The organism is Constrictibacter sp. MBR-5 (assembly GCF_040549485.1).
GTDB lineage: Bacteria > Pseudomonadota > Alphaproteobacteria > JAJUGE01 > JAJUGE01 > Constrictibacter.
Map to the genome: position 1 here is coordinate 729721 of NZ_JBEPTK010000001.1, position 55397 is coordinate 785117.

56 protein-coding genes (2 of these 56 only partly in view) are annotated in these 55397 nt (G+C 70.2%); 40 read left to right on the forward strand and 16 right to left on the reverse strand.

What is annotated here, in order from left to right; genetic code table 11:
• From ABIE65_RS03510 to ABIE65_RS03560, 11 genes are all read left to right on the forward strand, one after another.
• On the forward strand, positions 1-350 hold the 3' portion of the coding sequence (locus ABIE65_RS03510) for a hypothetical protein (protein ID WP_354075530.1). The gene continues 61 nt to the left of window position 1, outside the view; the window shows 350 of its 411 coding nt (coding positions 62-411); its start codon lies off the left edge, out of view; it ends in the stop codon at positions 348-350.
• A 52-nt stretch (positions 351-402) separates the two neighbouring features.
• Positions 403-2820 (forward strand): SGNH/GDSL hydrolase family protein, encoded by a 2418-nt coding sequence (locus ABIE65_RS03515; RefSeq protein WP_354075531.1) that lies wholly within the window; start codon positions 403-405, stop codon positions 2818-2820.
• 119 nt (positions 2821-2939) lie between these two features.
• Positions 2940-3215, forward strand: coding sequence for a hypothetical protein (locus ABIE65_RS03520; protein WP_354075532.1), 276 nt, complete (start codon positions 2940-2942; stop codon positions 3213-3215).
• Positions 3212-3496, forward strand: a complete 285-nt coding sequence (locus ABIE65_RS03525) for a hypothetical protein (RefSeq protein ID WP_354075533.1) — start codon at positions 3212-3214, stop codon at positions 3494-3496. The genes ABIE65_RS03520 and ABIE65_RS03525 overlap by 4 nt, the downstream gene beginning before the upstream one ends.
• Complete coding sequence (gene terL, locus ABIE65_RS03530; RefSeq protein WP_354075535.1) at positions 3489-4979, forward strand: phage terminase large subunit; 1491 nt, start codon at positions 3489-3491, stop codon at positions 4977-4979. The genes ABIE65_RS03525 and terL overlap by 8 nt, the downstream gene beginning before the upstream one ends.
• 149 nt (positions 4980-5128) lie before the next feature.
• Complete coding sequence (locus ABIE65_RS03535) at positions 5129-5563, forward strand: cell wall hydrolase (protein WP_354075536.1); 435 nt, start codon at positions 5129-5131, stop codon at positions 5561-5563.
• Between the two features lie 72 nt (positions 5564-5635).
• The gene (locus tag ABIE65_RS03540; protein ID WP_354075537.1) at positions 5636-7102 is read left to right on the forward strand and encodes a peptidoglycan-binding domain-containing protein; all 1467 of its coding nucleotides are present in this window, start codon (positions 5636-5638) and stop codon (positions 7100-7102) included.
• Positions 7103-7108: 6 nt separating this feature from the next.
• Positions 7109-7777, forward strand: coding sequence for a hypothetical protein (locus ABIE65_RS03545; RefSeq protein ID WP_354075539.1), 669 nt, complete (start codon positions 7109-7111; stop codon positions 7775-7777).
• Between the two features lie 192 nt (positions 7778-7969).
• Entirely contained in the window at positions 7970-8233 is a 264-nt protein-coding gene (locus ABIE65_RS03550) for a hypothetical protein (RefSeq protein WP_354075540.1), read from the forward strand.
• Between the two features lie 165 nt (positions 8234-8398).
• On the forward strand, positions 8399-8635 hold the full coding sequence (locus ABIE65_RS03555) for a hypothetical protein (RefSeq protein WP_354075541.1): 237 nt from the start codon (positions 8399-8401) through the stop codon (positions 8633-8635).
• 3 nt (positions 8636-8638) lie between these two features.
• Entirely contained in the window at positions 8639-9316 is a 678-nt protein-coding gene (locus ABIE65_RS03560) for a DUF8467 domain-containing protein (RefSeq protein ID WP_354075542.1), read from the forward strand.
• Positions 9317-9359: 43 nt separating this feature from the next.
• On the opposite strand, the gene ABIE65_RS03565 is transcribed toward ABIE65_RS03560, so the two are convergent.
• The 4 genes from ABIE65_RS03565 to ABIE65_RS03580 form a co-directional block, all read right to left on the reverse strand.
• Complete coding sequence (locus ABIE65_RS03565; protein WP_354075543.1) at positions 9360-10961, reverse strand: ABC transporter substrate-binding protein; 1602 nt, start codon at positions 10959-10961, stop codon at positions 9360-9362.
• Between the two features lie 111 nt (positions 10962-11072).
• Positions 11073-11429 (reverse strand): VOC family protein, encoded by a 357-nt coding sequence (locus ABIE65_RS03570; protein WP_354075545.1) that lies wholly within the window; start codon positions 11427-11429, stop codon positions 11073-11075.
• A 7-nt stretch (positions 11430-11436) separates the two neighbouring features.
• Entirely contained in the window at positions 11437-11868 is a 432-nt protein-coding gene (locus tag ABIE65_RS03575) for a GNAT family acetyltransferase (protein WP_354075546.1), read from the reverse strand.
• A gap of 7 nt (positions 11869-11875) precedes the next feature.
• Positions 11876-12598, reverse strand: a complete 723-nt coding sequence (locus ABIE65_RS03580) for a haloacid dehalogenase type II (protein ID WP_354075547.1) — start codon at positions 12596-12598, stop codon at positions 11876-11878.
• A 162-nt stretch (positions 12599-12760) separates the two neighbouring features.
• On the opposite strand from ABIE65_RS03580, the gene pcaB reads away from it, so the two are divergent.
• From pcaB to ABIE65_RS03635, 11 genes are all read left to right on the forward strand, one after another.
• A complete protein-coding gene (gene pcaB, locus ABIE65_RS03585; RefSeq protein ID WP_354075548.1) occupies positions 12761-14110 on the forward strand; it encodes a 3-carboxy-cis,cis-muconate cycloisomerase in 1350 nt (449 codons plus the stop codon).
• A 265-nt stretch (positions 14111-14375) separates the two neighbouring features.
• Entirely contained in the window at positions 14376-14930 is a 555-nt protein-coding gene (gene dcd, locus ABIE65_RS03590) for a dCTP deaminase (protein WP_354075550.1), read from the forward strand.
• A gap of 8 nt (positions 14931-14938) precedes the next feature.
• Positions 14939-16225 (forward strand): UDP-N-acetylglucosamine 1-carboxyvinyltransferase, encoded by a 1287-nt coding sequence (murA, locus tag ABIE65_RS03595; protein WP_354075552.1) that lies wholly within the window; start codon positions 14939-14941, stop codon positions 16223-16225.
• Positions 16215-16670 carry a DUF2948 family protein gene (locus ABIE65_RS03600; RefSeq protein WP_354075553.1) on the forward strand — a complete coding sequence of 152 codons (456 nt, stop codon included), beginning with the start codon at positions 16215-16217 and terminating at the stop codon, positions 16668-16670. Before murA ends, ABIE65_RS03600 begins: the two co-directional genes overlap by 11 nt.
• A gap of 96 nt (positions 16671-16766) precedes the next feature.
• Positions 16767-17438 carry an ATP phosphoribosyltransferase gene (gene hisG, locus ABIE65_RS03605; protein ID WP_354075554.1) on the forward strand — a complete coding sequence of 224 codons (672 nt, stop codon included), beginning with the start codon at positions 16767-16769 and terminating at the stop codon, positions 17436-17438.
• Complete coding sequence (hisD, locus tag ABIE65_RS03610) at positions 17422-18732, forward strand: histidinol dehydrogenase (RefSeq protein ID WP_354075555.1); 1311 nt, start codon at positions 17422-17424, stop codon at positions 18730-18732. Before hisG ends, hisD begins: the two co-directional genes overlap by 17 nt.
• On the forward strand, positions 18729-19235 hold the full coding sequence (locus tag ABIE65_RS03615) for a UPF0262 family protein (RefSeq protein WP_354075556.1): 507 nt from the start codon (positions 18729-18731) through the stop codon (positions 19233-19235). Before hisD ends, ABIE65_RS03615 begins: the two co-directional genes overlap by 4 nt.
• Entirely contained in the window at positions 19232-19693 is a 462-nt protein-coding gene (locus tag ABIE65_RS03620; protein WP_354075557.1) for an arsenate-mycothiol transferase ArsC, read from the forward strand. Before ABIE65_RS03615 ends, ABIE65_RS03620 begins: the two co-directional genes overlap by 4 nt.
• Before the next feature lie 116 nt (positions 19694-19809).
• Positions 19810-20028, forward strand: a complete 219-nt coding sequence (infA, locus tag ABIE65_RS03625; RefSeq protein WP_354075558.1) for a translation initiation factor IF-1 — start codon at positions 19810-19812, stop codon at positions 20026-20028.
• A gap of 10 nt (positions 20029-20038) precedes the next feature.
• Positions 20039-20647 (forward strand): Maf family nucleotide pyrophosphatase, encoded by a 609-nt coding sequence (locus ABIE65_RS03630; protein ID WP_354075559.1) that lies wholly within the window; start codon positions 20039-20041, stop codon positions 20645-20647.
• Positions 20644-22017: a ribonuclease E/G gene (locus ABIE65_RS03635; RefSeq protein WP_354075561.1), complete on the forward strand. Its 1374-nt coding sequence runs from the start codon at positions 20644-20646 to the stop codon at positions 22015-22017. The genes ABIE65_RS03630 and ABIE65_RS03635 overlap by 4 nt, the downstream gene beginning before the upstream one ends.
• 267 nt (positions 22018-22284) lie before the next feature.
• On the opposite strand, the gene ABIE65_RS03640 is transcribed toward ABIE65_RS03635, so the two are convergent.
• Both ABIE65_RS03640 and ABIE65_RS03645 read right to left on the reverse strand, forming a co-directional pair.
• Positions 22285-23853, reverse strand: coding sequence for a DHA2 family efflux MFS transporter permease subunit (locus ABIE65_RS03640; RefSeq protein ID WP_354075563.1), 1569 nt, complete (start codon positions 23851-23853; stop codon positions 22285-22287).
• Entirely contained in the window at positions 23853-24953 is a 1101-nt protein-coding gene (locus ABIE65_RS03645) for an HlyD family secretion protein (RefSeq protein ID WP_354075564.1), read from the reverse strand. Before ABIE65_RS03645 ends, ABIE65_RS03640 begins: the two co-directional genes overlap by 1 nt.
• Before the next feature lie 118 nt (positions 24954-25071).
• Here ABIE65_RS03645 and ABIE65_RS03650 point away from each other — a divergent pair, with 118 nt between their 5' ends.
• Entirely contained in the window at positions 25072-25704 is a 633-nt protein-coding gene (locus tag ABIE65_RS03650) for a TetR/AcrR family transcriptional regulator (protein WP_354075566.1), read from the forward strand.
• Between the two features lie 13 nt (positions 25705-25717).
• On the opposite strand, the gene ABIE65_RS03655 is transcribed toward ABIE65_RS03650, so the two are convergent.
• Positions 25718-26752 (reverse strand): fasciclin domain-containing protein, encoded by a 1035-nt coding sequence (locus ABIE65_RS03655; protein ID WP_354075567.1) that lies wholly within the window; start codon positions 26750-26752, stop codon positions 25718-25720.
• 174 nt (positions 26753-26926) lie between these two features.
• Between ABIE65_RS03655 and ABIE65_RS03660 the strand changes: the two genes are divergently transcribed.
• From ABIE65_RS03660 to ABIE65_RS03670, 3 genes are read left to right on the forward strand one after another with little or no spacing between them, the layout of a single operon-like run.
• Positions 26927-27952: a hypothetical protein gene (locus ABIE65_RS03660; RefSeq protein ID WP_354075569.1), complete on the forward strand. Its 1026-nt coding sequence runs from the start codon at positions 26927-26929 to the stop codon at positions 27950-27952.
• Positions 27953-27982: 30 nt separating this feature from the next.
• Positions 27983-28363: a hypothetical protein gene (locus ABIE65_RS03665; protein ID WP_354075570.1), complete on the forward strand. Its 381-nt coding sequence runs from the start codon at positions 27983-27985 to the stop codon at positions 28361-28363.
• A gap of 53 nt (positions 28364-28416) precedes the next feature.
• Entirely contained in the window at positions 28417-28983 is a 567-nt protein-coding gene (locus tag ABIE65_RS03670; protein WP_354075706.1) for a LysE family translocator, read from the forward strand.
• 16 nt (positions 28984-28999) lie between these two features.
• On the opposite strand, the gene ABIE65_RS03675 is transcribed toward ABIE65_RS03670, so the two are convergent.
• Positions 29000-29497, reverse strand: a complete 498-nt coding sequence (locus ABIE65_RS03675) for a MarR family winged helix-turn-helix transcriptional regulator (RefSeq protein WP_354075572.1) — start codon at positions 29495-29497, stop codon at positions 29000-29002.
• 142 nt (positions 29498-29639) lie between these two features.
• Between ABIE65_RS03675 and ABIE65_RS03680 the strand changes: the two genes are divergently transcribed.
• From ABIE65_RS03680 to ABIE65_RS03695, 4 genes are read left to right on the forward strand one after another with little or no spacing between them, the layout of a single operon-like run.
• Positions 29640-31106 (forward strand): efflux transporter outer membrane subunit, encoded by a 1467-nt coding sequence (locus ABIE65_RS03680; protein ID WP_354075573.1) that lies wholly within the window; start codon positions 29640-29642, stop codon positions 31104-31106.
• The gene (locus tag ABIE65_RS03685; RefSeq protein WP_354075575.1) at positions 31103-32395 is read left to right on the forward strand and encodes an efflux RND transporter periplasmic adaptor subunit; all 1293 of its coding nucleotides are present in this window, start codon (positions 31103-31105) and stop codon (positions 32393-32395) included. The genes ABIE65_RS03680 and ABIE65_RS03685 overlap by 4 nt, the downstream gene beginning before the upstream one ends.
• Positions 32392-33102, forward strand: coding sequence for an ABC transporter ATP-binding protein (locus ABIE65_RS03690; protein ID WP_354075577.1), 711 nt, complete (start codon positions 32392-32394; stop codon positions 33100-33102). The genes ABIE65_RS03685 and ABIE65_RS03690 overlap by 4 nt, the downstream gene beginning before the upstream one ends.
• Positions 33099-34301 (forward strand): ABC transporter permease, encoded by a 1203-nt coding sequence (locus tag ABIE65_RS03695; protein ID WP_354075578.1) that lies wholly within the window; start codon positions 33099-33101, stop codon positions 34299-34301. The genes ABIE65_RS03690 and ABIE65_RS03695 overlap by 4 nt, the downstream gene beginning before the upstream one ends.
• 42 nt (positions 34302-34343) lie before the next feature.
• Here the strand turns inward: ABIE65_RS03695 and ABIE65_RS03700 are convergent, their stop codons facing one another.
• A complete protein-coding gene (locus ABIE65_RS03700; protein ID WP_354075580.1) occupies positions 34344-34991 on the reverse strand; it encodes a GntR family transcriptional regulator in 648 nt (215 codons plus the stop codon).
• A gap of 189 nt (positions 34992-35180) precedes the next feature.
• Between ABIE65_RS03700 and ABIE65_RS03705 the strand changes: the two genes are divergently transcribed.
• A complete protein-coding gene (locus ABIE65_RS03705) occupies positions 35181-35585 on the forward strand; it encodes a nuclear transport factor 2 family protein (protein ID WP_354075582.1) in 405 nt (134 codons plus the stop codon).
• A gap of 207 nt (positions 35586-35792) precedes the next feature.
• Here the strand turns inward: ABIE65_RS03705 and ABIE65_RS03710 are convergent, their stop codons facing one another.
• The 4 genes from ABIE65_RS03710 to ABIE65_RS03725 form a co-directional block, all read right to left on the reverse strand.
• Positions 35793-36308 (reverse strand): EF-hand domain-containing protein, encoded by a 516-nt coding sequence (locus ABIE65_RS03710; RefSeq protein WP_354075583.1) that lies wholly within the window; start codon positions 36306-36308, stop codon positions 35793-35795.
• A gap of 304 nt (positions 36309-36612) precedes the next feature.
• Positions 36613-37113 (reverse strand): metallophosphoesterase, encoded by a 501-nt coding sequence (locus ABIE65_RS03715; protein WP_354075585.1) that lies wholly within the window; start codon positions 37111-37113, stop codon positions 36613-36615.
• A 4-nt stretch (positions 37114-37117) separates the two neighbouring features.
• A complete protein-coding gene (tenA, locus tag ABIE65_RS03720) occupies positions 37118-37792 on the reverse strand; it encodes a thiaminase II (RefSeq protein ID WP_354075586.1) in 675 nt (224 codons plus the stop codon).
• 4 nt (positions 37793-37796) lie between these two features.
• Positions 37797-38126 carry a ferredoxin family 2Fe-2S iron-sulfur cluster binding protein gene (locus ABIE65_RS03725; protein WP_354075588.1) on the reverse strand — a complete coding sequence of 110 codons (330 nt, stop codon included), beginning with the start codon at positions 38124-38126 and terminating at the stop codon, positions 37797-37799.
• A gap of 184 nt (positions 38127-38310) precedes the next feature.
• Here ABIE65_RS03725 and ABIE65_RS03730 point away from each other — a divergent pair, with 184 nt between their 5' ends.
• From ABIE65_RS03730 to ABIE65_RS03740, 3 genes are all read left to right on the forward strand, one after another.
• Positions 38311-39027, forward strand: a complete 717-nt coding sequence (locus ABIE65_RS03730) for an extensin-like domain-containing protein (protein ID WP_354075589.1) — start codon at positions 38311-38313, stop codon at positions 39025-39027.
• Between the two features lie 96 nt (positions 39028-39123).
• The gene (locus tag ABIE65_RS03735; protein WP_354075590.1) at positions 39124-41268 is read left to right on the forward strand and encodes a VTT domain-containing protein; all 2145 of its coding nucleotides are present in this window, start codon (positions 39124-39126) and stop codon (positions 41266-41268) included.
• A complete protein-coding gene (locus ABIE65_RS03740; protein ID WP_354075592.1) occupies positions 41265-42059 on the forward strand; it encodes an endonuclease/exonuclease/phosphatase family protein in 795 nt (264 codons plus the stop codon). Before ABIE65_RS03735 ends, ABIE65_RS03740 begins: the two co-directional genes overlap by 4 nt.
• Here ABIE65_RS03740 and ABIE65_RS03745 read toward each other — a convergent pair.
• Entirely contained in the window at positions 41995-42840 is an 846-nt protein-coding gene (locus ABIE65_RS03745; RefSeq protein ID WP_354075593.1) for a universal stress protein, read from the reverse strand. The genes ABIE65_RS03740 and ABIE65_RS03745 overlap by 65 nt on opposite strands.
• A 71-nt stretch (positions 42841-42911) precedes the next feature.
• Positions 42912-44045: a magnesium/cobalt transporter CorA gene (gene corA / locus ABIE65_RS03750; protein WP_354075594.1), complete on the reverse strand. Its 1134-nt coding sequence runs from the start codon at positions 44043-44045 to the stop codon at positions 42912-42914.
• A gap of 140 nt (positions 44046-44185) precedes the next feature.
• Here corA and ABIE65_RS03755 point away from each other — a divergent pair, with 140 nt between their 5' ends.
• The 6 genes from ABIE65_RS03755 to ABIE65_RS03780 all read left to right on the forward strand — a co-directional run bounded on the left by ABIE65_RS03755 (position 44186) and on the right by ABIE65_RS03780 (position 55045).
• Positions 44186-46060: an autotransporter assembly complex protein TamA gene (locus ABIE65_RS03755; protein WP_354075596.1), complete on the forward strand. Its 1875-nt coding sequence runs from the start codon at positions 44186-44188 to the stop codon at positions 46058-46060.
• A gap of 5 nt (positions 46061-46065) precedes the next feature.
• Complete coding sequence (locus ABIE65_RS03760) at positions 46066-50424, forward strand: translocation/assembly module TamB domain-containing protein (RefSeq protein WP_354075598.1); 4359 nt, start codon at positions 46066-46068, stop codon at positions 50422-50424.
• Between the two features lie 177 nt (positions 50425-50601).
• Positions 50602-51642 (forward strand): TRAP transporter substrate-binding protein, encoded by a 1041-nt coding sequence (locus tag ABIE65_RS03765; protein ID WP_354075599.1) that lies wholly within the window; start codon positions 50602-50604, stop codon positions 51640-51642.
• Between the two features lie 113 nt (positions 51643-51755).
• Positions 51756-52310 carry a TRAP transporter small permease subunit gene (locus tag ABIE65_RS03770; protein ID WP_354075601.1) on the forward strand — a complete coding sequence of 185 codons (555 nt, stop codon included), beginning with the start codon at positions 51756-51758 and terminating at the stop codon, positions 52308-52310.
• Between the two features lie 12 nt (positions 52311-52322).
• Positions 52323-53615 carry a TRAP transporter large permease gene (locus ABIE65_RS03775; protein WP_354075602.1) on the forward strand — a complete coding sequence of 431 codons (1293 nt, stop codon included), beginning with the start codon at positions 52323-52325 and terminating at the stop codon, positions 53613-53615.
• Positions 53594-55045 (forward strand): amidase, encoded by a 1452-nt coding sequence (locus tag ABIE65_RS03780; RefSeq protein WP_354075604.1) that lies wholly within the window; start codon positions 53594-53596, stop codon positions 55043-55045. Before ABIE65_RS03775 ends, ABIE65_RS03780 begins: the two co-directional genes overlap by 22 nt.
• Before the next feature lie 7 nt (positions 55046-55052).
• Here the strand turns inward: ABIE65_RS03780 and ABIE65_RS03785 are convergent, their stop codons facing one another.
• Positions 55053-55397: the 3' portion of a histidine phosphatase family protein gene (locus tag ABIE65_RS03785; RefSeq protein WP_354075606.1), read on the reverse strand. The gene runs 252 nt beyond the window's last position; 345 of the gene's 597 nt are visible here — the last part of the coding sequence; the start codon falls outside the window, past its right edge; its stop codon occupies positions 55053-55055.

Sequence of the window (55397 nt, forward strand, 5' to 3'; positions counted from 1 at the left end):
TGATGCGCAGTCAGCAGCTGTCCCTTGCCAACCAACAGCGCAAGGCCGAGGCCAAGGCGCAGATCGCCCAGATCGAGGCAGACCGCGAGACCGAGGAGCGCCGCCGCGCCCGGGCCCTCGCCGCCGCCAGCGCCACCGCCCGCGCCCGGCTGGGCGCCGGTGCCGGCGGAACGAACGGCGGCTCCGGCGAGGCGCTGCTCGCCGGCCTTATCGACGAGAGCGAAACCGAGACGCTGGACGCCTTCGCCCGGCGCCAGCGCCAGATCGACGCGATCCGCACGGGCATCGCTTTCGACAAGCGCCGCAACCTGCTCGACCAGGCACAGCTGGTGAGCAGCTACATCCGCTGACACGGCCTTGCGGCGGGCTCGCCCGCGGACCATCCACCCGAAAGGCACCGATATGACCACCGATCACATCCGGATCGGCGACGTCTCGCCGCGCGTGCAGTATGCCGCGGACGGCGTCCAGACCGGCTTCGTCTATCCCTTCCCGATCTTCGCCGCCGACGACCTCGGCGTCTGGCTCGACGACGAGCGGCAGGTCGCGGGCTTCACGGTCGCCGGCGCCGGCGACGATGCCGGCGGCACGGTCACCTTCGACACGGCCCCGCAGGCCGGCGTCCGGGTGACCCTGCTGCGCGACCTCGTCATCGCCCGCACCACAGATTTCCAGGAGGGCGGCGCCTTCCGCGCCCGCACCCTCAACGACGAACTCGACTACCAGACGGCGGCCCTGCAGCAGCTGGACGTCGACCGCGCCCGCACCCTGCGCCTCGCCCCGGCGGACGAGGACATCGACGCCACCCTGCCGCCGCGCGCCCAGCGGGCCGGCCGGCTGCTCGGCTTCGACGGCTTCGGCGCACCCACCGCCGTCGACCTTGCCGCGGCACCGGCAGACGCCGCCGGCAGCATCGTCGTCGCGACCGGGTCCGCGGCACCGCGCACCCTGGCCGTACGCTTCGCCGACCGCGCCAACATCCTGGACTTCGGCGCGAAGCGCGACGGCACGACGAACGACCTGCCGGCTTTCCAGGCCGCCCGCGCCGCAGCCGGAGCGCAGGGCGCGGTGTGGCTGCCCGGGCCCGGCACCTACCGCTTCGCCGGCAGCCGGCCCGACCTGTCGGGCTGCGTCGTCGAGGCGGATCCGGGCGTCGTGGTGACGGTCGACGAGAACCCGAACACGCGCGACATGGCGCTCGCCACGCCGCTGACGGTGCAGAACCCGGTGCACCAGACGCAGCACCTGAAGCCGGCCAACCACGCCGTCCCGCTCGCCCTGCACGGCATCGGCACGGCGGCGGCCGCGGCGCTCGCCTGCGACCAGAGGATCGAGGCGCTGAACTTCGACGACGGCTGGACGCCCGCATCGATCAGCGGGACGGCGACCAAAGGCGCCTTCACCGGCACGCTCGCCGCCGACAGCGTGTCCTGGGAGGAGGCCTTCGCCAGCGGCCAGGAGGGCGTGTTCCTGAACCGCCCGCCGGTCGTCGGCGAGCAGTACGAGGTCACCTTCCGCGACACGGGTGCGGCGGCTGTCGCCGGCGGCTTCGTCACCGCCGTGCTGATCACCGACCTGAAGCGCTACGACTTTGCCCTGTTCTCCGGCCTGCCGCAGATGCAGGTGATCGAGACGCCGGGCGGCGTCGTGAAGGTGCTGGTCACGCCGAACGGCGGCGCCTATGCGCTGGCGCCCGCCGGCGCCTCGGTGACGCTCGGCCTGCGGCTGGTCGATGCGGGCACGGTGGAGGTCTACGTCAACGACTGGCTGATCCACCGGCACCCGATCGCCAACTTCATTGCCGATATCGGCTTCACCGCGAGCTGGCACGTCTCCGGCACGGTGACACTGCTCGATCCGGTGCGGACCACGCGGCATCTGCCGCAGAGCCCGCGCCCGCTCTCCATCGCCGTCATCGGCGACAGCATCAGCTACGGCGCCTGGGCCTCGCTGCCCTGGCCGGCGCTGCTGCAGGCCGCCGCGGTGAACCTGCCCGGGATTGGCCCGCTGAACGTCGCCTACCACGCTGTCAGCTCGACCGACAGCGCCTACTGGGCGGCGGCGGTCGACGACCTCGACCTCTCCGGCCACAGCCACGTCCTGGTCATGGTCGGCACCAACGACGTCCAGGCGCAGACGCCGCTCGCGACCTTCCGGGCGAACCTCGCCACCATCGCCGACGGGATCGTCGCGGCGGGCGCGGTGCCGATCTTCGGCGTCTTCCCGGTGTTCACCCGCAACGACATCTCCGGCGTCGTCGGCGTCGGTGCCGCCCATTACGAGAAGGGCGGCGCCTACCGCGCGGCGGTGAAGCGCTTCTGCGCGCAGAACGGCCACGGGATGGCAAACGTCGCCGACGCCTTCGGCACCTGCCTCGGCTGGTACAACGACAATATCCATCCCACCGTCGAGGGGCAGGTCGCCGTCGCCAAGGCGTTCGCCGCAGCACTCTGCCGCGCCGTCCGGCCACGTCCCGTAGCCGGCAACGGCAACTGGATCCGGCCGACGCTGCTGAACGGCTGGACCGGCTTCAGCCCGACGCACCAGGAGCCGCAGTTCCGCCGCCGCCCCGACGGCATGGTCGAACTGCGCGGCAGCGTGAAGGGCGGCACCGTCGCCACCACCGCGCCGATCTTCGAGCTGCCGCCGGGCTTCCGGCCGAACGTGATCCGACCCTTCGGCGTCACCACCGGCGACCCGACCGCCAGTGCCGGCGAGCTCTTCGTCTTCCCCGCCGGCTCGAACGGCGGCGTAGCGCTCGGCAAGGGCAGCAACACGAAGCTCAACCTGAACGGCATCGTCTTCGAAGCCGAGGCCTGACCGGCCCCTACACCCCACAGGAGCACCCGCATGACCACCAACCGCGGCCCGGGAGGGCACGATGGATGAGCCCGCGCGCCCGGAGGACGACTCTTCCGCCGGACCTGGAAGCCCATTCGATGGAAACCCGTGCGATCGAGATCGCGACGGCGACGGAACGGGCGCTGCGTGCGCACGAGGCGACCTGCCGCGAGCGCGAGGAGCGGCGGCACGACCGCGCGGCGGAGTTCCGCGACGAGATCCGCCAGGCGCTGGCCGAACTGCGGACCGGCCTGCGCGAGGTCGGCCTGACGATCGAGCGCCTGCAGTGGCGGATCATGACGACCCTGCTGTCCGCCGTGGTCAGCCTGCTCGGCCTGAGCGGCTGGCTGGCGACGAAGCTGCTGGGCTGGTGACGGCGGGAGCGCTCGCCGAGCAGGCGGCGAAGATCGAGGCGGCCTTGCCCGGCCTGGTCCGGACCGTCTTCGACCAGTACCGCGCCGCGGCCGACACCGATCCGGCGGCGGCACGCGGCGCCCTCGCCCACCTGCAGGGCCTGCTGCGCCTCGGCCGACTCGCCCGCGCCGCGGCGGCGGAAGCCGCGGCGACGGAAGCAGGGGGGCCGGATCCGATGGTCGACCTCGTGGCGCTGCTGCGCGACATGCCGCCCGAACTGGAGGTGCAACCGGATGACTGAGCCCGCGCCGACCGGCTTGCGCTTCCCGCAATTCGTGTGGCTGTGGAATCGGAACCAGGGCCGGGACACGCCGGCACTGCACGGGCGCATCGCGCGCTGGCTCGACGCGCGCTGGAGCCGGGGCGACCGCCGCCTGCTGCTGCTCGCCTTCCGCAACAGCGGCAAGTCCACCCTGCTCGGCCTGTTCGCGATCTGGCTGCTGCATCGCGAGCCGATGCTGCGGGTGCTGGTGCTGTCGGCCGACGCGCCGCTGGCGGCGAAGCTGGTGCGCGTCGCCCGGCGCACCGTCGAGCTGCATCCGGCGACGCGCGGCCTGCTGCCGGCGCGCCGGACCGAGTGGGCCGCCGACCGCTTCACCGTGGCGCGGCCGCACGCGGCGCGCGATCCGTCGCTGCTGGCGCGCGGCCTGTCCGGCAACATCACCGGCAGCCATGCCGACGTCGTGGTCTGCGACGATGTCGAGGTGCCGCGCACCTCCGACACGGCGGGCAAGCGCGCCACGCTGCGCGAGCGCCTGGGCGAGATCGACTACGTGCTCGAGCCGGGCGGCCTGCTGCTCTACGCCGGCACGCCGCACAGCTTCTACTCGATCTACGCCGCCGAGCCGCGGCGCGACGCCGGCGAGGAGCGCGCCTTCCTCGACGGCTTCGTCCGCCTGGAGGTGCCGCTGGTCGGGCCGGACGGCGTCAGCCCCTGGCCGGAACGCTTCCCGCCCGAGGCGGTGGAGCGCATCCGCGCCAGCACCGGCCCGGCACGCTTCGCCAGCCAGATGCTGCTCCAGCCGATGAGCGCCGAGGACGGACGGCTCGACCCCGACCGCATCACCCTCTACCGCGAGGAACTGGAATACCGCGAGGTCCAGGGCCGCGCCGAGCTGCGGCTCGACGGGCGCCGCATGGTCGCCGCCGGCTGCTGGTGGGATCCGGCCTACGGCGCGCCGGAGCGCGGCGACGGCAGCGTCGTCGCCGCCGTCTTCGTCGACGAAAACGACCGGCGCTACCTGCACCGCATCGCCTGGCTGACCCACGACCCGGCCTCGCCGGAGCCGGAGGCCGACCAGCTCTGCCGCCAGGTGGCGGACTTCGCCGCGGACCTGCACCTGCCGCGCGTCGTGGTCGAGCAGAACGGCCTCGGCCGCTTCCTGCCCGGCATGCTGCGCAAGGCGATGGGCGCCCGGAAGGTCGGCTGCACCGTCGTCGAGGTGGCCAGCCACCGCGCCAAGGACCGGCGCATCCTGGACGCGCTCGACCCGCTGCTGGCCGCGAACCGGCTCTGGGCGCACGAGAGCGTCTGGGACACACCGTTCCCGTCGGAGATGCGCGAATGGCGGCCCGGCCGCCGCGGCCGCGACGACGGCCTGGACGCGGTCGCCGGCGCCGTCCTCGCCGAACCGGTGCGCATCGGCCCCGTGCCCGTCCTGCCTCGCCGCGACTGGCGCCCCGGCGGCCCGGAGTGGCACGCGGACACCCGGTTCGCCGTATAGCCACCTCCCCGGCCGCAGGGGCGCAGCCCCGAAGAGCCGGGGCCCAGGGGGAGACGCGCCGGCTCCTGGGCCCCGGCTCTCCGCTTCGCTCCGGCCGGGGAGGCCGGAAATCTGTCGAACAGCACTGACGCTACAGAAGGAGATACTCAATGCGTCCACGCCTCATCCCCATCAGGGAACAAAACACGAACGATCCCGTCGACCTGCTCGCCCGCACGATCTGGGGCGAGGCGCGGGGCGAGCCGGTGCGCGGCATGGAGGCGGTGGCCGCCGTCGTCATGAACCGCGTCGCCCGCCCCGGCTGGTGGGGCCGCACCGTCGCCTCGGTCTGCACCAAGGCCTACCAGTTCTCCTGCTGGAACGAGGACGACCCGAACCGCGCGAAGCTACTCGCCGTCACCGACGCCGACCCGATCTTCGCCATCGCCAGACGCATCGCCCGCCGCGCCGTCGCCGGCACCCTCGACGACCCGACGGGCGGCGCCACGCACTATCACAGCGTCGACGTCCACCCCCGCTGGGCCACGGGCAAGACCCCCCACGCCCGCATCGGCCGGCACCTCTTCTACGCCGACATCGACTGAAGCGAGGACTGCCCCCGGGAGCGCGGCCGCCCCGGCCGCCCTTCCGCTCCGCCCATTCTCCGGGAGACGAACATGCTCCGCCTGCCCCTGCGCGGCGAGGTCGGCCGCGACCGCGACAACGACACTGCCGATGTCCTCGCCGCCAAGCACGCCCTGGCGCGCCTCGGCTACTACAGTGCGCCCGACTACGGCTTCGACGGCTACTCCGACAGGCCGTTCGAGGACGGCCTGCGCGCCTATCAGGCCGAACGCGGCCTGCGCCAGGACGGCTGGGCCGCCCCCGGCGGCGAGACCCACCGCAACATCGAACTCGACCTCTCGGGCGAGAAGCGCCCCTTCGGCCACGACCTGCCCCGCGACGCCCGCTTCACCGGCAGCGTCGGCGTGAACGGCGACAACGAACGCCCCGACGTCCAGCTCGCCCAGCGCCTCCTCGGCGCCCTCGGCCTCTACCGCTACGACCGCACCGCCGAACCGCACGGCTTCATGGACGACGCCGTCGAGGAGGCGATCTTCCGGGTACAGCGTCAGCAGGGAATGCCGGAGACGGGGCGGCTCGAACCGGAGGACGGTCACCGCATCCTGCTGCTCAGCGACCCGCCCAAGGTGGCGCGGATCGGCCCCGACGGCCGCTACATCATAGAGGGTGTGATCGACCACAGGCCGCTGCTGAGCGACACAGTCGGCCGCCGGTCGCTGCTCATCCCAACCGCGCACGCCGCGACCGTCGGAAGTTTCGCTGCGGATCGCCCGGAGCCAGAAGGCGCCAACCCCGGTCCCGGTGTCCTGCCAGCGCCAACACAGCCGATGCCCCGGACGACCGTGCGGGTGCCTTTGTCCGTGATCTTAGGGGGCGCGTTTCCGTTTCTGCAAAGGCAACTGCTCGGTGTGGACGATGCTCCCCCGCCTGGCGAGGGATGGACTCCTCCCGAGCAGCATCAGCTGCCCGGTGGCCGACAAGGTCCGATCGGCAACCCGGTCATCGTCGATCCCAAGCCGGAAATGCTGCGTCCAGCCCCAGGGGAAGCCGAGGTTCCCGATCGCAGACAACTGCCAGGCCCGGTAGCGGATATCCGCGACCAGCTTGCAGATCTCTTCCTGGAAAGCCGCCGTGGCGGTACCATAAACCGCGATCAAACGGACCTCCTGATAGAGGCTGCTCTTGAGGTCGCCGCCGAGGAGGGAATGGAAGGGCGCTTGAAGCATACCCATGGCGGCCGCAACGAGTCGGGCGTGGGGATGCCTGAATACCACGTACATAACCGCGACACGGGCGGCCTCAAGGGTGGATCGTTCGCCGACACCACCTTTGGGGATACGGCTGGTCCAAATAGATTCCATGGCGACATAGCGAGCACTAAAAAAGATGGTTCTTTAACGAAAGCCGAACAGAGACGTGACGAACGATTTCGCTACAATATGAACCAGTCCGACCATGTCGCAACGATTGCAAAATCCACCAAAGACAAGATCTACACTAAAGAAGAAATCAAAGAGGCGATCAGACCCGCTATCAGGAAATTTTTTGGCATCGAGTGAGATCGGATGAATTACTACACGAGAAGCCGTCATGTGCTTGCATTTTCAGCAGATGAAAGCGCCATTTCACTGGAAATCAGGAAGAACTTTGCCCAATCCCTTTTTGTAAGGGACGAAGACTCAGCCGAGTTACCACTCCAGACGCAAGGAAGCTTGGCCGACAGCGATGACTTGATAACGCACATCTGGCTGCCTTCCCATGATTGGCAACCAAAGTTGGGGGGCACCTCCGCGAAGCCCTTCATCCTGCCGCCTCCCATTCAGGCGTATTATGTGCGGGGCCGATGGCATCATTCTGCCGACCCAGCGGAGGCGCACTACGAACTTCCTTATCCGGAGGCGGGATCGTTCAACGCGTCGTACACCCAGGACCAACCCGAACAGCGCCGCTTCATCGGCCAACTCTGGCGCCTAATCGCCCGGTGCACCAGCAACCGCATGTACACGGTTGATCCACTCACCCTTCAGCCGACGGGCTACAGGCCCAATCTGGTTTGGGTCGGTCACCACGCGATCCGGTGGTGCATGGAGAACGATCGCAGGGTTCTCGGCCGCATTCTGCGCCCCTTGCCCGAGGCCGTCGCGCGCGCCGAGGCGGCCCTGGCCGGCCGCCCCGAGCCGGAAACGCCCGACAACGGTACCGCCTACCCGCGCCCACAAGGCCCGCTGCGGTGATTACTATGCCGGAGTAGGGTGCCAGCGGCCGGCTGTTGCGCTGCGAAAGAAAGCCGGGCGCGGGACCTCCGCCTACAGTGCCCGGTCCATCTCGCACGACGGCAGATCTGCGCCGGATCTGGACTTCGTCTCGAATGTTATTATAATTGCACTACAGTGATTCGAATAAAACTATTGACTGCGGGGCCCGCGATGCCCTACGAACGGAACAAGACCCGTTACGTCGTCCTCTTCCCGGAGGACGAAGCGGAGATCTCCCAGGCGATCAAGGCCGACTTTCCGGGCGCACTGTTCGTGCAATGGGATGATCGGGAAATGATCCCGGTCCAGAGCCGCAACGGCCTGTCGGACTGCCCCGATACCAACGTCAACATCTGGGTGCCGCCGACGGGCTGGGAGCCTCGCCTCAGTCCGAAGTCCGGCTTGATCTTGCGGCCTCCGCTCGAAGTCCTCTAACAGCGCGGCAGCTGGATCCGCAGACCGGATCCTCCCGGTTCCACCTACGACCTCCCGACGCCGGACGAGGGCCGCTTCACGGCGGCCTTCGATCCGGACGACGCCGAGCAGCGCCGCTTTCTCCGGCGCATCTGGAAGATCCTGGAGGCGCACACCACCAACAAGATGGACAGCTACGACGCGACGACCCTCCAACCGATCGGCTTCAGTCCAAACGCGATCTGGGTCGGCTTCCACGCCATCCGCTGGTGCGTGGCCCGGCCGAAGCGGATGCTGTGCCGTATCGTCCGGCCGAAACCGGAGGCGGTAGCGCGCGCCGAGGCGGCCCTCGCCGGCCGCCCCGTACCGGAGACGCCCGACAACGGCAGCGCCTATCCACGCCCGCACGATGCGCCACGGTAGGTCATGCTCTGGCGGAAGGTGACGGTCTTCACGGATCTCGACGATGCGATGCTGTCGCTCGCCCTGCGCGACGCCTGGCCGGGCGTGCGCTTCGTCGACGACACCGCCGGGAGCAGCGATGGTATGCTCGCTTTCAGACCTTCGATCGCCGCCTGCCGGCGCAGCCTCGTCAGCATCCGATTCGCCGAGGAAGGCTGGAGGCCGGTCTTCGGCACCGTCCGGCACGGAGCAGGTCGAAGGCTGCTCAACCCGCCGCGCCATACCCTCTTCTACCAGCGCTCCGCATGGTTCCACGGGCAGCCCGGCGGAAGGCAGGCCTGGGCGTTCGATCTGCCGTCACTGTCGGAAGGGTCGATGTCGATCCATATCGACGGCGAGAGCGACGAGGACCGCGCGTTCATCCGGTCCGTCTGGCGGATCGTCCGCGGCCTCTCGACCGACCGCCTGAAATCCGCCTACGACAGGGATGTCACGGTGAACCGGCGGGATGTCCGGCCGCTGCGGCTGCGCGCCGGCTTCGCCGCCCTGGAATGGTGCCGGGCGGGGCCGCGGCGGGCGATCGCCGGGGGCAGCCTGCCCTGCGACGACTGGCAGCCACCCCGCACGCCCGCCTACGCCGACCTGCGCCGCCGCGCCCTAGATCTGCTCGGCGGCAAGGCCGCGACGGGAACCGAGGGGTGAGGCCGACGCGGCCCCACCGCCCCCTCTACCGTTCCCGGCCCGACTACCGGTCCAGCCAGAGGTCCTCGAACCGCCAACCGTTGTAGATGCTGTTGGTCTGGATCGTGTAGTTCTTCACCTGCGGATGCCAGCAGCCGGCCGCCACGTTGTGGAAGAAGACGGGCCGCGCGACCTCCTCCTGCAGGGTGCGGTCGATCTGCCAGACGATCTCCTTGCGCTTCTGCGCGTCGGGCTCCAGCGACTGCTTCTCGAACAGCTTTTCCAGGTCGCGGTTACAGTAGTTGGTGTAGTTGCGGACCGAATCGCAGGCATAGTTCTCGAACAGATGCGTGTCCGGGTCGTCCACCGGCGTGCCCGTCTGGTTCAGGCCGACGGCGAATTTCTTCTGGGTTAGCGTGTTGTACCAGACGCCGGTCTCGATGATCTTCAGCTCGCCGTCCATGTAGATGTGGCTGATCTGATCGAGGAAGAGGACGGCCGAATCGCGATAGGTCTGGGCGTTGCGCGTGATGACCTGGACCTTCAGGCGGTTGTCCGGCCCGTAGCCCAGCTTCTCCATGATGGCGCGGGCCTCCTCGCGGTTCTTCTCGATGTCCTTGCCGAAGCCGGGCAGCCCCTCCTGCTGCTCGGGCGGCAGGCCCCACTGGCCATCGGGCGGCGGCAGCAGGGCGCCGCCGATGCCGCCCTTGCCCTCGTTGATGATCTCGTTGACGGCGTTGCGGTCGAGCGTCAGCGCCATGGCGCGGCGCAGCTCCGGATTGTCGAACGGCGGCGCGTCGCGATTGACCAGCAGGTTGTTGCTGACGTTCAGCCGCCGCACCGTGCACTGCGCGTTCGGCGCCTGGGTCCGGATGTCCTTCAGCAGCGGCATCGACACGTCGGTCGGGAAGGTCATGTCGTCCTCCCCGGCGATGAAAGAGAGCTGCCGCGTCGCGGTGCTGGAGATGATCCGGTAGGTGATGCCGTCGAGGTACGGCCGGTCCTTCTTCCAGTAGTTCTCGTTCTTCTTCAGGTAGATGCCTTCGTTCTGCCGGTAGTCGGCGAACGTGAAGGGGCCGGTGCCGACCGGCTTGGTGCGCATCTGCGCCGGGTCGACATGGCACGGATAGACCGGCGAGACGCCGGCCGCCAGCATCGCCAGGAAGGCCGGCTGCGGCCGCGACAGCCTGAAGGTCACCTCATGGTCGCCGTTGACGGTGACCTCCTCCAGGTTGCGGTACCAGATCTGACGGGGATTGCGCCGCAGCTTCGTGTCGGACTTGCCGGACAGCATGTCCCAGGTGCACTTGACGTCGGCCGCGGTGAACGGCTTGCCGTCGTGCCACTTGACGCCCTCGTGCAGCTTGAAGGTCAGCTGCGTCCGGTCGTCGCTCCAGCGCCATTCGGTGGCAAGTTCCGGGCGGATCGACTCCAGGCTGGTCGTCGGCACGTGCTGGTCGTAGATCACCAGGTTGTTGAACACCGGCATCATCGGCACGACCGTCCCGACCGTCGCCTCCTCGTGGATCGAGAGCGACGGCGGATTGCCGTAGTTCTGGGTCTTCAGGGTGCCGCCGAACTTCTGCGCCTGCGCCGCCCCCGGCATCGCCACCGCCAGCAGGGCACCGGCCCCGAGGCAGAGTCCGAGCCCGCGAATTCTGGGCATTCCATCCTCCAAGGTTTCTTGTCTGATTATGGAGGTGTCATCGTATGGACCGCGGCAGACGGTCGCAACGGGGCCACGGCGCACCTGTCCGGACAGATGCCCGGCCTGTGCCTAACGTCCCAGCGGTCGCGCGAAGCTCAGTTCGTGGCCGTCGGGGTCGGTGATGTGGAAATAGCGCTCGCCCCAGCTGGCGTCGCGCGGCTGGGTCGAGGCCTCGTAGCCGGCGTCGAGGGCGCGGCGGTGGGTGGCGTCGACGTCGTCGACGTGGAAGATGGCGCGACCCCACCAGACCCACCGCTTCTCCGCCGGCTGGGCGGTGATGTTGAGGAAGCTCGCCCCGGCGAAGAAGCTGGTGAAGGCGGCATCCTCGCCGCCGTATTTCAGTTCGAACCCCAGTGCGCGGTAGAAGCGCACCGAGGCCGCCATGTCGTGGGTGGCGAGGGTGATGGCGCTGACGGCTTCGATCATCGCTGCCTCATCCGTCCTGCGGGCGATTGACCCACTTGGTCAGCAGGACCCGCGGCTCCTGCACATAGCCCAGGCCCTCGTAGAAACCGACGACCCGGGTGTTCGTCTCGCGCACCAGCAGCATCACCTTGGGCACGCCGCGTGCCGCGTGCCACGCCTCGGCCGCAGCCATCATCGCCGCCCCCAGGCCGTGGCCCTGGCGCTCCGGGTCGACGGCGACGTAGTAGACCCAGCCGCGGTGGCCCTCGTCGCCGACCATGGCCGTGGCCACCACCGCGCCGTCAACCTCGCCGACCAGAATGTCGCTCGCCGGGCCGCCCGCGGCGCGGGCGATGTCGGCGTCCGGGTCGTTCCACGGCATGACGAGGCCGCAGGCCGTCCAGAGGGTCACGACGGCGTCGCGATCCTCCGGCCGGTAGCTGCGGGTGGCGAGCGCCACGGCGGCGTCAGAGCCGGCAGCCGAGCTGCTCGGCGAGGTCGATGAAGCTTTCGGCGACATAGTCGAAATCGTGTTCCGCCTTCTGGTCGCGCGTCTCGTTCAGCCCGTATTCGGTGGCGCGCCGGACGAAGGCGGTGCGCATGCCGGTCTTCTTCGCCGCGACCAGGTCGCCATTGTGCGCGGCGACCAGCATGACCTGCGCCGGCTTCAGGCCGAGCGCCTCGCAGGTGCGCTGATAGGCCTCCGGCTGCGGCTTGTAGGCGCGCGCCACCTCGGCACCCAGGATCGTGTCCCACGGCAGCTTCGAATGCTTCGCCATGTTCACCATCAGGGCGATGTTGCCGTTCGACAGCGTCGCCAGGATGTATTTCCGCTTCAGCCGCGCGAGGCCGCCCACGGTGTCGGGCCAGGGCTCCAACCGGTGCCAGGCCCGGTTCAGATTGTCCTTCTCGGCATCCGACAGGTTGGTGATGCCGAATTCGGTCAGCACCTCCTCCAGGTTCTCGCGGTGCAGGTCGTCGAGCTTGATCCACGGCCGCTCGCCGCTGCGCACCTTCTCCATCGCCGGCTGGTACTTCGACCGCCAGCTGAGCGCGAACGCGTTCCAGTCGTGGTCGCCGCCCTTGGCCCCGAGCAGCGCCTTGGCCTCGGCGGCGATGCTCTCGCGCCAGTTCACCACCGTGCCGAACACGTCGAAGGTCAGCGCCTTCACCTCGTCCGCGACCGCCATGCGATCCTCCCTTTCCAGTTGGCGGCAACCATACGCGGCGAACGCGCCGCGGTCACCGGGGCGGCGTTCGAAACCACCGTCTGGCGACGAGAAGAGCCGTGGCTGGCGAAAGCCGCCGCCTGCCTCTACGATCCGCCGCCCGGCCAAGAAGCGAGACCGTCCATGCCCTCCACCGTCATCGATTCCGCCCTCTTCCGCGACATGTTCGGCACCGCCGCGATGCGCGACGTGTTCGCCGACGAGGCGCTGGTGCAGCGCTATCTCGACGTCGAGGCGGCGCTGGCGCGGGTGCAGGCGCGGCTCGGGATCATCCCGCAGGCGGCCGCCGACGCGATCACCGCCAAGGCCGACGTCGCGACCATCGACATGGCGCAGATGCAGCGCGAGACGGAGATCGTGGGCTACCCGATCCTTCCCCTCGTCCACCAGATCGCCCACACCGTCGAGGGCGGTGCCGGCCAGTACGCCCACTGGGGCGCCACCACCCAGGACATCATGGACAGCGCCACGGCGCTGCAGATCCGCGCCGCCCTCGATCTCGTCGGCGCCGACCTCGACGCGGTGGCCGGTATCCTGGCCGACCTGGCGGCGAAGCACCGCGACGACGCCATGCCGGGCCGCACCCACCTGCAGCACGCCCTGCCGGTGACCTTCGGCTACAAGTGCGCCGTCTGGCTGTCCTCGATCGAGCGCCACCGCGAGCGCCTCGCCGAGTTGCGGCCGCGCGTCCTGGTCGGCAGCTTCGCCGGTGCGGCGGGCACACTCGCCTCGCTCGGCGACCAGGGCCTCGCCGTGTCCGACGCGCTCGCCGCGGAACTGGGCCTGGGCCGCGCCTCGATGCCCTGGCATGTGGCGCGCGACGGCATCGCCGAGGCGATCTGCTTCCTCGGCCTCGTCACCGGCACGCTCGGCAAGATCGCCACCGACGTCATGCTGATGATGGCGACCGAGACGCAGGAGGCGTACGAGCCCTTCGTGAAGGGCCGCGGCGGCAGCAGCACCATGCCGCAGAAGCGCAACCCGATCTCCTGCGAACTGATGCTGGCCGCCGCCAAGGTCGTGCGCCAGCACGCCGCCCTGGGCCTGGACGCGATGGTCACCGACTTCGAGCGCGCCACCGGCCCGTGGCACGTCGAGTGGCTGGTGGTGCCGGAGGCCTTCATCCTGACCGCCGGCGCCCTCAACCAGGCGCGCTTCATGCTGGCGGGGCTGGAGGTGAACACGGCGCGCATGCGCCAGAACCTCGACATGACCTCCGGCCTTATCGTCTCGGAGGCGGTGATGATGGGCCTCGCCCCGGCCCTCGGCCGCCAGAACGCCCACGACGTGGTCTATGACGCCTGCCGCATCGCGGCGAAGGACGGGCGCCCCCTCTACGACGTGCTGCGCGAAACGCCGGATCTCCAGGGCAAGCTCACCGACGAAGACCTGCGCCGCCTGACCGACCCCGCCAACTATCTCGGCGAGGCGCCGCGCATGATCGACCGCTTCCTGGCGTCGCGGCGGGGGTGAGCGCCTCTTCGCGATCGCCCAACGGCCACCTCCGGCGGCCGACCTCCACGAATTGTCATTGCCGGAGCGAGCGCTCGGGATGCGGCCCTGGGTGCCCGGATCAAGTCCGGGCATGACAGCGAAGAGAGACGGGAATGCTCCAGGACGCTGTCGTGGAAACCCGGCGGAGTGGAAGAGCCCCGGCGATCACTCCTATTGAGCCGCGCCCCCGCGTCCTCTAAGAAGCCGCGAACGCGTCCCAATTCCGTCACCGAACAGGGCTCCCATGTCGATCATGCCCGACCGATGGATCCGCGAGATGGCGGTCAACCACCAGATGATCGACCCGTTCGAGGACCGTCAGCGCCGTGAGGGGATGATCTCCTACGGCGTGTCGTCCTATGGCTACGACGCCCGCGTCTCGCGCGAGTTCAGGATCTTCACCAACATCGACACGGCGATCGTCGATCCGAAGAATTTCTCGGACAAGAGCTTCGTCGAGCGCGACACCGACGTCTGCATCATCCCGCCGAACAGCTTCGCGCTGGCCAGCACGGTGGAGTATTTCCGCATCCCGCGCGACGTGATGGTCATCTGCCTCGGCAAGTCGACCTATGCGCGCTGCGGCATCATCGTGAACGTGACCCCGTTGGAACCCGAGTGGGAGGGGCACGTTACCCTGGAATTCTCGAACACCACGCCGCTGCCGGCGAAGATCTATGCGAACGAGGGCGCGTGCCAGTTCCTGTTCCTGAAGGCGGACGAGCCCTGCGAGGTGTCGTATGCCGACCGCGCCGGCAAATATATGGGTCAGCGCGGCGTGACCCTGCCCCGACTCTGAGGACCTGAATGGACCGGATGCGCATCGTCGGCGGCACGCCCCTCCGCGGCCGGATCGCGATCGGCGGCGCCAAGAACGCCGCCCTGCCGCTGATGGCGGCCTGCCTGCTGAGCGAGGAGACGCTCGTCCTCGAGAACGTGCCGCGGCTGGCCGACATCTCGACGATGAAGCGGCTGCTGGCGCAGCACGGCGTCGAGGTCGACGCCCGGGACGAACAGGGCGCGAGCGGCGAGCAGACGCTGCACCTGAACGCCGCGAAGATCGGCAGCACCACCGCACCCTACGACCTGGTGCGCAAGATGCGCGCCTCCGTGCTGGTGCTCGGCCCACTCGTCGCGCGCTTCGGCGAGGCGCGCGTGTCCCTGCCCGGCGGCTGCGCCATCGGCGACCGTCCGGTCGACCTGCATCTCGCCGGCCTCGCCGCCCTGGGTGCCGAGATCGAGCTGACCGAGGGCTATATCGGCGCCAGGGCACCGAACGGCCTGAAGGGCGCACGCTTCGTCTTCCCCAAGGTGTCCGTCGGCGCCACCGAGAACCTGCTGATGGCGGCGGCGCTGGCCGAGGGCGAGACGGTCCTGGTCAACGTGGCGCGCGAGCCGGAGATCGGCGACCTCGCCCGCTGCCTGATCGCCATGGGCGCTGAGATCGAGGGCATCGGCACCGAGCGGCTCGTGATCCGGGGCAAGCCGGCGCTGCACGGCGGCCGCCACCGGGTCCTGCCCGACCGGATCGAGATGGGCACCTATGCCATGGCCGCGGCGATCACCGGCGGCGACGTCGAACTGGTGGGCGGCGACATCGACCTGCTGCCGGCCGTCTTCCCGGTCCTGGCCGAGGCGGGAATCGCCGCGGAGAATACGGCCGGCGGGGTGCGCGTATACCGGCCGAATGGGCACATCACCGGCGTCGACGTGATGACCGAGCCCTTCCCGGGCTTCCCGACCGACCTTCAGGCGCAGATGATGGTGCTGATGTCGGTCGCCGAGGGTGCCGCGATGATCACCGAGACGATCTTCGAAAACCGCTTCATGCACGTGCCGGAGCTGCGCCGCATGGGCGCCAACATCAACGTGCACGGCGCCTCGGCGATGGTGCGCGGCGTGCGCGCGCTGAAGGGTGCGCCCGTCATGGCGACCGACCTGCGCGCGTCGGTCTCCCTGGTGCTGGCCGGCCTCGCCGCCCAGGGCGAGACGATCGTCAACCGCATCTATCATCTCGACCGGGGCTACGAGCGACTGGAGGAGAAGCTTTCCGCCTGCGGTGCCGTCATCGAGCGGATGCCCGATGCCGCCTGATGCGGAGGACGGAACGCCCGGCCTGAAGCTGCGGGCGCGCGACGAGCAGGACCTCCAGGTCCTCGCCGCCTGCCTGCAGGACGCGCTCGTGCCGCTCGCCGACATGCTGTACGAGCCGTCGCTCGGCCGCTTCGCGATGGTGGTCAACCGCTTCATGTGGGAAGCGCCGCCTCGGCCCGGCGAGCGGGGAGCCCCCGTCCACGCCCGCGTGCACGGCGTCCTGGCGATCCACGAGGTGACCGGCGTCCAGGTCCGCGACATCGACCGGACGAACCCGGACGTGCCCCTGTCGCTGCTGACGCTGCGGCTGGAGGATGGCGGCCTGTACCTGGAATTCGCCGGGGGCGGCACGATCCGTATCGCCATCGCCGACATCCATCTCTATCTGGAGGATGTCGGCGAGCCGTGGCCGACGGCCTGGCGGCCCGAGCATCCCGCCGACTGATTTCCCTCCCTCGGACACGGTCCGCGGTCGCCGCCGAGCGCATATCGGCGTAGCGGCGGCTGGCAACGGGCACCGGTTCGGTATAGATAGCGCGCCATGTCGAAGCTGAACGAACCGCTGGTCATCGCCCTGCCGAAGGGCCGCATCCTGGACGAGGCGATGCCGCTGGTCCGGCGCACGGGCATCGAGCCGGAAGCCGCCTTCGACGACCCCAGTTCGCGCCAGCTGAAGTTCGCGACGCACGACCCGAACATCTTCATCGTGCGCGTGCGCAGCTTCGACGTCGCGACCTTCGTCGCCTTCGGCGGCGCCCATATCGGCATCGCCGGCTACGACGTGCTGATGGAGTTCGACTTCCAGGAGGTCTACGCGCCGCTCGACCTCGGCATCGGCAAGTGCCGCCTGTCGGTCGCCGAGCCGGCCGAACTGGTCGCGCGCGACGATCCCCGCCACTGGAGCCACATCCGCGTGGCCACGAAGTACCCGCACGTCACCCGCAACCACTTCGCGGCGCGCGGCGTGCAGGCGGAGTGCATCAAGCTGAACGGCGCCATGGAGCTGGCGCCCAGCCTGGGCCTGTGCCGGCGGATCGTCGACCTCGTCTCCACCGGATCGACCCTGCGCGCCAACGGCCTGGTGGAGATCGAGCACATCGCCCACATTACCTCGCGGCTGATCGTGAACCGTACCGCACTGAAGACGCGCCCCGCCGAGATCGGCGGCTGGATCGAACGCTTCCGGGGAGCGACCCTTGCCGCGGCGGCTTGACGCCCGCGAGGCCGGCTTCGACGCGGCGTTCGCGGCCTTCCTCGAGGAGAAGCGCGGCGCCGAGGACGCGGCCGACGTCGAGGCTGTCGCGGCCCGGATCCTGGCCGACGTGCGCCGGCGCGGCGACGCGGCCGTGATCGAGCACACCGCCCGCTTCGACCGGCTGGAACTCTCGCCGGAAACGCTGCGCATTCCGGCCGAGGAACTGGCCGCGGCCGAGGCGGCCTGCGATCCGAGCGCGCTGGAAGCGCTGCGGCTGGCGGCGCATCGCATCGCGGCCTTCCACGAACAGCAGGTGCCGCAGGACTTCGAGTATGTCGACGAGCTGGGCATCCGGCTCGGCCTGCGCTGGACGCCGATCGAGGCGGCCGGCCTCTACGTCCCGGGCGGCCTCGCCTCCTACCCCAGTTCCGTCCTGATGAACGCCGTCCCGGCCAAGGTCGCCGGCGTCGAGCGGCTAGTCATGGTGGTGCCGACGCCGGACGGACAGATCAACCCGCTGGTCCTCGCCGCGGCGCGCATGGCCGGCGTCGACGAGGTCTTCCGGATCGGCGGCGCCCAGGCGATCGGCGCCCTGGCCTACGGCACCGAGACCATCCGCCCGGTCGACAAGATCGTCGGCCCCGGCAACGCCTGGGTCACTGCCGCGAAGCGGCAGGTCTTCGGCATCGTCGGCATCGACCTGATCGCCGGCCCGTCGGAGATCCTGGTGGTCGCCGACGGCGGCAACGACCCGGCCTGGGTCGCCGCCGACCTGCTGTCGCAGGCGGAGCATTCGCCGGACGCGCAGTCGATCCTGATCACCGACGACCAGCACTTCGCCGACGCGGTGGATCGCGCCGTCGAAGGCTTCCTGCGCACCCTGCCGCGCGAGGCGGTGGCGCGCGAGAGCTGGGAGCGGTTCGGCGCGATCATCCTGATCCCGCACATCGACGACGCGCCGACCTATGTCGACCGCATCGCCCCCGAACATCTGGAACTGGCCGTGCCGGACCCGGACCGGCTGGCGCGCTTCATCCGCCATGCCGGCGCCATCTTCCTCGGCCGACACACGCCCGAGGCGATCGGCGACTATGTCGGCGGTCCGAACCACGTCCTGCCGACCTCGCGCAGCGCCCGCTTCTCGTCGGGGCTGGGCGTGCTCGACTTCATGAAGCGCACGACCCTGCTCGGCTGCGACGCCGACGGCCTGCGCGCCCTGGGTCCGGCGGCGGTCAGGCTCGCGCGCGCCGAAGGACTGGACGCGCACGCCCTGTCGGTGTCGGTCCGCCTGAACCTGCCCCCGGAGACATGACGGACCGGCCCGAACGCAGCGCCACCGACCGCATTGCCACCGACCGCATCGCGAAGGTGACGCTGGACGAACGGCTGGTCGTCCGCCGCAGTCCGGAGATCGAGCACGAGCGGGCCGTGGCGATCTACGACCTGGTCGAGGAGAACCGCTTCGCCCTCGCCGACGGTACCCCCGGGCCCTACCATCTGCTGCTCGCGATCGAGGACAACCGGCTGGTGTTCGACGTGCGCGACACCGAGGAACGTCCGCTCCATCGGATCGGGCTGGCGATGAAGCCGTTCAGCCGGGTCATCAAGGACTATTTCACGATCTGCGAGAGCTATTACGACGCGATCAAGACGGCCAGCCCGTCGCGCATAGAGGCGATCGACATGGGCCGCCGCGGCCTGCACAACGAGGGTTCGGACCTGCTGCGCCGCCGGCTCGAGGGCAAGATCGAGATCGACAACGATACGGCGCGCCGGCTCTTCACCCTGCTCTGCGTTCTGCACATACGGGGATGACCGGCGCCGCCTCCCACCGCCGGGCGCCGTCGAGCGTGCTCTTCGCCTGCACGACCAACACCGTGCGTTCGCCGATGGCGGCGGCGATCCTGCGGCACCTGCACGGCCAGCGCATCTACGTCGAGTCGGTCGGCGTGCGCGCCGGCGAATCGGACGCCTTCGCCCAGGCGATCATGGACGAGGTCGGCCTCGACATCTCGCGCCACCGGCCGCGCAGCTTCGACGACCTGGAGGACACCTCGTTCGACCTCGTCGTCTCGCTCTCGCCGGAGGCGCAGCACCGCGCCGTCGAGTTGACGCGCACCATGGCGATCGACATCGAATACTGGCACACCTTCGATCCCACCGCCATCTGGGGCAGCCGGGAGCAGATGATCGCCGCCTATCGGGAGACCCGCGACGGGCTGATGCGGCGGATCAAGGAGCGGTTCCCCCCCGCCGGCAGCCCCGGCAGTTGAGCCGGATGCGGGTGAAATACGGGGCGCCGATCCCCACATGACTTGACGGTGCCAAGCTTTGGCCGCATTCCGGCCTCTGCACACAATGATTTCACAGACGATGCCACGGAGAGCCGATGTCGAAGGAAGAAGCGCTGGAGTTCCAGGGAACGGTTACGGAGCTGCTGCCGAATGCGATGTTCCGGGTCCGCCTGGAGAACGAGCATGAGATCCTCGCCCACACGTCGGGCAAGATGCGCAAGAATCGCATCCGCGTTCTCGCGGGCGACCGCGTCAGCGTCGAGATGACGCCGTACGACCTGACGAAGGGCCGCATCACCTTCCGGTTCAAGTAGCAGCCGCGTCTTGAGCCCAGCAGAGGGGGCGCCCGCCCGCGCGCGCCTGATCCTGGCTTCCGCCTCGCCCCGCCGCGTCGACCTGCTGGCCCAGGTCGGTATCGTCCCGGACGCGGTCGATCCCGCCGACATCGACGAGACGCCCCTGCCCCGCGAGCTGCCGCGCCAGCACGCGGAACGGCTGGCGGCGGCGAAGGCGCATGCCGTTGCCGCACGTCATCCCGGCGCCTTCGTCCTGGCGGCGGATACGGTCGTCGGCGTCGGCCGCCGGATCCTGCCGAAAGCGGAGGACGAGGCCACGGCGCGCGCATGCCTGGACCTGCTGTCGGGCCGGCGTCACCGCGTCTATGGTGGCATCGCCCTCGTCTGTCCCGACGGAACGCTGCGCCGGCGCACCGTCATGACCATGGTCGCCTTCAAGCGCCTGTCCCGTGCCGAAACCGACGCCTACCTCGCCGGCGGCGAATGGCGCGGCAAGGCGGGCGGCTATGCCGTCCAGGGCGCCGCGGCCGCGTTCGTGCCGGCGATCAACGGCTCCTATTCCAACGTCGTCGGGCTCGCCCTCTGCGAGACGGTGGGCCTGCTCCACGGCAACGGCTTCGTCGCGGCGCCGGGATGAGCCGCGGCGGCTTCCACCTGCCGCCGGTCGACACGGTCGTCGTCTCCGTCTCGCCCGGCGAAATCCGCGCCGCGGCGCTGCGCGACGGCAGCCCCTGGGATCTGCTGATCGCGCGCGACCACCGCCCCGATCGCACCGGCAGCATCTATCTGGGCCGAGTCCGGCGCGTCGAACCGGCGCTGGCCGCCGCCTTCGTCGACATCGGCGAGGGCGAGGCCTTCCTGCCGCTCCGCGGCGGCGCCGTCCACGAAGGCCAGGCGATCCCCGTCCAGATCGTCCGCGAGGCCATCGCCGAGAAGGTCGCCGAGGCCTCGATGCGGCTCACCTTTCCCGGTCGGCGCCTCGTCCTGACACCTGGGCGGCCCGGTGTCGCCGCATCGCGCCGCATCGCCGACAAGGCGGAGCGCGCGCGGCTCCAGGCCATCGTCAAGCGGCTCGCCACGCCTGCCGAGGGGGTGATCGTGCGTGCCGCGGCCGCCGGATGCGAGGAAGACGGCCTCGCGACCGAGCTTCGGCATCTGCGCGACCTGCTGACGGCCGTCCAGGGCGCCGCCGGACGGGCCGCGGCGCCGTGCCGCCTGCATCGCGACCTGCCGCCGCTGCTGCGCTGGCTGCGCGACGAGGTCCCGGCCGGCGTCGAGCGCATCGTCGTGGACGATGGGACGACCCTGTCGGCGCTGCGGGCCGAGGCAGGCCGCCTGGGGCTGCCCGCGCCCGAGCGCCACGCCGGGGCCGCGGCACTGTTCGAGACGCACGGCGTCGAGGCGGAAATCGACAGTGCGGCACCCGGCGAGGCGGCGCCGCTGCCGTCGGGGGGCCGCATCTGGATGGACCGGACCCGCGCCCTCACCGCCATCGACGTCGATACCGGGGCCGGCACGCATCACGGTCGCCAGGCGGATGCGCTGGCGGCGGCGAACGCGGAGGCAGCGGTGGAAGTGGCGCGGCTGGTCCGCTTCCGCGGCATCTCCGGCCTGATCGTCGCCGACTTCGCCGGCGCGCCTGCAGGGGCTGCGGCCGAGCATCTCCACGCCACCCTGTCCGCCGGCTTCGCCGACGACCCGGCCCAGGTCCGCATCCTCCCCGTCTCCCAGCTCGGCCTCGTCGAGATGAGCCGCGAACGGCTGCGCACGGCCCTGCCCGATCTTCTGGGCGCGGAGACGACCGCCCTCGCCGCCCTGCGCGCCGTCGTCCGCGCCGGGCCCGTCAAGCCGGTGCTGACGGTGTCGCCGGCGGTCGCCGCGTTGTTGGGCGGCGCACTGGCTCCGGCACGCGGGGATGCGGAGCGAAAATTGGGCGGGTCGCTCGGCATCCGGTCGACCACGAATATCGCGCCGGACCGCTTCACGATTTCGAACGGCGAAATCTGACGGCGTCGCGTCAATCTGGCCGACCCAACCGATTGATGAGATGCTCTCCGTTCAACCGGGACGAGATCAGATGCGGATATCGGTGATCCTCGACGACGAGTTGGTCGCCACCGCGAAAGCCATGGCCGGCACGAAGCGGTTATCCGCCCTCGTCACTCAGGCACTCGAAGCTCTGATCGAAAGGGAGGCAGCCCGCAGGCTCAGCCGACTCGGCGGAAGCGAGCGCGATCTTCGGCCCGTCCCGCGCTGGAGACAGAACCACACCCCTCAATGCGCGTCGGCGACCGCCTGCTTCGGCTTGCGGATCAGGGGCATCAGCAGCAGGGCCCCGAAGAAGACCATCGACATCAGCAGCAGCGCGTCGTTGAAGGTCATCACCGTCGCCTGCTGGTTGACCATGCCGCCGATCGTCTTCATCGCCGCGGCGGTGGCATCGCCGGCGATGCTGCCGTCGAAGCGGCCCGCGAGGCTCTCGATATAGGCCGCCACCTCCGGCCGGGCGCCGTTGACGCTCTCGACCAGCCGCGCCCAGTGCAGCGCCATGCGGTCGGTGATGATCGTGTTGATCACCGCGATGCCGACCGCGCCGCCCAGGTTGCGCATCAGGTTGTAGAGGCCGCTGGCGTTCTTGATCCGCTCCGGCGGCAGCGTGCCGAGCGCCAGCATGTTGATCGGCATGAAGCACAGCATCAGGCTGACGCCGCGGATCGCCTGGGGCGCGAACAGCTCCCAATAGCCCCATTCCGCGGTCATCGCGGTGCTGAGATAGACGCCGGTGCCGAACAGGCTGAGCCCGAGCGCCAGCATGATCCGCGGATCCATGCGCCGCATCATGACACCCGCGATCGGCGCCGACATGAACTGGAAGATGCCGGTCACCATCATGACCAGCCCGATCTCCAGGCTGTCGTAGCCGCGCACGCGCGCCAGGAACAGCGGCACGATGTAGACGGCGCCGTAGAGGCCGATCCCGAGGATGAAACTGTAGAGGCAGCCGACGCTGAAGTTCCGGTCGGCAAAGGCCCGCAGGTCGACGATCGGGTTCTTCACGCGGAAGGCGCGCCACAGGAAGACCGGCCCCGCGACCGCCGCCGTCATCGCCAGCAGCGTGATCGTCCGGTCGTCGAACCAATCGTCGCGCGGCCCCTCTTCCAGCACGAACTCCAGGCTGCCGAGGAAGAGGGCGAGCAGGCCGAGGCCGGCGAAGTCGAAGCCGCGCAGCAGCGACCAGTCCGGCTTGTCGAAATCCGCGAGGATGAAGACCGCGACCGCGACCAGGACCCCGGGCACCAGGTTGATCAGGAACAGCCAGTGCCACGAGAACATCTGCGTCAGCCAGCCGCCGAGCGTCGGCCCGATAGTCGGCGCCATCGTCGCGACCAGACCGATCAGGACCGAGGCGCTCGCCCGGCGCTTCCCGGGGAACAGGATGAAGCTGGTCGCGAACACCGTCGGGATCATCGCGCCGCCCAGGAAGCCCTGCAGCGCGCGGAAGACGATCATCGACGGCACGTTCCAGGCGATGGCGCAGGCGAAGCTCATCGCGGTGAAGCCCACCGCCGAGACGACGAACAGAATGCGGGTGGACAGCAGGCGCGCCAGGTAGCCCGACACCGGGATCATCACGACCTCGGCGATCAGGTACGAGGTCTGCACCCAGCTGATCTCGTCGGCACTGGCGCCGAGGCCTGCCTGGATCTCGGTCAGCGAGCTCGCGACGATCTGGATGTCCAGGATCGCCATGAACATGCCGAACACCATCGCCAGGAAGCCGGCGAGTTCGCGCGCGGACAGCGGCCGCTCCGCCTCCGCAGCCGCGGCAGACGCTCCGGGCATCAGCGTGCGTCCGCGGCATACGCCTTGGCGAACGGCGACAGCGAGGCCGTGCCCGTCGGCGTCATCGCCATGCCCTCGGCGCGGGTGTCGACCGACACGACGACCGAGAGGCCCGGCCGCAGCATCCCGGCCAGCGGGTCGCCGTTCTCGATGCGGATGCGCACGGGAACGCGCTGCACGATCTTGGTGAAGTTGCCGGTGGCGTTCTCCGGCGGCAGCAGGCTGAACTGCGACCCGCTCGCCGGCGCGAAGCTCTCGATCCGGCCGCGCAGGGCGTGGTCGGGGAAGGCGTCGACGTCCACCTCGACCGGCTGCCCCGGACGCATGTGGCCGATCTGCGTTTCCTTGAAGTTCGCGACCACATAGACGTCGGACAGCGGCACCACGGACATCAGCTGCGTGCCGGCCCGCACATACTGTCCGAGCTGTGCCCCGCGATTGCCGACGACGCCGTCCACCGGCGCGCGGACCACGGTGTTGTCGAGGTCGGTCTGCGCCAGCGCCACCGCGGCGCGCGCCCGCTCGATCTGCGCCTCGGCCTCCTTGCGCTGGGTCTGCAGCACGGCGATCTGGTCGTGCGACGCCGTCGCCGCCGCCAGTGCCGACTTCAGCGCCGCGTCCGCCTTCTGGCGGTCGGCGTTCGCCGCCTCGAAACGCTGACGCGTGACGTAGCCGCGGTCGATCAGCTTGCCGTAGCGCGCGACATCGCCCGCTGTGCGCGTCAGCTCCGCGCGGGCGCTGCCGACGCTCGCCTCGGCCTGCGCGATCATCGCCCTCTGCAACTCGATCTGGCTGTCGATGCGGGCGACCGCGGCCTGCTGCGCCACGACGTTCGCCTGGGCCTCCTCGACCTTCTGGCGGAATTCCGTCGGGTCGATCACCGCCAGGACCGTACCCGCCGGAACCTGCGCGTTTTCGGCAACGGGCAGGTCCTTCAGATAGCCCGCGACCTTCGGACTGATCACCGAGATGTCGCTCTGCACGTAGGCGTCGTCGGTGCTCTCGTGCCAGCGGCCCTCGGTCCACCAGTACCAGCCGCCGCCGACTGCCACGAGGAGCGCGATCATCGCGACCATGCCGACCACTATCCGCTTGCGCATGACTTCCGTCCCGACCATCTCGACCCTGAACGAAACTGAACGGTTCAGTTCAGATGCCAGACATTGGGCATTGCCCGCCACGGCGTCAACGCCCAACATGCCGGTCCCCGGAGGATTGATGCAGACCGTCGCGAGCCCAGCCATCCAGCGCAGCCCGAAGGCCGAACAGGTCCTCGACGCCGCCGCCACGGTGTTTCTCGAGCAGGGATTCGGCGCGGCGAGCATGGATGCCGTGGCGCAGGCGGCCGGAGTCTCGAAGGCGACGGTCTATGCCCACTTCGCCGGCAAGGACGCCCTGTTCGCCGCGATCGTCGAGCGCGCCTGCCGGCGCTACGCCGAGATCCTGGGCAGCCCCGACATGGGCGAAGCGGATGTCGCGGCAGTCCTCCGATCCGTCGGGAGCAACTTTCTCGGCCTGCTGCTGAGGCCACAGACCCTGGCCATCTTCCGCGTCGTGGTCGCCGAAACGCCGCGCTTTCCGACCCTCGGCCGGGTCTTCTTCGAGTCCGGGCCGCGCCGCGTGCTCGAGCGGGTGGAGGGCTTCATCCGTACGGCTTCCGACAAGGGGCAGCTGAGCGTGGCGGACCCGCACCGCGCCGCCGAGCATTTCCTTGGCCTCTTGAAAGGCGAGTTGCACATGAAGATGGTGCTCGGACTCACCGAAGAGGTCTCACCGCGGGAATTCGACGCGACCGTGGATGCGGCCGTGTCGACGTTCCTGCGGGCCTACGCCCCGAGAGCCGAAGCGTAGGCCAGCGGCAGGGTTATTCGGCCGTCTGGTAGCGGCTGAGGTCCGCTTCCTCCGCCCGCTCGATCGCCGCGGCATCGATATCGGCGATGAGCAGCGGCTGCCCCCTCGCCACGGTGATGTCGGACCAGGGGACGACGATCAGCTTGCCGAACATGCCCAGGAAGCCGGAGAAGCGGACGAGCACCACGTCGATATCGCCCGTCTCCGGCGACAGCACGACGCCTTCCACCACGCCCTCTGCGTCGCGGCCGCGGCTGACGACGCTCATGTCCTCCAGTTCCTCGGCGGTCAGCGCGGCGGGCCTCGCCGCACCGTCGGCCGGCGGCTGCCCCTCCGCGCGCGGCCGCTGGTCGGGACGTACCGCGGTCGTGGTCTGGGACTCAGGGACATAGGTGTAGACCTTGACGGGGCGACGGTCCGTGGGCGCCGGCTGCGCCGTCTCTTTCGGCTGAGCCGAGGACTGCCCCTGGGCCGACCCGGCTTCGTCGCGCGCCGGCGTCGTCTCCGGCCGCGGCGCCGCCGCACCCGTCGCAGCATCGGCGACCGCATCCTGTATCTCGAGCGCGTTCACCGGCAGCAGCACCGCGTCGATGGTATGGACGACGCCGTTGTCAGCCTTCAGGTCTCCCCGCACCACGCGGGCCGCCTCGCCGGCCGGCGGCAACGGTCCGCTGAAGATCGTCAGGCTGTTCCGCTCCCAGGTGACCTGCAGTTCGCCACCCGCCGCCGTCTTCAGCGTCTTCGGAATGTCGTCGGACGGCAGGACCTTGCCGCGGATGACATGCTGGCGGACGATCGGCCGGAGCGCCTCCCGCTGCACGTCGGCCAGACGCTGCCGCGTCTCCGGCGGCATCCGGTCAAAGGCGGCGTCGCTCGGCATGAAGACGGTGTAGGGACCGCCGCCGCTCAACTCGCCGGCGAGGCCGGCGCGTTCCACCAGGGCGACGAACCGGCTGTGGCCGGACTCCTGTCGCGCGACCTGCATGAGATCGGCCGCAGTTGCGGCACTCGGCGCGACGGCGATCAAGGCGATTGCTGCTCGCCACATGTGAACCTCCCGTTACTGGTTGAGAGACGCAACAGGATCCGCAGCAGTCCGTTCCCGGAATCGACGCGTGCCACAACGATGTCCGTGCCATTCCCGGCTGTGACACACGGCATATCGGCCCCCGCGGTTTCGGCGTAGGCTGATCGCGGTTGCGTCACTGGGGAGCAATCGGCCGTGGCTGTTCGTCCGCACTGGCTCTGCATCGTCTTTGCCGCCGCCGCGCTGGCGGCCTGCAGCACGACGGCCGACCGTGGCGCCGCCCTCGGGCTCGCCGAAGCGGGCGTGACGGCGGCGGTCGAGATGAGCGAGGAGGCCGCCGCCAGCCGCACCGCCTTCCTCGACGACGGACGGCGTGCCGACCTGCTCTTCTATCTCGGACGGGCGGCGGCACCGCCCGCCGCGGTCCCGACCGGCGAGATCGCCCGCACTTCTCCGGCGCGGGCGGCGAACGAGGAGACGCGCCGCAGGATCGCCCTCGTTCTGCTCCAGCGCGAGCAGGCGATGGACGCGCTGGCGCGGGCCTATGCCGAACTGGGCGCTCTCGCCGCCGCCGACCCTGGCGCCGACGTGCGGACCGCCGTCGGCACCTTCACCGAACGCGCGAACGTCTTTATCGCCGCCGTCGGCGCCCTCCCGGGGGTCGGCGCGCTGCCGCTGATCGGCTCGCTCGGCGCGACCGCCGCCGGCGAAGGCTTGGCTCTGGTCGCCGAACGGCGGCAGCGGGCGGAGGTGAAACGCACCAGCGCCGAGATCCGCACGGCGCTGCTGGCGGTCGCCGCCGCCGTCGAGGCCGAGCGCGACCATGCCGCGGCGATCCGGCAGGGCACCATCGGCACCAAGGCCAGCCTCCGCGCCGCGCTGATCGAAGCCGGACTCGCCGACCATGCGGCCACGGTCGCGACGGTCGCCGACCTCTCCGGCAGTGCGTCGCGCGAGGATGCCGTCGAACGGCTCGAAGGACCGAGGGGCGAACGGCTGCGCGCCGCGCTCGACGGCTACCAGAAGACCGAACAGGCGCGCGACGCCGCCGTGGTCGCCGCGGCGTACGAGACGCTGATCGCCGCCCTGCGCGCCCTGGTCGACGAGCACCGTAAACTGGAGGCCGACGCGCCGGTCGACGCGACGCTGATCCGCCTCTGGGCCGCCCGCGTCGAGGAGATCGCGGGCCGGCTCCGCGCCGCCGGCCATGCCGGCGGCTGACCGTCACCGCACCAGCCCGGAGGCCGCGCGATGCCGAGCGACAGGACGCCTCAGACCCCAGCGCCCCCTTCTGCCGCACCCACCACGCCGAAGCAGCGCATCGACGCCGTGACGCACTACTGGCTCGACGTCATGGGCAACTACTACCGGGACATGGCCGCGACGACGACGCCGGCCGAGGCGCGCGCCGTGGAGGACAACTACAACGCCGCCGAACGCCTCTATCTCGACGCCATCGAGTGCGGCCTGAAGGGCACCGACCCGGCGGCCGACGACGCCTGCGCCGCCCTCCACGAGGCGGCCCGCGCCCTCGCCGAGGCCCGTGCCCGCGTCGACGCGATCAGCGTGATCCTGGCCAGCCTCACCCTCTGCACCGAGGCTGCCACCAGTCTCGTCAGGTCGGCCGCATAAGCGCGGCCGTCCTGCTGGCGGGCGTCTTCGCCGTCTTCATCCCTGCCCTGCTGCTGCCGGGACCGGACTTCATCGCCGTGGTGCGATCCGCGATGACGCGGGGCAGCCGGGCGGGGCTGCTGACCGCCCTCGGCGTGTCCTGCGGCCTCGCGCTCTACGCCACGCTCAGCCTGCTCGGCCTGTCGGTGGTGCTGGCGCAGTATCAGTGGCTCGCCTGGGCGGTGCGCATCGTCGGCGGCGCCTATCTTATCTATCTCGGCATCCGGCTCCTGACCGCTCCGGCCCGGCCCGTGGATCTCGCCGAGGCGGGCACCGCGCCGCCCGGCCGCGCGCTCGTGTTCGGCTTCGTCGTCACCCTGACCAACCCGAAGGCCATCGTACTCTTCGCCAGCGTCTTCGCCACCGCGACGACCGCGCAGACGCCGGTGTGGCTGATGGCGGTGATGGCCGGTCTGGTGTTCCTGAGTTCGCTTCTCTGGTACACGGCCGTGGCCCTCTTCATGTCCTCGCCGCCGGTCATGCGGCGCGTCCGAGATGCGCGGCACCTGATCGAGCGCGCGGCCGGCCTGTGCTTCGTGCTGATCGGGGGCCGCATCGTCGCCGGCGCACGATCGCTCTGATGGCGTTGGCGCGCGATCACGCCTCGACGACCGCGAGGAGCCTGCGGAGCAGTGCCGCGAGTGCTTTCATCTCCTCGGCCGAGCACCCTTGCGACAGCAGCGCGGTGTCCGAGGCGAGCACGTCGGCCATCGCCCGCTCGGCCATGGTGCGGCCGGGCTCGGTCAAACGCACCAGACGACTGCGCCGGTCGGCTGCGTGAAGGGTCCGCGCTACCAGCCCCCGGCCTTCCAGGCCGCGCAGGATCTTCGTCAGCCCGCCCGAGGACACAAGGATCGCGCCATAGAGGGCCGTCGGCGACAGTTCGTGCGGCGGGTCGGCGCTGCGCAGGGCGGCCAGCACCTCGAATTCGCTGAAGGTCAGGTTCCGGCGCGCCAGTGCCCTGCACGCATTGTCCTGGACGAGGCCACCGAGGCGGTAGACGCGGATCATGGCCTCGCTGGTCGGCGTGACCGCCTCCGGCCAGTTGCACCGCATGCGCGCCAGCAATCTCTCGGCGGTCTGCTTCTCGGGCACTCGACGCTCCCATTAGCCCCCGGTCAGAAATCGCTTTCATCAACCATAGCAGCTTCATATCTCTTTCCAGAAAGATATCAGCCGGGCCGGTCGGGGGAGACGGCGGGCCGAAGCTGAGGCCAGGACAGGCCCGGGACAGGCAATGAGACGACCGATCAGGTGGAGCGGGCGCAACACGTCTGCGAAGCCACTCCCCCGCGCCGCAGCGGGCATCGCCCTGGCGATGCTCTGCGGATGCGCCGCCGTAGGGCCGGACTACCAGCCGCCGACGGTCCAGGGTCCCGCCCAGTGGACCGTCGTCTCGGAGAGCCGCGCGGCGGATCCCGCCGTCCTGGCGCAATGGTGGCGGGAGTTCGACGACCCTGTTCTGAACGGCCTGGTGGCCGACGCGCTCGCCGCCAATCTCGACCTCGCGACGGCACGGGCGCAACTGCGCGAAGCGCGCGCCCAGCGCATGCTGGCCGGCGCGCAGTTCGGGCCATCGGTCGAGGCCTCGACCTCCGGCAGCCGCAACAAGTCGAGCCGCCAGGCCGGCCTCGGCACCACCACCGAACTCTACAGCGCCGGCTTCGACGCCAGTTGGGAGGCCGACCTGTTCGGCGGCCTGCGGCGCGGCGTCGAGGCGGCCGAGGCGGACGTCGGCGCCAGCGTCGAGGACCTGCGCGACACGCGGGTCTCGCTCGTCGCCGAGGTGGTGATCAATTATGTCGACCTGCGCACGGCCGAGCGGCGCCTCGCCATCGCCCTGGACAGTCTCGCCTCGCTCGGCGAGATCTATGACCTGGCACGCTGGCGCCAGCAGGCGGGGCTGGTGTCGGAACTCGACGTCGCCCAGGCGCTGACCGAACTGGAGAGCACCCGTGCCGCACTGCCGGCGCTGCGCACGGCAGCCGTCGAGCCGCGGAACCGCCTCGCCGTCCTGCTCGACGCCAGCCCGGAAGCGATGCAGTCGCGGCTCACCGCGACCGGCGCCATCCCTCTGCTGGGCCGCGAAGCCGCCGTGGGCATTCCCGCCGACACGCTGCGCCGGCGCCCCGACGTGCGATCGGCCGAACGCAGCCTCGCGGCGCAGACGGCGCGGCTGGGCGAAGCGGAAGTGGCGCGCTATCCGAGCTTCGGCCTGTCCGGGTCGATCGGGCTGGAGGCGCTGACGCTCTCGACCCTCGGGGGCGGCGGCAGCGGGCTCTATTCGCTGGTCGCCTCGCTCACCGCGCCCGTGTTCGACTCGGGCCGAATCGCCGCGAACATCGAGACCCAGGACGCGCGGCTGGAGCAGGCGCGGCTCGCCTACCGCGCGACGCTCCTGACCGCCGTCGAGGATGTGGAGAACGCCCTGACCGCCGTCGCCAACACGGCCGAGCGGCGCGAACAGCTCGGCCGGGCGGCGGCGACGGCGCGCGCGACGCTGGACCTCGCCGACCAGCGCTATGCCGGCGGGCTCGTCGACTTCCTGACCGTGCTCGACAGCCAACGCACCCTGCAGGACCTGGAAGACCAGCAGGCCGTCAGCACCGGCGAACTCGCCCAGGCCCAGGCCCAGCTCTACAAGGCGCTCGGCGGCGGCTGGACGCCCGACACCGACCCCCAGACGCCGAGGACCGGCTCGTGACCGACAGCACCAGGACCGATGCCGGCGCCGACGCCGGCCTCGCCGCACTCGTCGCCCAGCACGGCAGGCGCCGCGGGCGCCGGCGCTGGATGACGGCGGCGGTGGTCCTCCTCGCCGCACTCGCCGCCGGCTATTTCCTGTTCGGCCGGAACGGCGCCGAAGAAGGGCCCGGCTACGTCACGCAGCCAGCCGCCCGCGGGCGTCTGGTGGTGACGGTGACCGCGACGGGCAACCTGGAGCCGACCAACCAGGTGAGCGTCGGCAGCGAACTGTCCGGCACCGTGACGGCCGTCTACGTCGACGACGACGACCGCGTGACCAAGGGGCAGGTACTCGCCGAACTCGATCTCTCCACCTTCGAGGACACCGTGGCCAAGTCGCGCGCCACGGTTGCCGTCGCCGAGGCCGGCCTGCAGCAGGCCAAGGCCACCGTCGCCGAGGCACGGGCGAAGCTCAACCGCTATCGGCAGGTCGCCAAGCTGTCGAACAACAAGGTCCCCTCCAAGACCGAGATGGACACGGCCGAGGCCGAACTGGCCCGTGCCGTGGCGACCGTGGCGAGCGCCGAAGCGAGCATCATCGAGGCCAAGGCGACGCTGCGCAGCGACGAAACCAAGCTCGGCAAGGCGAGGATCCGCTCGCCCATCGACGGCGTGGTGCTGGAGCGCTCGGTCGATCCCGGACAGGCGGTCGCGGCGTCCCTCCAGGCGGTGACGCTGTTCACCCTGGCCGAAGACCTGTCGAAAATGGAGCTGAAGGTCGACATCGACGAGGCGGACGTCGGACAGGTGAAGGCCGGCCTGCCGGTCAGCTTCACGGTGGATGCCTGGCCCGACCGCAGGTTCGAGGCGGTGATCACGCGGGTCGGCTTCAACGCGACGGACAGCGACGGCGTTATTTCCTACCCGGCCGTCCTTCAGGTAGACAACAGCGACCTCAGCCTGCGTCCGGGCATGACCGGTACGGCCGAGATCACGACGGTGACGCGGGACGACGCCCTCCTGATCCCGAACGCGGCCCTGCGTTTCGAGCCGCCCGCGGAGCCGGCGGCAGCCGCTGGCGGGCGCGGCGTGATCGGTTCCCTCATGCCGCGCCCGCCGGCCGCCACGCGCCGTTCCCAGGTCACGGCGGCCGAGGACGGCAGCAAGCGTGTCTGGGTGCTGCGCAGCGGCGTGGCAGAGCCGGTACAGGTGCGGACGGGCGCCAGCGACGGCCGGTCGACCGAGATCGTCGGCGGCGATCTCCAGGCCGGCGACAGCGTCATCACCGAGCAGGCCGGCGGCCGATGACGGGCGGCCACCCGATCATCCGGCTCAGCGGCATCACGAAGACCTATGGCCAGGGCCAGGCCGCCTTCCAGGCGCTGAAGGGCATCGACCTGGAGGTGGCGCAGGGTGAGTTCATCGCCGTCATGGGGCCGAGCGGATCGGGCAAGTCGACGGCGATGAACATCATCGGCTGCCTGGATACGCCGAGCACCGGCACCTACGCGTTCCAGGGCATCCGCGTCGAGACACTGACGCGCGACCAGCGCGCGCTGCTGCGCCGCCACCTCCTGGGATTCGTGTTCCAGGGCTTCAACCTGCTCGCCCGCACCAGCGCCATCGAGAATGTCGAACTGCCGCTGATCTATCGCAGCGCGCCGAGCGCCGCACGGAAGGCCGCGGCGCGCGCCGCGCTGGCGCAGGTCGGGCTGGCGGGCTGGGAGCATCATACGCCGGCCGAACTGTCCGGCGGGCAGCAGCAGCGCGTCGCCATCGCCCGCGCCATCGTCACGGAGCCGACGGTGCTGCTCGCCGACGAGCCGACCGGCAATCTCGATTCGCGGACGAGCCGCGAGATCATGGAACTGATCACCGCCCTCAATCGCGACCGGGGGATCACCGTCCTCATGGTCACGCACGAGCCCGACATGGCGGAATATGCGAAGCGCATCATCCGCTTCGTCGACGGCCGGGTCGAAAGCGACCGCTCCCGCGCGGACGCCGCCCGATGATCTGGAACGCCCTCCTGCTCGCCCTGCGCGCCATCCGGCGCAACCTGATGCGGTCGTTCCTGACCGTGCTCGGCGTGGTGATCGGCGTGGCGGCGGTCGTGACGATGGTCACGCTGGGCAACGGCGCCACCCGCTCCGTATCCGACCAGATCTCCAGCATGGGCAGCAACCTGCTGATCGCCCTGCCCGGCCAGCGGTTCGGTCCCGGATCGGACAGCGCCGCGAAGTTCAAGGATGCGGACGTCGAGGCGATCCGCGATCAGATCCCCGCGGTCACGGCCGTGGCCCCCGTCGTGACCACCACGGCCACGGCGGTCTATCAGGCGGCGAACTGGTCGACGATCGTCAGCGGCAGCAACGACGACTATTTCACCGCCGGCAACTGGCAGCTGGCCGCCGGCCGGCCGTTCAACGACGCCGAGGAACGCTCCGGCCGCGCGGTCTGCGTGATCGGCGAGACCGTGCGCAGCAAGCTCTTCGGCCGGCAGAACCCCGTCGGCGCCGACATCCGGATCAAGCAGTTCACCTGCGAGGTCATCGGCCTGCTGAAGTCCAAGGGCCAGTCCGCGATGGGCTCGGACCAGGACGACACGGTGATCATGCCGCTGCGAACGGTGCAGCGCCGCCTCGCCGGCAGCCAGGACGTCAACCGCATCATGGTCTCGGTGCGCGACGACGCCTCGATCGACGGCGCCAAGGCCGGGATGACCAGCCTTCTGCGCGAACGGCGCAAGATCGGCGAGACCGAGGACGACGACTTCCAGGTCATGGACACGCGCCAGATCTCGGAGACGCTGACCGGCACCACCCGGATCCTGACGGCGCTGCTCGGCGCGGTGGCGGCTGTCAGCCTGCTCGTCGGCGGCGTCGGCATCATGAACATCATGCTGGTGTCGGTCACCGAGCGCACGCGCGAGATCGGCACCCGGCTGGCGATCGGCGCCCTGGAGCGCGAGGTCCTGCTGCAGTTCCTGATCGAAGCTGTCGTGCTGTCCAGCTTCGGCGGTGTGACCGGCATCCTCCTCGCCACCGCCGCCTCCATCGGCCTGTCGAGCCTGATGGGCATTCCCTACGTGTTCGACCCAGGCATCAACCTGCTGGCCTTCCTGTTCTCGGCCGCGATCGGCGTCATCTTCGGCTTCTTCCCCGCCCGCCGCGCCGCCCGCCTCGACCCTATCGTGGCGCTCCGGCACGAGTAGCGGCGGCACGCACGAAACCGGCCGCGGCAGCGGCCGAGATCGTCACGGCGCCCGGCGTCGGCCGCGCAGCCGCCGCACCAGACGCTCGCAGGCGTGCTCGCAGTGGAGCCGGCAGAGCGCCCCCACCTCCTCGGCGTCGCCCCGGCGGAAGGCCTCGAAGATTGCGACATGCTCGTTCTGGACCTGGTCGACGCTGCCGGTGACGAGTGCGCCGACGCGGATGTATCGCTCGACGTTGTTTCGCAGAACGACCATCATCCGAAGCAGGTGGGCGCGGCCGCAGGGCTGGAAGAGCCGGTCGTGGAACGCCCGGTTTCGCTCGGCGAAACTGTCGATGTCGGCGGTCGAGGCGATCGCCATGCCGTCCATCCGATGCAGCAGCGCTTCCAGTTCCGCGACGTCCTGCGCGGTGCGCCGTTGCGTCGCCAGAAAGCCTGCCCGTTGCTCCAGCATGCGGCGCAGGTCGAAGATCTCCTCGATTTCGTCCGGGTCGAGCGAGGCGACCACGTAGCCTCGCCGCGGGCGCTGCACCACCAAGCCCTCGACCTCGAGCCGGCGCAGCGCTTCGCGCACCGGCACCCTGCTCACGCCCAGTGTCGCCGCCAGGCTTTCCTGGCGCAGTGCCTGCCCCTCCTCCATCGCTCCGCCGAGGATTTCGTCGCGGAGCCACGCGTATGCCACGTCTGGCATCGTGGGCACGTCGGCGGGGGTACGGGGGAGGGCTCGCATGAGTGAAATATGAGGCTGGCCGAAGCGTCCGGTCAAGAATTGCATATTGTATCCAATTCGCGTTACCGTCCGCACGCTCCGGTCGCACCGGCTCGCACATCACCCGGCGGGAGCCGAGACGCCCACAATCGCTCGCAAGGGAGGCTAAGCATGTCCCAGAAGATCCCCGGCAGACCCGTGGACGAAGCGCTCATGAAGGAAGTGTCGGCGGCGTTCAACAGCCGCGATGCCGACCGGATCGCCAGCTACTTCGCCGACGACGCCGTGTTCTACCTGTCCCGCGGGCCGGAGCCCGTCGGCCGCGCCCTGCGCGGCAAGGAGACCATCCGCAAGGCGATGGCGGACCGGTTCAAGGTGATCCCCGACATGCGCTGGGAGCACAAGGAGTACATCTACGCTGGCGACTGTGCGATCTCGATCTGGACCGTGAAGGGCAAGAGCGCCGACGGCGACGACCTGAACTGCCAGGGCTGCGACATCTATCGCTTCAAGGACGGCCTGATCGTCGAGAAGGACACCTACTGGAAGATGGTCGAGCAGAAGGACCGCCTGTAGGGCGGCCGCTCCCAACCGGGACGGCGGAGGATCGCGAGGCGCGGATCCTCCGCCTTTTTCCCGCTCCGGCCGAGAGCGCCGTCGGGCGACCCGCTCGTCACCGTCGCCGCGCGGGCTGCCTCGACCCTATCGTGGCGCCGAGGCACGAGTAACACGGGACCGCGCCGGGGAAGCGCGACCCGCACTACCATGCCCGGTGCAGGCGCCTCAACGGCCGCGCATCTTCCGCGCCGGCCTTCCCGATCCATGCATGAAGCCCTGCATCTCCTCCATCGTCAGATTGCCGTCGTCGTCGCCGTCGGCAGCGTTGAAGATGCGTTCGTGCGCCGCCTGGAACTCCTGCTTCGACAGCGCCCCGTCGCCGTCCGCGTCCATCAGGGCGAACATGAGGTGCATCATGTTCGGGCCGCGCATGCCGCCATCTCGGGGCCCCATCCCCGCGCCGGGGCCGCGACCGCCCATCATGCCACCCTGACCCATGCCGGGACCCATACCCTGGCCCATCCCTTGGCCCATCATCGGGCATCCCTGCCCCATGGCCTCGCCCATCGGGCACCCCTGGCCCATCATGCCACGGCCCATCATGGCGCCCTGGCCCGTGGATGCGTCGTTCGGCGCCTCGGCCGCGGGCGCCGCAGTCTGTGCGCGGGCGGCCGTCGGCACACTGGCCAGGGTGGCCGTCAGGGCCAGGGTCGCTGCCCCGAGCATCAGATTCCTGAGCATCACATGCATCTCCTCACTCCTTCAGTTTAGCGGGCCGTGGCCGAACCGGCGGAAACGTGCCGCCCGGAAATCCGGGCGGCCCTGCGGCGGCGATCGTTGCGGGACAGGATCGGGCCGGCATGAGCCCCCGCCCCGCGTCACCCTCACTGCTCCAGTCCGATCCGGCGGCCGGGTGCGCGAGCGTCGGCGGTCTGGTCGCGGCACCAGAACTCTATAGCACTGCCGAAGTTCCGATCTCTTGATCTCGGTCAAGTCGGGCGAAGCTGCGGGGGGTGCGGACGGGATCGTCGCGCGGCGAGCAGCCTCAGCGGCGCCGCGACGGCCGCATCTCGTCCAGCGTCACCGGCCGGAAGTTCCAGCAGTCGACGCCGACGTCGATCTGCCGCGGCAGGCCCTTCAGGCGGCCGTGGCTGTGGCCGTGCAGGTTGACGACGCCCTTGTGCATGCCGTTCCACGACCGGAACGGGTAGTGGCACAGGACCAGCCGCGCCTCGTCCACGGTGATCTCGGCATAGGGGGTAACGCTGGTCCAGCCGCGCAGGCGCAGCGCCTCGTCCTTGTCGTTGTTGCCGACGACCAGATGCTTGATGCCGTTGAGGCGCGCCAGCAGCGCCTCCATCTCCGGCGCCGGCACCCGCACGGCGAAGTCGCCCAGATGCCAGACCTCGTCGTTCGGTCCGACCGTCTCGTTCCAGCCTTCGACCATCGCGGCGTCCATCTCCGGCACGCTCGCGAACGGCCGCTTGAATAGGCTGCGCGCGCCGGCATGGCCGAAGTGGGTGTCCGCGGTGAAGAAGACCGTCACCGGGCTACCGGGCCGGGTTCAGGCCCATCTCCCAGAAGGCGATTTCCGCGACCGTCGCCTGCCGAAAGGTGCGGGCCAGCAGGTCGAAGCGGCCCTCGCCGCCGCGGATCGCCAGCAGCCGGTCGAGCTGTTCGGCGGCACCGCGCGCCACCTCCTGATAGTCCTCGCCCGCATACATCTCGATCCACGGCAGGTAGGGATTGCCCTCCCGCCGGGTCTGCGGATCGGCCGCGAGCCAGGCGCCGATCTCGGCGTAGCCGATGACGCACGGCACCAGCGCCGTGTGCAGGTCGAGCAGGTCGCCCGCCATGCCGCGCTCCAGGACGAAGCGCGTATAGGCGATGGTCGCCGGATCCTCCGGCAGCGCGGCCATCTCGGCCTCGGTCATGCCCCAGCCGGCGCAGAAGCGCACGTGCAGGCTCATCTCGGTGTCGAGCAGCACGGAGACCGACCGCGCCGCCCGCCGCATGTCCTCCAGCGTGTCCGCCTTGTAGACCGCGAGCGCATAGGCACGGGCGAAGTGGATCAGGAACAGGTAATCCTGGCCCAGATAGTGCCGGAAGCACGCCTGGGGCAGCGTGCCGGCGCCCAGTTCCCGGACGAAGCGGTGACGCGTGTACGCCGCCCACTCCGCCGGGCAGGACGCCTTCAGTCGCTCGAACAGTCCGTCGCCGGCCACCGGCTCAGCCCATCGCGCTGCGGGTCTCGGACGGCAGGCTGACGACGAGCCCGTCGAGATCGTCGGTCACGGTGATCTGGCACCCGAGACGCGAGGTCGGCGTCAGGCCGAAGGCGAGGTCGAGCATGTCCTCCTCGTCCTCGCTCGGCTCGTCGAGCCGCTCCGACCATTCGGGATCCACGATGACATGGCAGGTCGAGCAGGCGAGCGAGCCCTCGCAGGCGCCCTCGATGTCGATGTCGAACTTGCGCGCGATCTCCAGGATCGTCAGGCCGGACTGCGGTTCGACGTCACGCTTGCGCCCATCCGGGTAGATGAAAGTGACTTTCGGCATGGTTCCTCGCTGGCTGGCCGACACGTCATAGCGTCGCAGGGGCCCGCCGGAAAGCCCCGAACATAAGCCCCGAGCGCACCCCAAGGCGGGTGGATACCGGCCGGATGCGGGCTATGTAGCGATGCAGCGCCGGAGAACACACCGGCAGCAGCCCCCTTTTCCCGATTTTTCCGTCGATTGCCGTTTGACCGACACCCGACCCGGACGCCGGCCACGGATCCTCGCCGCCACGCTCTTCGCGATCGTCGTCGCGGCGGCAGTGACCTGGCCCTACTGGCCGACCGTGCCGCCGCGCTGGCTGCCCTGGACGCCGCTCGACATCGCCGATGCGCCGAACATGCTGACCGGCATCAAGCTGGCGCGGCTCGGCAGCGACGGCGTCGCCTGCCGTGCCGTGCTGCATGCCGCCGGACTCGGCTTCGAACCGGTGCCCGACCGCAGCACCGGGCCGGGCTGCGGCTTCGAGAATGCCGGACGCGCCGGCCGCGGCCTGACGATCTCCGGCAGCGTGACCGCCACCTGCCCGCTCGTCGTCTCCTGGGCCCTGTTCGAGCGGCACGCGCTGCAGCCTGCGGCGGAGCGGCATTTCGGCAGCCGCGTCAGCACCGCGCGCCACTACGGGACCTACGCCTGCCGCAATGTCTACGGCCGGAGCTCGGGACGCCGCAGCCAGCACGCCACGGCGAACGCGATCGACATCGCCGGCTTCACCCTCGACGACGGTACGACCGTCTCTTTGCAGCGTGACTGGAACGGCCCCGATGGCGACAAGGCGGCGTTCCTGGCCGATGTCCGTGACGGCGCCTGCCGCTTCTTCCGCGGTGTGCTGGGTCCTGACTACAACGCGGCGCACCGCGACCACTTCCACTTCGACCGCGGCCGCTGGAACGCCTGCCGCTGAGGCCGGTGGCCCTGGAGGCCCCGGCACCCGGTCCCGAACCGGGGTCGCCGCCCAGCGTTATGTCCCTGTTCCCTTTTCCCCGGAGTGACCAGCCACGTGAATCCACGCGATCCCCGGACGGCCGAGGCGGCACCGCCCCCGCTGGACGCATGGCGCACCGAGACGGCGACCCGGGCGACGGTCCTGCGCGACGCCGCCACCTATTTCGGCGTGCTGCGCAAGGCGCTGCTGGCGGCGGAGCGGGAGGTGGCGATCGTCGGCTGGGACATCGACAGCCGCACCCCGCTGGTCGGCGAGAGCGGCGAGCCCGACGACGCCCTGCCGCGCGAACTGAGCGCGTTCCTCAGCGCGCTGGTGAAGCGCCGCCCGAAGCTGAGGGTCCGCCTGCTGCTGTGGGACTATTCGGTGCTGTTCACGGCCGAGCGCGAGGCGATGGCGAGCTACACGCTGGGCTGGAGCACGCCGCGCCAGATCACCTTCTGCTTCGACGACTGCGTGCCGCTCGGCGCGTCGCATCACCAGAAGATCGTCCTGATCGACGACGCGGTCGCGTTCAGCGGCGGCATCGACCTCGCCATCCGTCGCTGGGACACGCCGGCGCACCGGGTGAAGGAGCCGCGCCGCGTCGATCCGGCCGGCAAGCCCTACCGCCCGTTTCACGACGTCCAGATGATGGTCGAGGGGCCGGCCGCACGCGCGATCGGCGATCTCGTCCGCAAACGCTGGCGCGCCGCCCGCTGCGAGACCCTGCAGGCACAGCCCGCCCCCGCGACGTCGCCCTGGCCCGCGGACGTGGCGCCGGATTTCCGAGACTGCCAGGTCTCGATCGCCCGCACACTGCCGGCCTTCCAGGGCGAGAGCGAGGTCCGCGAGGTCGAGCGGTGGTTCCTCGGCATGATCGCGCGGGCGGAACGCACGCTCTACATCGAGAACCAGTTCGTCACCGCGCCGAAACTGGCGAAGGCGATCGCGGCGCGGATCCGGGAGCGCCCCGAACTGGAAGTGCTCATCGTCGCCCCCCAGCAGTATCAGTCTTGGCTGGAATCGAAGACGATGCGCACGGGACGGATCGGCTTCGTCCAGGTGCTCGAGCGCGCCGGCGTGTCGGATCGCATCCGGCTGCTCACCCCGCTGGTCGAGGAAGACGGCGAACGCGCCGCCGTCATGGTCCACGCCAAGATCATGATCGTCGACGACACCTTCCTGCGGGTGGGCTCGGCCAACCTCAACAACCGCTCCCTCGGCACCGACACGGAATGCGACCTGATCGTCCACGGCACGGAGGAGCGACATCGCAAGGCGATCCGGGACGTGCGCGACGCACTGCTCGGCGAGCATCTGGGCGCCGAGGGCGCCACGGTGACGCAGGCGGTGGCCGATACGGGGTCCCTTTTCGGCGCGATCGACCGCCTCAACGGCGGGCCGCACCGCCTCGCCCCCTTGAAGGACGGCGAGATCGAGGATCGCGACGCCGCCGCGGCCATGGCGGCGGTCGCCGATCCCGAACGCCCCATCGACCCGGAGGTCTTCGTCGACATGATGGCCGAACGGCGCCCGGTACGGCGCAACCTTTCGGGCATCGCCCGGCTCACCCTGATCGCCGCGGCGGTCGCCGCCCTGGTCCTGGTCTGGCAGGTGACGCCGCTCCGCGAATATGCCGATTTCGCGACGGTCGAGCGCGCCGTCGCCACGATCGCGTCCGATCCGCTGGCGCCGGCCTACGTGATTCTCGGCTTCGTCGTCTCCGGCCTGGTCGCGTTTCCGGTCATGATCGCGATCGCCGTCACCGCCGTGACCTTCGGTGCATGGCTGGGGCTCGCCTATGCGGCGACCGGCGCGCTCGCCAGCGCCCTCGTCACCTACGGCGTGGGCGCGCTCGTCGGTGCGGGGCTCATCGAAAGCCTCCTCGGCCGCCGCTTCACCCGCATCAGCCGGCGCATCAAGGACAAGGGCATCCTGGCCGTCGCCGCGATCCGAATGGTTCCGATCGCTCCCTTCACGGTGATCAACCTGCTGGCCGGCGCCAGCCGCATCCGGCTGCGCGACTACACGATCGGCACGATGCTCGGCCTCACGCCGGGGCTCCTCGTCATCGCGCCGCTCGGACGGCAGGCGTACGAGGTGCTGACCGACCCGTCGATCGAGGACACGCTGATGCTCCTCGGACTGGCGCTCGTCTGGCTGACCGTGTCCTTTGGTCTGCAGCGCGTCGTCTCCCGCTACGAGAGATCGAATCGTTGACGGACAAGGGTTTGCGTACGATCCGGCTGATGAGCTGGAACATCCACGGCTGCGCGGGATCGGACGGGCTGCGGGACGCCGACAGGATCGTCGCACTGATCGACGAGATCGGGCCGGACGTGCTCGCGGTGCAGGAGGTCGACACGCGCTGCACCGGCGCCGGCGGCGAGGCACTCGTGGCGCTTCTCGCCGACGCGGTGGGCGAGCACCGGGCCGAAGCCTATACCCTGGTCGAGCCCGACGGCGAATACGGCCAGGCGCTGTTCAGCCGCCTGCCGCTGTTCGAGCACACGACCCACGACGTCTCGTGGCGCCGGCGCGAGCCGCGCCGCGTCATCGACGTGACCGTGGCAGCCGCCGGCTCGCGACTGCGCGTGCTGGCCACGCATCTTGGCCTGTCCCTGCGCGAGCGGCGCTTTCAGGCGGAACGCCTGGATCAGGCACTCGGGCCGCGGGTGGACGTGCCCACCGTCGTGCTCGGCGACTTCAACGACTGGCTGCCCTACGGGACGGTGTACCGGCGGCTGATCCCCAGGCTGCCGGTGGTGACGGACATCCGCACGTTTCCGGCCCGTCTGCCGCTGCTGACGCTCGACAGGATCTACGCCTCGAGCGAGCTGCAGCTGCTCGCCCCCCGGACGCTCCGCCATGCGAGGCGCGCTTCGGACCACCTGCCGGTGATCGCCGACCTCGTGCTGCCGGAGGCCCGGGACACGGGCGCGGAGCTCAGTGCATCATCAGGACCGGAATGGGCGACTGCGCCATCACCGTCCGCGTCGCACCGGCGATGACCATCTGGCGGATGCGCATGTGCGTAAAGGCGCCCATCACCAGCAGGCCGGCCCCCTGCTCCTTGCAGGTCTCGAGGATGAGCGAGCCGGTGGGGTCGTCGAACAGGCCGCCCGACTCGGACTTGACCGTCAGGGCCTCGGCCGACAGGCCGTGCGCGGCGAGATAGTCGCGCACCCCGACCGGCTCGCCCTCGCCGACGGCGAGAATGATCGTCCGCTGCGCGCCGCGCAGGAACGGCATCGCCGCCTTCAGCGCCCGCGCCGCCTCCGGGCTGTCGTTCCACGCGACGATCACCGTGCCGCGGTGCTCGGGCTTCGTCGCCGTCTCGGGCGGCACGAGATAGACGGGCCGGCCGGATTCGAACAGCACCGCCTCGATGTCGCGCTCGGTGGAGGAGGAGACGCCCTCGCCCGGCCGGGGGAACAGGACCAGGTCGGCGAGCCGTGCCCGCGCCGCGAGAATGTCGGCCTCCGAGCCGGTGGTCACGTCGAGGGTCGCATCGCTGCGGCCGGCCGCGACCTCGTCGAACAGGGCGCGCGCGCGCCGCTCGCGCTCCTGCGCCTCCGCCTCGGCCGCCTCGAGGATCATCTCCATTCCGGCGCCGGATCCGGCGCCGGCGGCGCCCGCCCCGGCATAGGCGATCGACATGGTGGGGTCTTGGTGGATGTGCGCGACCGCGAGCGACGCCTCAAACTGCGTCGCGAGATCGAGCCCCGCGACCAGCACGTCGCGCGACGGCACCTGCCCCGTCAGCGGAACCAGTATCTTCTTGATGCTCATCGCGTCCTCATCCGATCAGTGCACTGAACCGAAACGCATCCTCGCCTGCCGCGTTCCGGGCAATCCGGCGGCTACCGGCGTCCCCGCCTGCGCCCGTCGATCCGCGTCTCCCGCCGCAGCCAGCCCTTGCGCCAGAACACGAGGAGGAAAGCGAACGCGACCGCCGTCATGAGGCCGAGCGCGAAGGGATAACCAAAGTACCACCGCAACTCCGGCATGTTCCAGGGCGACTCGGAGGTCTCGAAGTTCATGCCGTAGACGCTGGCGATGAAGCCGAGCGGGATGAAGATCGTCGCGATGATGGTCAGGACCTTCATCACCTCGTTCATCCGGTTGCTCACCGCCATCATGTGCAGGTCGAACAGGCTGCTGCTGACCTCGCGATAGACCTCGGTCATGTCGATCAGCTGGACGAGATGGTCGTAGCAGTCGCGCAGGTAGACCCGCGTCTGTGCCGTCACCGGCGGCATCTCGTCGCGCAGCAGCGCACCGATCATCTCGCGTTGCGGCCAGAGGGTGCGGCGCACCAGCAGCAGGTCGCGCTTGACTGCATGCACTTCCCCAACGATCTCGCCCGACGGCTCGCGTATCGCGCGGTCTTCGAGCGCCTCGACGACCTCGCCGTGGGTCTCCAGCACGGGAAAGAACCCGTCGATCATCGCGTCGAGCAGCGCATAGGCCAGATAATCCGCGCCGTTCGCCCGAAAACGGCCGGAACTGCCCTGGATGCGCTGGCGGATCGGGTCGAAGCAGTCGCCCGGCCGTTCCTGGAACGAGAGCACGAAGCCTGTGCCCAGGAAGAGCGACAATTGCTCAGCGACGAAAGGCCGGACCGTCTCCGCCATCTGCGTGACGATGAACAGGTGGTCGCCGTAGCTTTCCACCTTCGGCCGCTGGTGCGTGCTCAGCACGTCCTCCAGCGCCAGCGGATGCAGCCCGAACTCGGCTCCGAGCCGGCGCAGCAGCGCCACATCGCCCAGGCCGTCGACGTCGACCCAGATCACCGGCCATTGCGCGCGCAGCGCTGCGATCTCGTCGGGATCGGCATGCTCGCGGTCGATCACGCCGTCGGGCCCGTAGGCGATGATCCGGATCGCAGGGGGGCGCGCGTCCGGCGCGGCGGCGAGCGTTCCGGGCGCCGAGCCGGGGATGCTCCGCCGTCGGTGGAATAGGCGTCCGGTCCTAGAGGCTTGTGCCCGGCTCATCGCGCTCCATCTCCCCAAAGTCGCAAACACCCGGAACCGGGCATGTTGATGTGGTGTTGCCCCCGGGAACGGTCCGGCAGATTCTCGTCTCCGGCGATCCTACGGGAAGTCGCAAGTTGAAGGTGAGACGAGGTGGTTGCATGAGAAAGGCCGGCGGAGCCGGAAACGCGCCGGACCTGGAACCGGGCACGGTACGGGGAAGGTGGATCTCGGTCGCCCGGGCCGTTGCCGTCTCGTCCCTCGTCGTCTCCGGCTGCAGCACCGGTGCCGACGAACCGCCCCCGTCGGCCGCCGCCTCGGTCCAGGAGCCCGCGGGACGGGCAATCCCGTACGACGTGGACATCGACGGCGTGGAAGGCGATCTGGACGGGCTCCTGCGGGAGTCCGCCGAGTTGATCACCCTGAAGGACAATCCGCCCCTCACCATGGCCCGTCTGCGCGCGCGCGCCGAGGGCGACGTCGCGACCTTCGAGCGCGTGCTGCGCTCGCGCGGGTACTACGCGTCGAAGATCGCCATCGACATCGACGACAAGGCGAGGCCCGTCGACATCGACATCGACGTGACGCCGGGCCCGCAGTACCGGCTGGACCGCTACGCCCTGGACTACAAGGGAGGCGCGCCGGACGGCGTGCCGAAGGAACCGGCGGACATCGGAATCGAACTGGGCACGCCGGCGGAGTCGTCCAAGGTGGTGGACGCCCAGGCGCGACTGCTCACGCGGCTCGGCGAGACCGGCTACCCGCTCGCAGAGGTCACCGACCGCGAGGCCATCGTCGACCACGACAAGAAGGCGTTGCTGGTCACCCTGAAGATCGATCCGGGCACCCGGGCGAGCTACGGCCAGGTCAAGGTCCAGGGACTGAACCGCACAGAGGAGGGCTATGTCCAGCGCCTCGTCGACCTGCGCAGGGGCTCGACCTGGGACCAGCGCCAGGTCGAGACGGCGCGCACGCGCCTCGCCGGCACCGGCCTGTTCGAGAGCGTCGCCATCGATCGCGCGGACGAGGCCGGCCCGGACGGGCAGCTGCCGCTGACGGTGCGGCTGAGCGAACGCGCGCCGCGGACGATCGGCGGCAGCCTGACCTATGGATCGTCCGAGGGCGCCGCGGCCGAGGTGTATTGGGAGCACCGCAACCTCTCCGGCCGCAACGAGAAGCTCCGCTTCACCGGCACCGTCGCTGAGCTGGAACAGGGGGTGGCGGCCTCCTTCCGCAAGCCGAACTGGCGGCGGCTCGACCAGGATCTGCTCGCCGACGCCGAGGCGAAGCGGACGACCTACGACGCCTATGACGAGATGACGATCAACAGCTCGATCGGCGCCAGCCGGAAGTGGGGCGGCGTCTGGACGGGCACGGTGGCGACCGGCCTCGAATACTCGATCATCGACGACGACGGCGAGAAGGAGAAGTTCCTGCTCGCCAGCCTGCCCGCCAGCCTCGCGCGCGATACCACGGACAGCCTGCTCGACCCGACCCGCGGCTCCAGGCTCGCCTTCACCGTGACGCCCTATGTCGGGACCGGCGAGCGCGACCTCGCCTTCCTGGCCGCGACGATCGGCGGCTCGAGCTATTACCGCATCGACGAGGAGGGCCGCTTCGTCGCCGCCGGCCGCGCCAAGCTGGGCAGCCTCGTCGGCGCCGGCACCGAGGACATCCCCGCGACCAAGCGCTTCTACGCCGGCGGCGGCGGCTCGGTGCGCGGCTACGCGTTCCAGGCCGCGGGTCCGCTCGACGACGACGACGATCCGGTGGGCGGCCGCTCGCTGATCGAGATCGGCGCCGAGATGCGCATCAAGATCACCGAGAGCATCGGCATCGTCCCCTTCATCGACGGCGGCTCCGTCTTCGACGACCCCTATCCGACCAATTTCAGCGACCTGCTCTGGGCCGCCGGCCTGGGCGGGCGCTACTACACGGCGCTGGGGCCGATCCGACTCGACGTGGCCTTCCCGCTGAACGGCCGCGATTCCGACGATTTCTTCCAGTTCTACGTGAGCATCGGACAGGCCTTCTGATCGGTATGCGCAAAGCCGTACGCGTCATCCTCTACACGCTGGGCGGGTTCCTCGCGCTCGTCGTCGTCGCCGTGCTCGCGGTCTTCGCCGTGCTCCGCACCGAGGCCGGACGCGACTGGCTGGCCGCGACGATCAGCGACGCCGCCTCGACGCCCGGCCAGATGGAGCTGCGCATCGGCGCCATCGACGGCCCCCTGCCCGGCAGCATCGGCGTGCGCGATCTTCAGATCGCCGATGCCGACGGCGTATGGCTCACGCTGGAGCGCGCGCGCCTGAACTGGGACCCGCTGGCGCTGTTCGCCGGCCGGGTCGCGGTCGACCTGATCGACGTGGACGGGGCGCATGTGCGCCGCCTTCCCGCCGGCGGCCCGCCGCCGGCCGAGGAACAGCCGACCGATTTCACGCTGCCCTCGGTGCCCGTCGACATCGTCGTCCGCCGGCTCAAGGTCGACGGCGTCCGCCTCGACGAGCCGGTGGCGGGGATGCCGGTGACGCTGCGCGCCGAAGGCCAGCTGGCGGCGGCCGAGGCCGGCGAGATCCGCACCGACCTGGTCGTGGAACGCACCGACGGCAGCGCCGGCAAGCTCGTGCTGAACGCCACGATGGAGCCCGGTGACCGGACCATCGACCTGGAAGCGGTGCTGACCGAACCGGAGGGCGGCCTGATCGCCCGCACGCTGGCCGTGCCCGGCCTGCCGCCGGTCACCGTTCGCCTCACCGGCGGCGGTCCGATCGAGCAGGTCGCCGGTACGCTGACCGCCGCCATGGGCGACGACCTGGGCGCCGATCTCGAATATCGCGTCGCCTATTCCCCCGAGAACATCGGCTTCGCCCTGACCGGCAAGGCGCGTGTCGCCCCGTTGGTGCCGGAACCGCATCGCGCGGCCGTTTCGGGCGGCTTCGGAATCGATCTCGCAGCCGCCCTCGCAGGCCAGACGGTGACGCTGCAGCGCCTGTCGGCCGCGTCCGATGCGGTCTCCCTGACGGCCGAGGGAACGGCGGTCCTCGACGCCGGGACGCTGGACATGCAGGTCGGCGTCGGGCTGAAGCAGCCCGAACTGATCGCGCTCTATGCGCCGGAGGTGTCGGCCGAAGAGGTCGCCCTGCAGGCTCACGTCACCGGCAGCTTCGATCGTCCGCGCCTTCATCTGGAGGCCGAGGCGGGGCGGGTGACGCTTCCCGCCGCGACGGTCGCGGGCCTGACCGCCACGATCGAGGCGGAGCCGCAGAAGCCGCTGAGCGACGGCCTCGCCGTCTCCTTCCGCGCCGTGGCGCTCGCGACCCGGCTGGTTCCCGCCCAGGCGCCCGAGGCTGCCGGTCCGATGTTCCTCAACGTCGCCGGCACGGCCGACATGGAGGCGAGCCGGGTCACCATCGAGCGGCTGGCGCTGTCCCACGCGCTGGCCAAGGCTGAGGGATCGGCCGTCGCAACGCTCGAACCCCTCGGCCTCGAGGCGAAGCTGGCGCTCGACGCGCCCAGCCTAGCGCCCCTGTCGGTGCTCGCCGGCATGCCGGTCGCCGGTGCGGCGCAGGTGACGGTCGATGCGACGGTGGCCGCCGGCGGGCAGTCGGTCGACGCCACGGTCGACGGCACCGTGCGAAACCTCCAGCTGCCGACGGTCCCGGCGGCCGCGGCGCTCGCGGGCGAAACCGCAACCCTGCAGGCGAAGGTGCAGACGGCCGCCGACAGCAACCATCGCGTCGACGCGACGCTGGCCACGGCGGCGGCCGAGGTGAAGGTCGAAGGCACGATCGCGTCGGCGTTCGACACGCTCGACATCGGCTATCGGGTCGCCGTGCCGCAACTGGCGGCGCTGACCCCCATCACCGGCACCGACCTCGCCGGTACGGCGGAACTGACCGGCCGCGCGACCGGTCCCGTCGCCAGTCCGACGGTCGTCGCCACGCTCGACGGCAAGGACGTCGGCGTCGCCGGGCAGGGGCTGGGCGCGGTGCGTGCGGAGGTGCGTGCCGAGGACGTCGCGGGCGCCGCGAAGGGCAGCCTCTCCTTCCGCGCGGCGCCGCCCCAAGGCGCCGTGACCCTCGCGACCGACTTCGCCAAGAGCGACACCGCGGTGAGGCTGGACAATCTCAGGATCGGCGCGCCGGGCGGCAGCCTGGCGGGCCAGGTGACCGCACCGCTGAACGGCGCGCCGGCACAGGGCACCATCGCCGGCCGCTTCCAGGACATCGCGCCGCTGCTCGCCCTCGGCGGCATGGACGGATCGGGCGCCTTGAACCTCTCGATCGAGCTTTCGGGCGAGAACGGCGCGCAGGCGGCCGACGCCGACGTCGAACTGTCGCGTTTCCGGCTCCAGGGCGGCGGCGAGCCGCTGCAGGTCGCCAGCGTCGATCTGGAGGCCAAGGCGGTTCTGGCGGAGACGCCCCGGGGCAACATGACGCTGACACTGTCCGGGCTGAACGCCGGCGGCAGCAGGGTCGACCGCCTGACCCTGCGTGCCCGCGGCGCGCAGTCGGGCGCCGACTTCGAACTCGCCACCAACGGCGAGGCGACCGTGCCCTTCCGCATCGAGGCCGCCGGCAACGCGGGATATGCGGAGGGCGCCGCGACCGTCCGGCTCGACCGGCTGACGGGGACGCTGCGCAACGAGCGCCTGCGCCTGCGTCGGCCCGCACGCATCGTCGCGGCACCGGGCGGCATCGAAGTCGACGACCTGAACCTCGCCCTCGCCTCAGGCTCGCTCACCGCCGATGCGACGATGCGGGCCGACCGATTCGAGGGCACCCTGCAGGTAAACGCCCTGCCGCTGGCGCTCGCCCGCCTCGCCTCCCCCGATACCGACGTGCAGGGCCGGGTCTCGGGCCGTGTCAGCCTGTCCGGCTCGGCCGCCGCGCCGCGCGGCACCGCCGCGTTCGACTTCACGGACGTGCGCTACGGCGGTGCGAACGAGCTGCCGCCGATCGACGCGCGCATCGAGGCCGACTGGCGCGACGGCACGCTGGACACGACGGCGCGCATCAGCGGCTTCGACGGACCGCCCATCGCGATCACGGCGGCGGTGCCGCTGCGCATGGACGCGCAGGCGATGGTGCCCTTCGTTCCGCAGGACGGACCGCTGCAGGCTTCCCTGCGGTGGAACGGCCAGATCGCGCCGCTCTTCCTGCTGCTGCCGCTCGACGGGCACCAGTTGCGCGGTCGTGCCGACATCGACCTGGGCGTGACGGGAACCGTCGGCGCACCGCGCGCCTCCGGCACGGTGAGCCTGCGGGACGGGGAGTACGAGAACCTCATGACCGGCACCCTGCTCGACAATCTCTCCCTGCGGGCGGAAGCGCGCGGCGATCGCATCACCATCAGCGAACTCTCCGCGACGGACGGTGCCGGCGGCCGGATCTCCGGTTCCGGCTATGCCATGACCGACGGCTCGAACATCGACGTCAGGCTCCAGGCGAACGATGCGGTCGTCGTCCGACGCGACGACGTCACCGCCGCGATCGATGCCGACCTCACCTTCCGCCGTACGCCCGACAGTGCCCGGGCCGCCGGCACGATCACCACGGACACCGTCGAGATCCGGCTCGTCGACAACCTCCCCCCTAGCGTCGTCAATCTGGAGGTGACCGAGCGCGGCGGCGGCCGAAAGCCTCCGGAGCCCGACCTCGAGCCGCAGACGCCCAGCGTCGACGCACCGGACGTGCAGCTCGACATCGCGGTGTCGATGCCGCGGCGCGTGTTCGTGCGCGGCCGCGGGCTGGACTCCGAATGGTCCGGCTCGGTGAAGATCGGCGGCACGGCGAGCCAGCCGGTCATCCGCGGCGAGATCAACTCTGTGCGCGGCAATCTGGACTTCCTCACCCGGGACTTCACGCTGCAGCCGAGCTCGATCGGGATCACCCAGGACACCCGCAACCAGATCGTCGCCAACCTCGACGTGAGCGCGGCGGCGGAGATCGAGGACCTGCAGGCGATCGTCAAGGTCGGCGGCACGGCGGCATCGCCGGAGATCCAGTTCACCTCCAACCCGCCGCGGCCGCAGGACGAGGTCCTGGCGCTGATCCTGTTCGGCAAGACCACCGCGCAGCTGACGGCGTTCGAGGCGGTCCAGCTGGCCGGCGCCGTGGCGCAGCTCACGAGCGGCGGCGGCGGGGGCATCATGGACTTCGCGCGGTCCGCGCTCGGCGTCGACGTGCTGCGCGTCGGCGGCACCGGGGAGGGCGGACCGACGATCCAGGCCGGCCGCTACATCGCCAAGGACGTCTTCGTCGGCGTCGAACAGGGCACGACCGCCGGCTCCAGTGCGGTGTCGGTCGAGGCCGAGATCTTTCCGAACGTGTCCGTGGAGAGCAAGGTCACCCCGGACGGCAACAGCAATGTCGGCCTAAAGATGGAGTGGGACTACTGACGGCGACGCCCGCCGCCTGAACGGCTATCTTTTCGGCAAACGACTACTCGACGTGCAAAAGCCCGTCCGCGGGTCATGAGGATCGTCGGCTGAGCAGCCTTTTGCCTCTATCGTAGTCATGGCGCACGGCTTGCTACACTGGGGCATCGATACGCCCTCGAAGGAGTCTCCCGCCTCATGTTCCGCACCGTCCTCGCCGCCGCCGTCTCGACGGCGCTGCTGGCCGCCCCGGCCCTCGCGGCGGACAAGATCAAGCTCAACGTCGCCGGCAACCTGCTCGCCACCGGCCTCATCCAGAAGAACAAGGAACAGCCGTTCTTCGAGAAGCTGGAAGCGACGACCGGCCTGCCGATCGCCGTCGACTACAAGCCGATGGACGTCACCGGCATCAAGGACGCCGAGGGCCTGCGTGTCCTGAAGGCGGGCCTGTTCGACATCGTCTCGCTGCGCGTCGCCGCCGTCTCGCGCGACGAGCCCTTCTTCCTGGGCGCCGACCTCGTCGGCCTGAACCCGAACTACGACACCGCCGAGAAGGTCTACGAGCGCTACAAGGACGCTTTCGACGCGCGCCTGCAGGAGCGGTTCAACGCCAAGCTGCTCGGCCTCTGGCCGTTCGGCCCGCAGGTGCTGTTCTGCAAGCCCCAGATCTCCGGCCTCGCCGACCTGAAGGGCAAGAAGGTCCGCGTCTACGACCAGAGCCTCGCCCAGTTTATCGAGTCGATCGGCGGCACGCCCGTACCCCTCGGCTTCGGCGAAGTGCAGCAGGCGCTGTCGCGCGGCGTCGTCGACTGCGCCATCACCGGCCCCAGCTCGGCCAATTCCGCCGGCTGGCCGGAGGTCACCGCCTACTTCATGCCGATCGGCTTCCAGGTCGCCTTCAACGCCTACGGCATCAATCTGGACACCTGGAAGAAGTTCACGCCAGAGCAGCAGGCGAAGCTGCAGGGCGCCTTCGACGGCCTGATCAAGGAGATCTGGACCTATTCCGAGGAGCTGTTCGACGACGCGGTGCGCTGCAACGTCGGCGAGGATCCCTGCACCACCGTCAAGAAATTCGACATGAAGAAGGTCCCGGTGACCGAGGCCGACCTGAAGCTCGTGCAGTCGGCAGTGCCGACCATCTCCTATCCCGCATGGTCCACCGTCTGCGACCAGAGCTATCCGGGCTGCGGCGACAAGTGGAAGTCGCTGATCGGCGACGTCGTCGGGATGAAGTGACGGCATGACCCCTCCGGGAGCGTCACGGCGCTCCCGGTCCCTCCCGCGGCCGTTCCGGTGAACGGCCGCTCCTCCTTAAAGCGGCGCCCGCGGGCGCCGGGCATGACAGGCAGATGAAAAGCGTCACCAACGCGATCGGCGTGCTGTTCGGGCTGATGCTCGTCGGGCTCGCCTTCCTGGTCGCGACCGAGACCGTCACCCGCAAGCTGTTCAACTTCTCCTTCCAGGGCGCCGACGAGCTCGGCGGCTACACCCTGGCCATCGGTTCCGCCCTCGCCTTCTCCGTGGCGCTCGTCGGCCGCGCGCACATCCGCATCGACCTCGTGCACATGCGCCTGCCGGCCGCCGTCCAGGCGGTCCTCAACTGGGCCGCCGCCATGCTGCTCGCCGCGTTCGGCCTGCTGCTCGTCTATGTCTGCTGGACGGTCGTCGCCGACACGATGGAATACAACAGCACCGCCGCGACGCCCTGGGCGACGCCGCTCGTCTATCCGCAGGGCGCCTGGTACGCCGCCCTCGCCGCCTTCGCCCTGCTCGCCGTCGCGATGGCGCTGCGGGCGACCGTCCTGCTGCTGCGCGGCCGCATCGCGGCGGTCAACCGCGAGTTCGGCCCCCACACCGTCGAAGACGAGCTCCGCGAGGAACTCGACGACCTGAAGCAGCGCTGAGCGGGCACGATCATGGGCATTACCGAAGTCACCATCGCCTTCCTCGCCATGCTCGGCCTGCTGGTTCTCGGCATGCCGGTCGCGGTCGTCATGGTGCTGATCGGCGTCGCCGGCGGCATGATGGCCTTCGGCTGGCCGATCATCGCCTCGGCCGGCCCCGTCGTCTGGGGCGCGCAGAACGAGAACATCCTGACCGCCATCCCGCTCTTCATCCTGATGGGCGAGCTGCTGCTGCGCGGCGGCATCGCCGACCGCATGTACGGCGCGCTCGCCGTCTGGCTGAACCGGCTGCCGGGCGGCCTGATCCACACCAACATCGGCGCCTGCGCCATGTTCGCCGCCACCTCGGGATCGTCGGTCGCGACGGCGGCCACCATCGGCACCGTGGCCCTGCCGGCCCTCGACGCGCGCGGCTACCCGAAGCCGCAGGCCCTCGGCTCCCTCGCCGCCGGCGGCACGCTCGGCATCCTGATCCCGCCCAGCGTGGCGCTGCTGGTCTACGGCTCGATCACCAACAACTCGATCGGCCAGCTCTTCATCGCCGGCATCGTGCCGGGCGTCCTGCTGACCCTGTCCTTCATGGTCTACATCCTCGTCTCGAACATGCTGAGCCACGGCACGCCGGTCGAGGTGGACGTGCCGCTGCGCGAGAAGCTGGCCCAGCTGCGCTTCCTGATCCCGCCGATGATCATCTTCGGCGTCGTCATGGGCAGCATCTATTTCGGCATCGCCACGCCGACGGAATCGGCCGCCCTCGGCGTCGTCGCCGCCCTGTTCTTCGCCGCCGCCGGCCGCCGCCTCAGCTGGACGATCCTGGCCCACGCCTTCATCCGCACCGCCGAGTTGACCGGCATGATCATCCTGATCATCGTCGGCTCCTTCATCCTGAACGTGACGCTCAGCCTGCTGGGCGTGGCGCAGATCATGACCCAGTGGATCGGCGGGCTCGGCATCTCGGCGACCGAACTGCTGCTCGCCATGGTGGTCTTCTACCTGATCCTCGGCTGCTTCATGGAAGTGCTGTCGATGCAGGTGGCGACGATTCCGATCGCCTACCCGATCGTGACCCACATGGGCATCGATCCGCTCTGGTTCGGCATCTTCGTCGTGCTGATGAGCGAGATCGCCATGATCACGCCGCCGGTCGGCATGAACCTCTACGTCGTCCAGGGCGTGCGCCAGGATCGCGGCGCCATCGGCGACGTGATCCGCGGGGTCGTGCCCTATGTCGCGATCATGCTGGTGTTCACCGGCCTGCTGATCGCCTTCCCCGGGCTGGCCACGTGGCTGCCCTCGCACATGTGACGGAACTGCTCGCCATGACCTCCAGCGCCGATCCCTGGCGCCTCTCCGCGGCCGAAGCTTCCGCGCTTCTGGCCCGCCGCGAACTGTCCCCCGTCGACCTCGTCGAGTCCGTGCTGGCCCGCATCGAGGCGGTCAATCCGGCCCTCAACGCCATCGTCGCCCTCGATGCGGACGGTGCGCGCGCCGCGGCGGCGGCCAGCGCGGCGCGCCATGCCGCCGGTGCGCCGTTGGGCCCGCTCGACGGCATCCCCCTGACGGTAAAGGACAACATCCTGGTCGCCGGCCTGCCCGCCGTCTGGGGCAGCAACCTGTACCGCGACCACGTGCCCGAAGCGGACGAACTGCCCGTCGCACGCCTGCGCGCCGCCGGCATGGTGGTGCTCGGCAAGACCAACGTCCCCGAGTTCACGCTCCAGGGCTACACCGACAACCGCGTCTTCGGCCCGACACGCAACCCCTGGAACACCGACCTCACCCCCGGCGGCTCCAGCGGCGGCGGCGTCGCGGCAGTGGCATCGGGGATGGGGCCGGTGGCGCTCGGCACCGACGGCGGCGGCTCGATCCGCCGCCCCGCCTCGCACACCGGCCTCGTCGGCCTGAAGCCGAGCATCGGCCTCGTCGCGCGCTGCGACAGCCTTCCGCAAATCCTGCTCGATTGCGAGGTGATCGGTCCGCTGACCCGCACGGTGGCCGACGCAGCCCTGCTCACCGCGCACATGTCGGGCGCGGACGTCCGCGACCCGCTGTCGCGCTGGGCCGCGCCGCTGTCGCCCGTCGATCTCTCGCCGCCGCCTCCCCTGCGGATCCTCTATGTGCCGCGGTTCGGCGACAATCCGGTCGATCCCGCGATCGCCGCCGCCTGCGCCGCGGCCGCCGCGCGCTTCGCCGCCCTCGGCCACGCCGTAGAGGAAGGCCCGGTGCCGTTCGACGTCGACAGCCTCACGGAACTGTGGGGTGTCATCGGCCAGGCGGCGGTGGCCTGGCTGCTGGACGCCCATCCCGGCCGAGAGGCCGAGGTCGGGGAGAGCTATCCGCCGATGGCCGAGGCCGGCCGCGCCACCGGCGCCGCACGCTACCTGGACATGATGCTCCGCATCGCCGCCTTCCGGCGCCACACCGCCGAACTGTTCGAGCGGGTCGACGTCGTGATGACGCCCTCGGCCGCCGCCCTGCCCTGGCCGGCAGCGACGCCGTTCCCGCCGGAGATCGACGGCCGCCCTGTCGGGCCGCGCGGCCATGCCGTGTTCACCAACTGGGTCAACATCGCCGGCCATCCCGGCCTGAACCTGCCGGCCGATCCCGATCCGGCGACCGGCCTGCCGATCGGCTTCCAGCTGGTCGGAGGCTTCGGCCGCGACGGCCTGCTGCTGCGGCTGGGCGCCCAGTACGAAGCGGCGCACCCCTTCGCACAGCGCCGCCCACCGATCTGACGGGGGATCAGAGGATCGAGACGTGCCACCCCTGGCGCTCGCGGTAGATCTCCAGCGGCGTCGCGTTCTGCCGGGCCGGCTCGTCGACGATGGCACCGAGGGCCGCCACGATCACGCGCAGCACGCCGCCGTGCGACACGATCAGCGGCGGCTCGTCGTGCGTCTCCGCGGCGCACACGATCTCCGCCACGCCGCGCTTGGTGCGGTCGATGAAGCCCTGGAACGTCTCGCCCTCGGGCGGATCGTAGAGCCAGTCCAGCGTCGTCGAGGTCGTGCCGATCAGGCTGCCGAAGAAGCGCTCGCGCAGGTCGGGCATGAAGGTGATCGGCTTGCCCGTCAGCCGCGCGATGGT

What these genes read in the sequence shown, in the direction of transcription:
- ABIE65_RS03775 (WP_354075602.1), top strand. Translation starts at nt 52,323, where the DNA reads ATGGGCATTACCGAAGTCACCATCGCCTTCCTCGCCATGCTCGGCCTG.
- ABIE65_RS03620 (WP_354075557.1), top strand. Translation starts at nt 19,232, where the DNA reads ATGACCGGCGCCGCCTCCCACCGCCGGGCGCCGTCGAGCGTGCTCTTC.
- ABIE65_RS03640 (WP_354075563.1), bottom strand. Translation starts at nt 23,853, where the DNA reads ATGCCCGGAGCGTCTGCCGCGGCTGCGGAGGCGGAGCGGCCGCTGTCC.
- ABIE65_RS03665 (WP_354075570.1), top strand. Translation starts at nt 27,983, where the DNA reads ATGCCGAGCGACAGGACGCCTCAGACCCCAGCGCCCCCTTCTGCCGCA.
- ABIE65_RS03710 (WP_354075583.1), bottom strand. Translation starts at nt 36,308, where the DNA reads ATGCTCAGGAATCTGATGCTCGGGGCAGCGACCCTGGCCCTGACGGCC.
- terL (WP_354075535.1), top strand. Translation starts at nt 3,489, where the DNA reads ATGACTGAGCCCGCGCCGACCGGCTTGCGCTTCCCGCAATTCGTGTGG.
- ABIE65_RS03535 (WP_354075536.1), top strand. Translation starts at nt 5,129, where the DNA reads ATGCGTCCACGCCTCATCCCCATCAGGGAACAAAACACGAACGATCCC.
- ABIE65_RS03725 (WP_354075588.1), bottom strand. Translation starts at nt 38,126, where the DNA reads ATGCCGAAAGTCACTTTCATCTACCCGGATGGGCGCAAGCGTGACGTC.
- ABIE65_RS03705 (WP_354075582.1), top strand. Translation starts at nt 35,181, where the DNA reads ATGTCCCAGAAGATCCCCGGCAGACCCGTGGACGAAGCGCTCATGAAG.
- ABIE65_RS03700 (WP_354075580.1), bottom strand. Translation starts at nt 34,991, where the DNA reads ATGCCAGACGTGGCATACGCGTGGCTCCGCGACGAAATCCTCGGCGGA.
- infA (WP_354075558.1), top strand. Translation starts at nt 19,810, where the DNA reads ATGTCGAAGGAAGAAGCGCTGGAGTTCCAGGGAACGGTTACGGAGCTG.
- murA (WP_354075552.1), top strand. Translation starts at nt 14,939, where the DNA reads ATGGACCGGATGCGCATCGTCGGCGGCACGCCCCTCCGCGGCCGGATC.
- ABIE65_RS03635 (WP_354075561.1), top strand. Translation starts at nt 20,644, where the DNA reads ATGAGCCGCGGCGGCTTCCACCTGCCGCCGGTCGACACGGTCGTCGTC.
- ABIE65_RS03520 (WP_354075532.1), top strand. Translation starts at nt 2,940, where the DNA reads ATGGAAACCCGTGCGATCGAGATCGCGACGGCGACGGAACGGGCGCTG.
- ABIE65_RS03580 (WP_354075547.1), bottom strand. Translation starts at nt 12,598, where the DNA reads ATGGCGGTCGCGGACGAGGTGAAGGCGCTGACCTTCGACGTGTTCGGC.
- ABIE65_RS03560 (WP_354075542.1), top strand. Translation starts at nt 8,639, where the DNA reads ATGCTCTGGCGGAAGGTGACGGTCTTCACGGATCTCGACGATGCGATG.
- ABIE65_RS03755 (WP_354075596.1), top strand. Translation starts at nt 44,186, where the DNA reads ATGAGAAAGGCCGGCGGAGCCGGAAACGCGCCGGACCTGGAACCGGGC.
- ABIE65_RS03600 (WP_354075553.1), top strand. Translation starts at nt 16,215, where the DNA reads ATGCCGCCTGATGCGGAGGACGGAACGCCCGGCCTGAAGCTGCGGGCG.
- ABIE65_RS03570 (WP_354075545.1), bottom strand. Translation starts at nt 11,429, where the DNA reads ATGATCGAAGCCGTCAGCGCCATCACCCTCGCCACCCACGACATGGCG.
- ABIE65_RS03770 (WP_354075601.1), top strand. Translation starts at nt 51,756, where the DNA reads ATGAAAAGCGTCACCAACGCGATCGGCGTGCTGTTCGGGCTGATGCTC.
- ABIE65_RS03655 (WP_354075567.1), bottom strand. Translation starts at nt 26,752, where the DNA reads ATGTGGCGAGCAGCAATCGCCTTGATCGCCGTCGCGCCGAGTGCCGCA.
- ABIE65_RS03545 (WP_354075539.1), top strand. Translation starts at nt 7,109, where the DNA reads ATGAATTACTACACGAGAAGCCGTCATGTGCTTGCATTTTCAGCAGAT.
- ABIE65_RS03615 (WP_354075556.1), top strand. Translation starts at nt 18,729, where the DNA reads ATGACGGACCGGCCCGAACGCAGCGCCACCGACCGCATTGCCACCGAC.
- ABIE65_RS03645 (WP_354075564.1), bottom strand. Translation starts at nt 24,953, where the DNA reads ATGCGCAAGCGGATAGTGGTCGGCATGGTCGCGATGATCGCGCTCCTC.
- corA (WP_354075594.1), bottom strand. Translation starts at nt 44,045, where the DNA reads ATGAGCCGGGCACAAGCCTCTAGGACCGGACGCCTATTCCACCGACGG.
- ABIE65_RS03760 (WP_354075598.1), top strand. Translation starts at nt 46,066, where the DNA reads ATGCGCAAAGCCGTACGCGTCATCCTCTACACGCTGGGCGGGTTCCTC.
- dcd (WP_354075550.1), top strand. Translation starts at nt 14,376, where the DNA reads ATGTCGATCATGCCCGACCGATGGATCCGCGAGATGGCGGTCAACCAC.
- ABIE65_RS03690 (WP_354075577.1), top strand. Translation starts at nt 32,392, where the DNA reads ATGACGGGCGGCCACCCGATCATCCGGCTCAGCGGCATCACGAAGACC.
- ABIE65_RS03765 (WP_354075599.1), top strand. Translation starts at nt 50,602, where the DNA reads ATGTTCCGCACCGTCCTCGCCGCCGCCGTCTCGACGGCGCTGCTGGCC.
- ABIE65_RS03680 (WP_354075573.1), top strand. Translation starts at nt 29,640, where the DNA reads ATGAGACGACCGATCAGGTGGAGCGGGCGCAACACGTCTGCGAAGCCA.
- ABIE65_RS03555 (WP_354075541.1), top strand. Translation starts at nt 8,399, where the DNA reads ATGGACAGCTACGACGCGACGACCCTCCAACCGATCGGCTTCAGTCCA.
- ABIE65_RS03565 (WP_354075543.1), bottom strand. Translation starts at nt 10,961, where the DNA reads ATGCCCAGAATTCGCGGGCTCGGACTCTGCCTCGGGGCCGGTGCCCTG.
- ABIE65_RS03515 (WP_354075531.1), top strand. Translation starts at nt 403, where the DNA reads ATGACCACCGATCACATCCGGATCGGCGACGTCTCGCCGCGCGTGCAG.
- ABIE65_RS03540 (WP_354075537.1), top strand. Translation starts at nt 5,636, where the DNA reads ATGCTCCGCCTGCCCCTGCGCGGCGAGGTCGGCCGCGACCGCGACAAC.
- pcaB (WP_354075548.1), top strand. Translation starts at nt 12,761, where the DNA reads ATGCCCTCCACCGTCATCGATTCCGCCCTCTTCCGCGACATGTTCGGC.
- hisG (WP_354075554.1), top strand. Translation starts at nt 16,767, where the DNA reads ATGTCGAAGCTGAACGAACCGCTGGTCATCGCCCTGCCGAAGGGCCGC.
- ABIE65_RS03650 (WP_354075566.1), top strand. Translation starts at nt 25,072, where the DNA reads ATGCAGACCGTCGCGAGCCCAGCCATCCAGCGCAGCCCGAAGGCCGAA.
- ABIE65_RS03695 (WP_354075578.1), top strand. Translation starts at nt 33,099, where the DNA reads ATGATCTGGAACGCCCTCCTGCTCGCCCTGCGCGCCATCCGGCGCAAC.
- ABIE65_RS03550 (WP_354075540.1), top strand. Translation starts at nt 7,970, where the DNA reads ATGCCCTACGAACGGAACAAGACCCGTTACGTCGTCCTCTTCCCGGAG.
- ABIE65_RS03745 (WP_354075593.1), bottom strand. Translation starts at nt 42,840, where the DNA reads ATGAGCATCAAGAAGATACTGGTTCCGCTGACGGGGCAGGTGCCGTCG.